At 61.3% G+C, this 41,340-nt stretch carries 30 protein-coding genes, 1 tRNA gene and 1 other RNA gene (1 of these 32 running past the window's edge); 5 read left to right on the forward strand and 27 right to left on the reverse strand.

The annotated features are described in order from the left end of the window. A protein-coding gene (gene rep, locus H7A77_RS13240) for a DNA helicase Rep (protein ID WP_033645047.1) crosses the window boundary here: on the reverse strand, positions 1–396 show its start. Its footprint begins 1,629 nt before the window's first position; only the first 396 of its 2,025 coding nucleotides appear in the window; it begins with the start codon at positions 394–396; its stop codon lies beyond the left edge, outside the window. Positions 397–505: 109 nt separating this feature from the next. Between rep and ppiC the strand changes: the two genes are divergently transcribed. Beyond that, positions 506–787 carry a peptidylprolyl isomerase PpiC gene (gene ppiC / locus H7A77_RS13245; protein WP_004934175.1) on the forward strand — a complete coding sequence of 94 codons (282 nt, stop codon included), beginning with the start codon at positions 506–508 and terminating at the stop codon, positions 785–787. A 25-nt stretch (positions 788–812) separates the two neighbouring features. Here the strand turns inward: ppiC and H7A77_RS13250 are convergent, their stop codons facing one another. From H7A77_RS13250 to bcsR, 9 genes are all read right to left on the reverse strand, one after another. Continuing rightward, positions 813–2,318, reverse strand: coding sequence for a pitrilysin family protein (locus H7A77_RS13250; RefSeq protein ID WP_072626497.1), 1,506 nt, complete (start codon positions 2,316–2,318; stop codon positions 813–815). A 260-nt stretch (positions 2,319–2,578) separates the two neighbouring features. Further along, positions 2,579–3,865, reverse strand: coding sequence for a dicarboxylate/amino acid:cation symporter (locus tag H7A77_RS13255; RefSeq protein ID WP_047025966.1), 1,287 nt, complete (start codon positions 3,863–3,865; stop codon positions 2,579–2,581). A gap of 273 nt (positions 3,866–4,138) precedes the next feature. Further along, the gene (hmsP, locus tag H7A77_RS13260) at positions 4,139–6,145 is read right to left on the reverse strand and encodes a biofilm formation regulator HmsP (protein WP_042783438.1); all 2,007 of its coding nucleotides are present in this window, start codon (positions 6,143–6,145) and stop codon (positions 4,139–4,141) included. 228 nt (positions 6,146–6,373) lie between these two features. Continuing rightward, positions 6,374–9,847, reverse strand: coding sequence for a cellulose synthase complex outer membrane protein BcsC (gene bcsC / locus H7A77_RS13265; protein ID WP_182074296.1), 3,474 nt, complete (start codon positions 9,845–9,847; stop codon positions 6,374–6,376). Continuing rightward, the gene (gene bcsZ / locus H7A77_RS13270) at positions 9,829–10,941 is read right to left on the reverse strand and encodes a cellulose synthase complex periplasmic endoglucanase BcsZ (protein WP_080273430.1); all 1,113 of its coding nucleotides are present in this window, start codon (positions 10,939–10,941) and stop codon (positions 9,829–9,831) included. Before bcsZ ends, bcsC begins: the two co-directional genes overlap by 19 nt. 5 nt (positions 10,942–10,946) lie before the next feature. Further along, positions 10,947–13,253 (reverse strand): cellulose biosynthesis cyclic di-GMP-binding regulatory protein BcsB, encoded by a 2,307-nt coding sequence (gene bcsB, locus H7A77_RS13275; protein ID WP_182074297.1) that lies wholly within the window; start codon positions 13,251–13,253, stop codon positions 10,947–10,949. 62 nt (positions 13,254–13,315) lie between these two features. Next, on the reverse strand, positions 13,316–15,919 hold the full coding sequence (gene bcsA, locus H7A77_RS13280; RefSeq protein ID WP_033645053.1) for a UDP-forming cellulose synthase catalytic subunit: 2,604 nt from the start codon (positions 15,917–15,919) through the stop codon (positions 13,316–13,318). Further along, positions 15,916–16,656, reverse strand: a complete 741-nt coding sequence (gene bcsQ / locus H7A77_RS13285; RefSeq protein WP_033645054.1) for a cellulose biosynthesis protein BcsQ — start codon at positions 16,654–16,656, stop codon at positions 15,916–15,918. Before bcsQ ends, bcsA begins: the two co-directional genes overlap by 4 nt. A gap of 3 nt (positions 16,657–16,659) precedes the next feature. Continuing rightward, positions 16,660–16,851 (reverse strand): cellulose biosynthesis protein BcsR, encoded by a 192-nt coding sequence (bcsR, locus tag H7A77_RS13290; RefSeq protein ID WP_033645055.1) that lies wholly within the window; start codon positions 16,849–16,851, stop codon positions 16,660–16,662. Positions 16,852–17,040: 189 nt separating this feature from the next. On the opposite strand from bcsR, the gene bcsE reads away from it, so the two are divergent. From bcsE to bcsG, 3 genes are read left to right on the forward strand one after another with little or no spacing between them, the layout of a single operon-like run. Continuing rightward, positions 17,041–18,609, forward strand: a complete 1,569-nt coding sequence (bcsE, locus tag H7A77_RS13295) for a cellulose biosynthesis protein BcsE (RefSeq protein ID WP_060660090.1) — start codon at positions 17,041–17,043, stop codon at positions 18,607–18,609. Beyond that, complete coding sequence (bcsF, locus tag H7A77_RS13300) at positions 18,596–18,802, forward strand: cellulose biosynthesis protein BcsF (protein WP_033645228.1); 207 nt, start codon at positions 18,596–18,598, stop codon at positions 18,800–18,802. The genes bcsE and bcsF overlap by 14 nt, the downstream gene beginning before the upstream one ends. Beyond that, positions 18,799–20,454: a cellulose biosynthesis protein BcsG gene (gene bcsG, locus H7A77_RS13305; RefSeq protein ID WP_033645057.1), complete on the forward strand. Its 1,656-nt coding sequence runs from the start codon at positions 18,799–18,801 to the stop codon at positions 20,452–20,454. The genes bcsF and bcsG overlap by 4 nt, the downstream gene beginning before the upstream one ends. A gap of 287 nt (positions 20,455–20,741) precedes the next feature. Here bcsG and dppF read toward each other — a convergent pair whose 3' ends face one another. The 14 genes from dppF to H7A77_RS13375 form a co-directional block, all read right to left on the reverse strand. After that, positions 20,742–21,731: a dipeptide ABC transporter ATP-binding subunit DppF gene (gene dppF, locus H7A77_RS13310; protein WP_015376237.1), complete on the reverse strand. Its 990-nt coding sequence runs from the start codon at positions 21,729–21,731 to the stop codon at positions 20,742–20,744. Beyond that, positions 21,728–22,708 (reverse strand): dipeptide ABC transporter ATP-binding protein, encoded by a 981-nt coding sequence (gene dppD / locus H7A77_RS13315; RefSeq protein WP_033645058.1) that lies wholly within the window; start codon positions 22,706–22,708, stop codon positions 21,728–21,730. Before dppD ends, dppF begins: the two co-directional genes overlap by 4 nt. Before the next feature lie 15 nt (positions 22,709–22,723). Continuing rightward, complete coding sequence (gene dppC, locus H7A77_RS13320) at positions 22,724–23,626, reverse strand: dipeptide ABC transporter permease DppC (RefSeq protein WP_182074298.1); 903 nt, start codon at positions 23,624–23,626, stop codon at positions 22,724–22,726. Between the two features lie 11 nt (positions 23,627–23,637). After that, positions 23,638–24,657, reverse strand: coding sequence for a dipeptide ABC transporter permease DppB (gene dppB / locus H7A77_RS13325; RefSeq protein ID WP_033645060.1), 1,020 nt, complete (start codon positions 24,655–24,657; stop codon positions 23,638–23,640). Between the two features lie 168 nt (positions 24,658–24,825). After that, a complete protein-coding gene (gene dppA / locus H7A77_RS13330) occupies positions 24,826–26,433 on the reverse strand; it encodes a dipeptide ABC transporter periplasmic-binding protein DppA (RefSeq protein WP_033652448.1) in 1,608 nt (535 codons plus the stop codon). A gap of 601 nt (positions 26,434–27,034) precedes the next feature. Then, a complete protein-coding gene (locus H7A77_RS13335; protein WP_033645062.1) occupies positions 27,035–28,726 on the reverse strand; it encodes a glycosyl hydrolase family 18 protein in 1,692 nt (563 codons plus the stop codon). Positions 28,727–29,152: 426 nt separating this feature from the next. Further along, positions 29,153–29,281, reverse strand: a non-coding RNA gene (locus H7A77_RS13340) — RtT sRNA. 37 nt (positions 29,282–29,318) lie between these two features. Then, positions 29,319–29,395: transfer RNA gene (locus H7A77_RS13345), tRNA-Pro, on the reverse strand. A 120-nt stretch (positions 29,396–29,515) separates the two neighbouring features. After that, on the reverse strand, positions 29,516–30,847 hold the full coding sequence (locus H7A77_RS13350; RefSeq protein WP_033645063.1) for an MFS transporter: 1,332 nt from the start codon (positions 30,845–30,847) through the stop codon (positions 29,516–29,518). 95 nt (positions 30,848–30,942) lie between these two features. Continuing rightward, positions 30,943–32,487: a signal transduction histidine-protein kinase/phosphatase UhpB gene (uhpB, locus tag H7A77_RS13355; RefSeq protein ID WP_033652277.1), complete on the reverse strand. Its 1,545-nt coding sequence runs from the start codon at positions 32,485–32,487 to the stop codon at positions 30,943–30,945. Further along, the gene (gene uhpA, locus H7A77_RS13360) at positions 32,484–33,074 is read right to left on the reverse strand and encodes a transcriptional regulator UhpA (RefSeq protein ID WP_033645065.1); all 591 of its coding nucleotides are present in this window, start codon (positions 33,072–33,074) and stop codon (positions 32,484–32,486) included. The genes uhpB and uhpA overlap by 4 nt, the downstream gene beginning before the upstream one ends. Before the next feature lie 119 nt (positions 33,075–33,193). Further along, positions 33,194–34,888 carry a kdo(2)-lipid A phosphoethanolamine 7''-transferase gene (eptB, locus tag H7A77_RS13365; protein WP_042783428.1) on the reverse strand — a complete coding sequence of 565 codons (1,695 nt, stop codon included), beginning with the start codon at positions 34,886–34,888 and terminating at the stop codon, positions 33,194–33,196. A gap of 226 nt (positions 34,889–35,114) precedes the next feature. Beyond that, positions 35,115–35,540 (reverse strand): organic hydroperoxide resistance protein, encoded by a 426-nt coding sequence (locus H7A77_RS13370; protein ID WP_004934114.1) that lies wholly within the window; start codon positions 35,538–35,540, stop codon positions 35,115–35,117. Between the two features lie 160 nt (positions 35,541–35,700). Next, positions 35,701–36,165, reverse strand: a complete 465-nt coding sequence (locus tag H7A77_RS13375) for a MarR family winged helix-turn-helix transcriptional regulator (RefSeq protein ID WP_033645067.1) — start codon at positions 36,163–36,165, stop codon at positions 35,701–35,703. Between the two features lie 97 nt (positions 36,166–36,262). On the opposite strand from H7A77_RS13375, the gene H7A77_RS13380 reads away from it, so the two are divergent. Then, complete coding sequence (locus H7A77_RS13380) at positions 36,263–36,862, forward strand: HD domain-containing protein (RefSeq protein WP_033652280.1); 600 nt, start codon at positions 36,263–36,265, stop codon at positions 36,860–36,862. Here H7A77_RS13380 and H7A77_RS13385 read toward each other — a convergent pair whose 3' ends face one another. The 3 genes from H7A77_RS13385 to H7A77_RS13395 form a co-directional block, all read right to left on the reverse strand. Further along, on the reverse strand, positions 36,863–38,233 hold the full coding sequence (locus tag H7A77_RS13385; protein ID WP_370528325.1) for a carbohydrate porin: 1,371 nt from the start codon (positions 38,231–38,233) through the stop codon (positions 36,863–36,865). A gap of 150 nt (positions 38,234–38,383) precedes the next feature. Then, positions 38,384–39,787 carry a glycoside hydrolase family 1 protein gene (locus H7A77_RS13390; protein WP_033645069.1) on the reverse strand — a complete coding sequence of 468 codons (1,404 nt, stop codon included), beginning with the start codon at positions 39,785–39,787 and terminating at the stop codon, positions 38,384–38,386. Positions 39,788–39,801: 14 nt separating this feature from the next. Beyond that, positions 39,802–41,340: glucose PTS transporter subunit IIA (locus H7A77_RS13395; protein ID WP_182074299.1), on the reverse strand; the 1,539-nt coding region annotated here is incomplete at its 5' end.

Genomic DNA, 41,340 nt, shown 5'->3' on the forward strand with positions numbered 1-41,340 from the left:
CACCAGCGTCTTATCGCTTTCCAGCCACTTTTCGGTCAGCTCTTTCAGCAATGCCAGCTGATCCTGATCGTCGAACAGCGAGAAGTTGGACTTCATGCCCAGCGCCACATATTCCCGCTTGATGATCTCCAGCCCCAGGGTGTGGAAGGTGGAAATCATCAGCCCGCGCGCCTCTTTGCGTCCCAGGGTTTGCGACACGCGCTCTTTCATCTCGCGCGCGGCTTTGTTGGTAAAAGTCACGGCGGCGATGTGCCGCGCCTGATAGCCGCAGTGGTGGATCAGGTGGGCTATCTTGTTGGTGATAACGCGCGTCTTGCCGGAACCGGCACCGGCCAACACCAGGCAGGGCCCGGTAACGAATTCGACGGCTTGTTGTTGGCTGGGGTTTAATCGCATGGCGCTGACTTGCTCGACTGTAAAACGTGGAAGGGAATTGTAGCAGAAAGCGCCGATGAGATTTAGCGGGTATAATCAGCGCAATTTTCGCATCGACAAAGGCAATACCATGGCAAAAACGGCGTGCGCCCTGCACATTCTGGTAGACAATGAAAAGCTGGCCAACGAGCTGCTGGCCAAGCTAAAGCGCGGCGTCAGCTTCGACACGCTGGCGCGCAAATACTCGAGCTGCCCGTCAAAACGCAACGGCGGCTCGCTGGGCGAATTCAACAAAGGCGCAATGGTGCCTGCGTTCGATAAAGCGGTGTTCAGCATCCCGCTGCTCAAACCTTACGGCCCGGTCAAAACCCAGTTCGGTTACCATATCATCAAGGTGCTGTACCGCAACTGAGGGGGCCTGAGCCCCCTGCCACGAATTACTGCGCGCCAGCGGCGTCCGTCGCCGGCGAAGCGACTGCGGTGTCCGCCGGTTTGGCTTCTTCCGTCACCACCGCCGGCGGCGGCATCATGATGCCGTTATAGGTATCCTGCAGCTGCTTCATGCTCATTTCCGGCTCGCCCTTCGGCTGCATCAGCACCAGCGTCGCGTCCTGAGACAACTGCAGCTTCAGCGCCTGATTCAGTGTCTCCAGCGTCAGGCTGGACAGGAACTCCTGGCGCAGCTTCTGGTACAGCTCCGGCGCGATATCCACCACCCCGCTCTGCTGCGACCGCAGACGCTGGCTCATCAGCACGTCGGTGTCGGTACGGGCGTAGGTCGCGAACAGCTTGCTCAGCTGATCGTTTTTCTGCGCCAGCAGCGCATCGAATTCCTCTTTCGACAGGCCGTTGTCACGCACGTTGGCCAGTTCGCGGGCAATGAAGCCCAGGCTGCCGTTCAGATTGTTGTTCGGCGTATCCAGGTGGATGGCGCACTGCCCGCGCTGGTACTGCACGCGGCAGTCAAAGCCCAAATGCAGGTTTTTCTGGTCGCTTTTTTCCAGCGTCTGCTGGAGGTGCCAGAACAACGCCTCGCGGGCGAGATCGCCACGCCAGTAGCGCAGCAGGCTTTGCGAATCGCGAATCGGATGCCACGGCGAATCCCACATGATCGACAGCGTATCCTGCTTCACCTGCTCGCTGATCAGGCTCACCGGCTGCTGCGGCAGCGGCGTCAGGGTCGGCATCGGAGCCGGAGTTTCACGTTTGCCCTGCAGCGGCGAGAAGGCCTTGTTGATCTGCTCGCCCAGGCTGCGGCTGTCAACCTTGCCGACCACGAACAGCGTCATGGCGTCCGGTGTGTACCACTGCTGATAGAATTTCTTCAACTGCTCAAGGTTGACCGGCCGTTTCGCCGGCTGCGCCGGATCGTGCGCCAGCAGCGTCGAGCCTTTCAGGCGGTAACGCCACCAGGCGTCTTTGGTATTGGGTGGGAAAGTGCCGACCGGATTGATGCTGGAATTCATCACCGCGTGCACCGTGTGCTCGTCGATCGCCAGTTTGCCGGTCGTGTCCGCCAGCCAGGCCAGCGCTTCTTTCAGCAGATCGGGCCGGTTGTTCGGCAAGCTGAGGTTATACATGGTGAAATCGTACGAGATGATAGCCGGCGGCAGCGGCCGCTCGTTATCTACGCTCTGCTGCCACAGCGCCCGCAGCTGCGGCGCCGTGAAGCTTTCGCTGCGCGTCAACGCCAGCCGCGGCAACAGGTGGGCAAAGCCGGTCTGCTGCGAAGACTCCACCAAAGAGCCGGTATTGACGATCAGCCGCAGTTCCACGCGGTCGCTCGGCCGCTGCGGCGTATCGAGAATCTGCCATGAAAACCCGTTGGCCAGCGCCCCCTGCTGCCAGGCAGGATCGGGTTGTAGTGCTTCAGCCTGCACGCTGCTACTGGCTGCCGCCAGTAGCAGCCCACCAACTATAAGATGAATTCTGGTGCCCTGCATGTGAACCCCTACTTAATGACTATCCAATTTCTTATGCAAATGCGTGTATTCCATTCAATGGAATCATAAAAATACGCCCTGAGTTTCACGGTGGGGCGGAAAGCAGAAAGTGTACCATCGTGTTAGACCGCGCGCCTTTGCGGATGTCACTCATTAGAGTGAAAAATAATAGATTGCGGGGTTTTTAATGCAAAAAATCGTTACGAGGCAGGGGAAGAAGCTCACCGGCCGCGGATGCGACCGGTGATTTACCGCCAAAATCAGGCGGAAGGCAGCGTTTTGTCCGCGCCGGCGTTTTTGTTGTTCAGGGTGTCTTTCAGCTGCTTCTCATCCAGCTGATTACACCATTTGGCCACGACCACGGTCGCCACGCCATTGCCCACCAGGTTGGTCAGCGCGCGGGCTTCCGACATAAAGCGGTCGATGCCGAGGATCAGCGCCAGGCCGGCCAGCGGCAGGTGGCCTACGGCGGAGATGGTGGCGGCCAACACGATAAAGCCGCTGCCGGTCACGCCCGCCGCCCCTTTGGAGGAGAGCAGCAACACCACCAGCAGGGTAATCTGATGCATGATATCCATGTGGGTGTTGGTCGCCTGCGCGATAAACACCGCGGCCATGGTCAGATAGATAGAGGTGCCGTCCAGGTTGAAGGAGTATCCGGTCGGGATCACCAGGCCCACCACCGATTTCTTGCAGCCCAACTTCTCCATTTTATCCAGCATGCGCGGCAGCGCGGATTCAGACGACGAGGTCCCCAGCACGATCAGCAGCTCTTCTTTGATGTAGTTGACAAATTTGAAGATGCTGAAGCCGTTGGCGCGGGCGATGCTGCCCAACACCACCACCACGAACAGAATGCAGGTGATATAGAAACACACGATCAGCTGGCCGAGTTGCACCAGCGTGCCGACGCCGTATTTACCGATGGTAAACGCCATGGCGCCGAAGGCCCCCAGCGGCGCCAGGCGCATGATCATGTTGATGATGCCGAAAATCACCCGCGAGAAGCTGTCGATCACGTTGTAGATCAGCTGCCCTTTGTCGCCCAGACGATGCAGGGCGAAGCCGAACAGCACCGCGAACAGCAGCACCTGAAGAATGTTGCCGCTGGCGAACGCGCCGATCACGCTGCCGGGGATGATGTCCAGCAGGAACGGAATGATGCCCTGCTGCTGCGCTTGCTCGGCGTAGATCGCCACCGCTTTGGCGTCCAGCGTACCGGGATCGACGTTCATGCCGGCGCCCGGTTGCACCAGGTTGACGATCACCAGGCCGATAATCAGCGCGAGGGTGCTGACGATTTCAAAATACAGCAGCGCGATGGCGCCGGTGCGCCCCACCGCCTTCATGCTTTCCATGCCGGCGATGCCGGTCACCACGGTGCAGAAAATCACCGGGGCGATAATCATCTTGATCAGTTTGACGAAGCCATCGCCCAAGGGTTTCATCTGGGCGCCGAGGTCAGGGTAGAAGTGGCCAAGCAGGATACCCAGCGTGATCGCCGTCAGCACCTGAAAATAGAGGCTCTTAAAAATTGTTGTTTTCATATGAACATCCTATGGGGGGAAGACACGCACCAGGCGGCAGTCTAAAAATCCAGCCTGTTCATTGCTTGCGCGGAAAATAACACCCACTTAACAACATGGAAATAATTTGTTGCACCCACCCCTCAGGGTTGATGTGAATTTAAGAGCTGAAACGCGTCAGTCCGGGTGCAAAGCTGAAAATTGCGTAAGCCTTTGTTTGCACTAACGCAAAAGAGGTATGAGGGGAATAGCGATTTTCGGACGGGGAAAAGTACCGGAAAGGTAACGCGGCGCTCACGGCGCCGCGCGGCAAAACTCGGTTTCGAACGCTTCACGCGGCAGCGGCCGAGCGAACAGGAACCCTTGCCCGCTGCGAATGCCGTGCTTCAGCAGCCAGTCGCGCTGCTCGGCGTTTTCCACGCCTTCGGCCATCACCGGCAACGCCAGCACTTCAGAGATTGAACTGACGATGCGCACCATCGCATCGTCGGCCGGCAGCCCCTGAATGAAACTGCGGTCGATTTTAATCAAATCGATCGGCAGGGATTTCAACCGGTTCAGGTACTCCAGGCTGGAGTAGCCCATGCCGAAGTCGTCCAGCGCGATCGACAGCCCCAGATCGTGCAGCTCGCGCAGCAGCGCCAGCGCGCGGTCGAGATCGTCGATGCGTACCGTCTCGGTGATCTCCAGCAGCAGCTTGCGCGGATCGATCCGATACTGCGCCAGCAGATTTTTCAGATGCGGAACAAACGCCTCGTCCTGCATCTGAATGCCGGAAACGTTGACCGCCAGCGGCAGCGCAATGCCGCGCTGCTGCCAGTCCGCCAGGATACGGCAGGACTCTTCCAGCACCCAGTTGCCGAGCGGCACAATCACGCCCAGCTCTTCCGCGAGCGGAATGACGTCGGCCGGCAGGGTATAGCTGCCGTCGTACTGCTGCCAACGCAGCAGCGCTTCGGCGCCGATCACCTCGTTGGACTGCATGTCGATCTGTGGCTGCAGGAACAGCGTGAAATGCCGCTGCTCAATGCCGTGCAGGATCTCGCTCTCCTGCGTCAATCGCTTCTGCGTGCGCTCCGTCAGGCTGGGTTCGAAGAACAGGATCTGATTTTTCCCTTCGCGATGCGCGGACATCATCGCCGAGGTGGCGCTGCGCAGCAGCTGTTCCGCACTCTCCCCCTGATTGAGGTAGTGGGCGATGCCGATGCTGGCGTTGGGCCGCAGCGCCAGGCCTTCCAGCGTCAACGGCGCGTTGATCTCCGCCATGATGCGCCGCGCCAGCTGCATGGCGTGGAACGGCCGCTCGATGCCCTTGGCCAGGATGGCGAATTCGGTATTGCTCAGCTGTGCCAGCACGCCGTTTTCGTCGATGCAGCCGCGCAGCTTCTTCGCCAGCGCCAACAGCAATGCCTCGCGCATCGCCGGGCTCATCACGCCCGACGCTTCATGCAGCGTCTCGATGCCGATCACCAGCAGGTTAAAACGCTCGGGGCGCAGGCTGGAGGCGATATGCTGTTCCAGCAACGCGTTCAGCAAGGCCGGGTTGGGCAGTTCAGTCACCGGGTGGCGGGTGCTCAGGCGGCTCATGTCGGCATGCGCCTTGGCCAGCGTCTGTTGATTGCGGTTGTAGTTGCGCACCAGCAGGCCGAGCTCGTCGTCCTGGTGCAGCGCCGGCAGCATCAACTGGTGATAAGGCGCTTCGTCCTGCGAGATGTTTTCCAGCTCTTTGGCCATCGCGCGCAGCGGATGCACCATCAGCCGGTTCATGCACCAGGTGATGGACACCGACAGGATCAGCGCCAGCAGCAGGTAGGTCGACAGCATGGTCGACAAAATGCTGAGGATAAACTGGTACATGCGGAACGAATCGGCCTGCAGCACCAGATAGGCCAGCGGCTGCTGGTTGGCCGGCACCCGTTCCAGCGAATAGAGCGGCACGGATATTTGGATAGGCAGCTCAAACAGCCGGGCGATCAGCGTCGGCACCGGCCGCTCCGGCGGGAAATTGGCGTGCAGCGCCTGAAACTCGTTCGGCAAGACGATATCCGCCCGGCTCAGAATGCCGACCGGCAACAGCGTATTCAGCACCTTTTTGGCTTCCGGCACGTCCATGCGCAGCACCGCTTCCGCCAGCGGCTGGCGTACGGAGTGAGCGATATTCTCCAGTTGCTGGGCGTAGTCATCCCTGCGCTGCTGCACAAAATGGAACAACTGAATCACGATAAAGATACAGATCGTGACCAGCGCCACGCCGGACACTGTCGCCATCTGCTTAATCGTTAACGAACGCCTGACCCGCAAACCTGCTCTCCGTAAAATCGGGCTGAAACAAAAAGGGGGCTGACTCTCACCCGCCCCCTCGAACCGGGCTGAGTATACTCGATCATCGGCTGTTTTTATCTGGCTATGCCGCAGGCATAACCAAGAAAATCGCGGGTTTCAGTCTTTTCCTAGAGCGAACAAACACGACCCGGACACAGGGTAACAAAACTCCCCGGTGTCCGACACTCCGAATCTCTCTCCTCCCGGTTACTTGAAGTCGGCATAAGGCGTCAGCGGCTGCGGCGGCAAATCGAGGTCCCCCTGCCAGCCGGCCAGGGAATAACGCAGATAAATCAACGCGTGGCTCGGCGTATAGTTCTTCGCCTGCTGAATATCGATGCCGGCGCCGAGCGTCCAGTGCGAACTGAGACGGCGTTCGACGATCGCCCGCAGGGTATAACCGACGCCGCTTGAGGCGCTGCCGTCCTCGACGGCGAACTTATCGGGCAGTGAATCCGGGATCAGGCCTTGCAGCGGATAACGGCGCTGGCTGTCGGTTTTCGAATGCGACAGCGAAACCGAACCGCCCAGCTCCCACGACCAGTTCTCGGTGCGCTGACGATAGTTGACCGGCAGCGACAGCGACAGATATTGCTGCGGGCTGTAATAGCCGCCCTGTCCCAGCGAATAGCCGCTCAAGTCTTTCTGGTAGTGCCACAGCATGGTATTGAGCCCAACGCTCAGGCGGCGATTGTCTTCGTTGATCACCTTGTAGTAATAGCCGGCCATCAACCGCTGCCGCTGGTTGTCCGCCACGTTCTTGCCGGTGATCTGGTGCGCGCTGAGATCGGCCCACACGCCGTTCGCCTCGCCGCGATCGTAGCTGGCGCTCAGGCTGACGCCGGTGGCGCGCACGCCGCCCCAGGTAGTGCCGGTATTCGGATCCTTGGCGCCGCCAAACGCCAGCAGCGAGCTGGAGATCGGCCGCCGCGAGGCCGCCAGCGTCCAGCCGATGTGGTTCCAGTCGCCGCTGTAGGCCAGGCCGCCGCTCCAGTCGACCACCTCGAAGCCCATCGGCGTCGTGCCGATATCGGCGGCCCAGCGATCGTTTTTCCAACCGGCCGCCACGCTGGTGCCGGTGGTTTTCTGGTGTTCATCGCCGCGGCACCCTTGCGTGTTGCAGGTGCCGAAGGTTTCGTAGTACTTGCCGCTGCCGTCGGTCGAGAAGCGGCCGGCATCCAGCTGCACGGTGTCGGTGCGCAAGAAGGCGCGCCCGTCATACAGCGGGATGTCCACCTGCAGCATGGTGTCGTGCGCGTTGAAGTCGGAAATGCCGCCGGTGCCGCTCGAGCGCCAGTAATCGTGATCGAGCGTGACGTTCACGTCCTGCTGCCGATACAAATCAGCGGCATCGGAGCGGATGCCGCGTTTCAGCCAGTCGTCGCCCGGATTATTGCGCGTCAAATAGGTGTAGCGGTCATTGTCCTGCGGCAGCGTCGGCGTGATGCCGCCGGCCACCATCGCCTGGCGGTAATCCTGCTGCGCCCGCTCCGGCTGTTGCTGAGCCCGCTCCAGGCGGGCGGCGTCGCGGTAGATCAGCGCTTTGGTCTGCCCGACGGGTTCTGAAGCCGCCGCCGTTTTCAGCCGGCCGAAGAGCGCCTCGGCCTGCTGCGCATCGCCGACCGCGCCCCAGGCATTGGCGACCCGCCGTTGGCTGTTGAGCGAAGCGTCTTGCGGCTGCGGTTCGGTTTTCAGCCGCTGGCGCGCCGCGTCCAGATCCCCCTGCGCCACATAGGCTTCGATCTCGCCCAGTTGCGCATCCGGATTGTTCGGTTCACGGCGTTTCACCCGCTGATAGTCGTCCAGCGCCGCCGCATACTCCCCGCGCGCCAGCGCCCAGTCGGCGAGCAGCAAATCGATGCGCGTGTCCGCCGGCTGCCGGCGCAGATAGGCTTCCGCCGCCGGTTCGTCACCGGCCGCCCGCAGCCCTTCGGCATGTGCGATCGTCGCCTGCATTTTCAGCCGCTGCGCCAGTTCGCGCATATTGTCGTTCCACTGCGCCGCCGGCAGCGTATTGAGCTGCGCCAGCGCCTGCCTGTCGCGATCGCTGCCGGAAAGATAGAGCGCATAGGCGTAGGTCAGCTGCGGATTGGCGTGCTGGCGCTGCGCCAGCTGCCGGAATAAGGCGTCCGCCTGTTGCGGCTGCCCGGCCTGACGCAGCGCCTGGGCATAGCGATAGGTCAGCCAGACATCGTCGGGCGCCATCGGCTGGGCGCGCCGATAGATTTCCGCCGCCTGCTGCCACTGTTGCTGCTGCGCCAGCGTCTCCGCCTGCTGTTTCAGCCTGTCGAGCCGCAGCCCATCGAGAGTGCTGCGCAGCTTGGCCTGCTGGCTGCGCGGCAGGCCGTCAAGGTAGGCCAGCGCTTTTTCCGGCGACTGGCGCTGATAGATATTCACCAGGCCGCGCAGCGCGCTGCCGTTGCCGGGATCGCGCCGCAGCGCCTGCTGATAAAACCCTTCCGCCGCGGCGTCATCCTTGCTCGCCACCGCCACATCGCCCAGGCCGAGAAACGCGTCGCCGTTGCTGTCGTCGAGCTGGCGCGCCTGCTGATATTTCTGCCGTGCCAGCGCGAGATTGCCGGCCTTGAGCGCTTTGTCGCCCTCGTCGATCGCCAGCCAGTAGCTGGTGCTTTTGATCAGGCTCTGCCATTTGCCGCTGCCGTAGCCATTCTTGTCGGCCGCCAGCGCCTGGCGAAAGAGCTTCAGCGCCTGCGGGCGGTCACCGGCGCGTGAATAGGCCTGGCCGAGCGCGCCCAGTACCTCGGCGTCGTTCGGCGTCGCCGCCAACGCCTTTTGCAACTCAGGAATGGCCGCCCGGCTGCCGCCTTTATCCACCTGCGCCAGGCCGCGCACCCGCGCCTGATAAGCCGGATCGGCCAACAGTTTCTGCTGTCTGGCCAGCTCTTCACGGGCGCTGGTCGCCTGATCGCCGGTGTCGAACACGCCGAGGAAACGGTTGAGCGCCGCTACGCTCTGCGCGCTGACCGGCATCGCTTTGACCTTGTCCAGCCACAGATCGGCGGCATCGCCGCGCCCGGCCGGATCGGCGGCGATCTTCTGCAGCAGTTCATAGGCCTGCGCGTCCTGATTCTGGCTGAACAGCATGCGCGCCAGCGACATGCGCAGCGCCGCGTTGCCGGAATATTGCTGATCCAGCGCCTGCAGCTGCTTTAACGCCTTCGCCTCCTGTCCCGGCAAGCGCGCCACCAACCGCCAGTATTCCACCGCCAGATCGAGCGTCGGCGGCTCGCCGTGGAACAACGCATCGTACTGCGCCTTGGCCTCCGGCAACCGGCCGGCGGTCGCCATCAGGCGCGCCTGCTGCAGCTTTTGCCGGGTTTCCGGCTGGGTCAGCAGCATGTTCATTTGCGCCTGGCGATAAGCGCTGGACTGCGGCGCGAGCGTTTTCAGCTTGTCCAACTGCTGCTGCGCCAGCGCCATGTTGCCCTGCCGCAGCGCCAAACGCATGCGCGCGGCGATCACGTCCGGGTTGTTCGGATCCATCAGTTCGAGCCGGTACAGCGATTGGCGCACCAGATCGTCCTTGTTGCCGGCCTCGCCAATGCGCACCTGCTCCAGCAGCCACTGCTCCGGCGCCACGGCCTCCGCAGCGCGCGCCTGCGGCAGCATCGCCAGACTCAGCGGAATCAAATTCAGCCAGTTTATTTTGAAGTTGTGCATTGGCCGTCCCACGAGGGTTGCAATTCACCCTGACGATTAAAGCGATAACGTTGTTGATCCCACCCCTGGCCGAACAGCGTCAGCGAGGCGCTGAAATAGGCGTCGTCACCCGGCGGGTGTTCGCCGATCCGTTGCCGCTGGGCCGCCAGCGCGTCGGCCTGCGCCGCCAACATCGGCAACATCGCGGCGGAAAAGCCGACCGGGCCGTCGCCGGTGGTTTTGCCGCTGGCGGTATCGGTTTTCTCCGGCGGCACGCCCTGGCTGGCGGTGAGCTGCGCCATCGGCTGGAAGCGTTTGAGCAGCGCCGCCTTGTGTTCATCGTCGTCCGCCAGCATGCCGGCCCACAGATAGACCCGAATGGCGTCGTAGCTGCCGACGTTCGGCTTGACGGTGTCCGGCTGCCAGCCGGCGCCGACCCGCCATACCACCCAGTCCGGCGAGAAGCCGTGCGGCGCGGTCTCCAACCACAGCCGCTGATTGATCTCGCGCATCGCGCGCCACGGGCCGTTCAGCGCCGCAAAACGCGTCAACAGCTGCGGCGGCAGGTAGCTGGGGTTCAGCCGCCAGCGATCTTCCGCCACGAACCCGACTTTGCCCGGCAGCAGCATCAGCCCCAGGCCGGGGATGTCGGCCACTTCCTCGCGGCCGATGCGCTGCAACAGCAGCGTCCCCAGGGTTTGATAACGCCGGCTTTTCCACAGGCGGCCGGCTTCGAGCAGGTTATAAGCGATCCACAGATCGGCGTCCGACGCCGAGTTGGCGTCCAGCACCTTCCACTGCTTGTCGTCGCCCTCGCCCCACAGCCAGGCGGGTAAACGGGCGCTGAGATCGCCCGCCGCCAGGTTGTTCTCCGTCCAGGTCAACAGCTGGTCGAAGGTCGGCCGGTCATTGGCCACCAGGGCGAAGAACAGGCCGTAACTCTGCCCCTCCGACGTGGTGATTTTGTTCGGGCTGCTCGGATCGATCACCCGCCCCTGCGGGCTGATGTAGAACTGCTTGTACTGTTGCCAGCCCGGCCATTCGCAGGCCGCCGCCGCGCTGAAAGCGCACAGCAGCAGCATGCCGAGCGACAGGCGTTGCAGCATCGCGTTCACCGCCGTCAATCCCGATCTTCAGGCGCCAGACGCCGCCGGCTGAAGGCCTTCAGGCCGCGCCACAGCATCAACCCCAGGATCACCACCAGCACCACCGCGAGCACCGCCAGCAGGACCGGATGCGTGGAGAGGGCATACCAAAGCCGCTCCCACCAAGGCAGGTGACCGACATAGTAAACATCGCCGACGCGCAGGCTGTTGACCCCCGATTCGCGGATCACCGCCACCGAGCCGAACACCGCGGCGCGCTTGCCGCTGTCCAGCAGGGCATTGTTCAGCAGCTCATAGCCGCGCGGGCTGTCCGCCAACAGCGCCACGATGCTGCGCTGGTCGTTGAACGGCGACTGCACGCCAATGATCGCCGACATCGCCCCCTCGGAACTGACGGTGGTCTTGCTGTCCGGCTTGGCGTCCTCCGCCAGCACTTCCGAGCTGGGCAGCGGCGGTTGGCGCGTCGGCTGTTTCACCCAGCTTTGGGTCGCGTCCACCAGCAGGCTGATTTTCTTGTCGTCGCGCAGCGCCTGCGGAATGGTGCCGACCATCAGGATATCGTCGTCACGATCCTTGGCCTGCGACCAGTCGTCGCTCAGCGTGAAGGCCAGCGCCGGGTAGCCGGTTTGCGCGCCGATCACGCCGAGCGCGTTCAGCAGCGCACTGACCTGTGCCGGCTGCGGTTTCTGGTTCACCAACACCAGCGTTTGTGAAAGATCCGCCAGGCGGCTGAACGGGAAGCCGGCGTTGGCGAAGGCGCGCAGGTCCGGCATCGCCATAAAGTGGCGGTAGCCGGAGAAATCGATGGTAGACGCGCCGTCGATCACCGCGTGGTTTTGCGTGAAGGAGTAGGTTTCGCAGCGCCCTTCCGCGCCGCTGGCCAGCAGCGTGGTGTAGTCAAAGTCAAAGCGCAGCTGGTTGGTGGCACCCAGCCGCAGCGCCGGGATACTGACGTTCTTGTCGGAATCGAGCAGCCCCTGCGTCAACGGCAGGCGCAGCAGCTGCGCCCCCTGCTCGTGTTCCGGCACCAGCGAGTAAGCCTGCACGAACTGGTTGTTCAGGCTGACGCTCAGCCGCGAACCGTCCTGAATGCGCGGCGCGGTATAACGGTATTTCAGGTGCATGTCGATGCCGGTGCTGCGGATCAGGAACAGATCCGGCGGCAGGTTCATGGTCAATGAAATCGGGCCGGGCTCGATGCCGCTGGTTTGCAGCTGTTCGGCGTATTGCTGCAGTTCGGCGAAGGTCATCGGCCGATCGGTGCGCACCCAGTTCGGCGCGTCGTAAGGCTGGCGCGGCGCCAGCTGTTCCACCTTGTCCACCGTCACGTTCTGGCCGCGGAACAGAATGTCGCCCTGCGCGATGCCCTTCACCGCGGTGATCAAATCGTTGTCGTCACGCCCCTGAATCAGCAGCAGTTTGACGTAGGGATTGTCGGGGTGGCTGATCATCTCCACCGTCGGGCCGTTGACCGCCGGGTAATCGCGCAGGAAATCCGGGCGCTGCTTATTGGTGGCGAACACCACCGCGTGCTGCGTCGGCAGCGCGTTATACAGCGTCGGGAAGGATTGCCCGCGCCACTGCGCCTTGCTGCCGAACCAGGAAGCCAGAATGCCCGCCGCGCGCTGCTGGGCCAGATCCGGCTGGCCGGCGAACACCATCGGCAGCGTCAGCGGCCGATTGTCGCGGCTGTCGAAGAACGGCTCAGGGAAGTGCGACAGCTCGTTTTTCACCGGCAGCGTCTGGAAGCGCAGCTTCAGCGCGCTCGATTTGCTGACGTCGAGCCACAGCGAAGTGCTGGCCGGGTTTTCGCAGATGTTCTGATAATGGCCGACGAACACCAGCCGGACGCGGTTAAAATCGGTAATATAGCGCGGATCGATCGCCATCTGGATGCGATTGGGCTTGCCCAACTGCTCCTTGGCGATCGTGGTCACGCCCATCAGCTCGTCGTTCAGGTAGACCTTGACGTGCGACTCGACCGGGATCAACGCCGGCGACGGCGTAAATTCCAGGTCGAGCATCGCCTGCGAGACCACCTCATCGCTGCGCACGCCGAATTCGATCTGCCCGTCCGGCCGGGTGCCGCGCAGAACAAAGCTGCCCGGCGGCGGCGCTATCTGCGCAAACGGCAGCGACACGTCGCGCACCGGCGCATTCGGATCCTGCGGCGCGGCGGCCGGCGGTGGCGCGGTCGCCGTATCGGCCGCCGCGGCGATCGGCGGCTGGGCCGCCACGGTCGGCGCGGTGGCGGTTTCGGCCTGCGACAGGGTGCTGATGCCTAAGGCCAGAGCAGTTAACCAGGTTATTTTTCTCGTCATCGTATCATCATCAATGTTGGAGCCTGTTCACCGGGCGAGTGAGCGGGCGGTTGAACTCGCAGCTAACCCACGGTTTCTTGTTGACCCAAGGTCGGATCCCTGCCGACGCCGCGCGGAATAAACGACACTACCCAGGCGGTCAGCGACGTGACCCCGACCAGCAGACCGCGTACCAGCGGCGGCGCGTAGTCCGCCATGCGCACATAGCCGCGGAAGCCCAGCGCCAGCACGTCGCGCAGGCTTTCGATCGGCCGGTCTTCAGGGAACCCGTCCTGCCACAGCGCCCAGGTATCGGCGCGGGCGAAGGTGCACTGAATAAAATCGATGTGTTCGCGGGTGGAAAGACTGACCAGACGCACCCCCACCTTGTTGCCGAAGGCGCGCGTCACCACGCAGGGGAAGCTGTACTCCTGCTGGCCGCGTTTGAGCAGCAGCGAGGCCTTGTCGCCTTCTTTCAACGTGTCCGCCACCCGCATCTCGATGCCCACGCCGCCATCGGAGTAATCGCGCAGCGTGCAGGGGTAGAGATGGCCGTCGGCACGCGCGATCGCCGCCGGCATGGCGATCTCCACGCGGTGCGCCTGACGCACCTGTTTGGCTTCCACCGCCACCGCCACCGCGCCGCCGAGAATGGTCATGTTGTACAGCACCCACACCAGGCTGATGATCACCGTCATCACCTCGTCCGTCGGGCCATAGGCCAGACGCCAGGCGCCGAACGCCAGCCCGGCGAGGTTAAGAACCACCAGGAACATGTAAGGCCGGGTGATCACCCAGTCGACGTGCTCCTCCTCCACCAGCCCGCCCTTGGCGGTCACGTTGAATTTGCCCTTGTGCGGATTGAACAGCGCCACCGTCGTCGGCCGCGCGATATACCAGGCCAACACCGTTTCATAGATTTCGCTCCAGAACGAATGGCGGTATTTCCCCTGGATGCGCGAGTTGGTCAGGCTGGCGTGGATCATGTGCGGCAGCACGTAAAGCGCGATCGCCAGCGCCGGCGCAAAGATGATGTAGGCATGCAACAGCAAAAACGCCAGCGGCGCGGTGAGGAAGATCAGCCGCGGGATGCCCGACAGGAAGTGCAGCATGGCGTTGGCGTAGCACAGGCGCTGCGCCAGTTTCAGCCCCTTGCCCAGCAACGGGTTGTCGAGCCGGAAGATCTGCACCATGCCGCGCGCCCAGCGAATGCGCTGGCCGATGTGCGCCGACAGGCTTTCGGTCGCCAGCCCGGCGGCCTGCGGAATGCGGATATAGGCCGAGGTATGCCCGCGCCGGTGCAAACGCAGCGAGGTATGGGCGTCTTCGGTGACGGTTTCCACCGCGATGCCGCCGATTTCGTCCAGCGCGCTGCGGCGCAGGATGGCGCAAGAGCCACAGAAGAAGGTGGCGTCCCACATGTCGTTGCCGTCCTGCACCAGCCCGTAGAACAAAGTGCCCTCGTTGGGCGTCTGACGGAAGCGGCCAAGGTTGCGCTCGAAGGGATCCGGCGAGAAGAAGTGGTGCGGGGTCTGCAGCATCGCCAGCTTTTTGTCTTTGAAGAACCACCCCATGGTCAGCTGCAGGAAGGAGCGCGTCGGGACATGGTCGCAGTCGAAAATCGCCACGAACTCGCCGGTGGCCTGCTTCAGCGCGTTGTTGATGTTGCCGGCCTTGGCGTGTTCGTGAGTCGGCCTGGCGATGTACTTCACTCCCACCTCGGCGGCGAACGCCCGGAACTCGGGGCGATTGCCGTCATCAAGGATATAGATGTTCACTTTCTCTTTCGGCCAGTCGATGCCCAGCGCCGCATAGATGGTGGGCTTCACCACCCCGAGGTCTTCGTTGTAGGTCGGCACCATCAGATCGATGGTCGGCCAGGTGGCGCTGTCTTCGGGCAACGGCACCGGCTGGCGGTTAAGCGGCCAGATAGTCTGGAAATAGCCCAGCACCAACACCACCCAGGCGTAAGTTTCCGCCACCAGCAACAGCAGGCCGCATACCAGGCTGAGCGGATCGTCCCAGTTCAGCGTGGCGGTATAGCGCCACCACAGGTAACGGCAGGAGACGGTCAACGACAGCACGATCAGCATCAACGCAGGCAAGCGCCCCGGCACCCGGCGCACCACCATCGCGATCCCCCACAGCAGCAGAACGAACACGAACTGCGCCGACAGATCGAACGGTTGCGAGATGCACAGCATGGCGAGGATCGCCGCCAGCACGCCGACCAGAATGAACAGCGCGCGCCGCAATCCGCGGTTCATGCGGCCGAGTCGCTCTACCGAGCGCTGTTCCACGCCGGCGTTTTTCAGCCGCTGCGGCAAGCCCTGCAGCCAGTCGGCATAGCGCTGCTGCAGCCGCCGCCAACCGGCGAAATAATCGCGCTGCACCGGCGCGCGGCCGCTGCGGAACAGCAGCAGCCACGCCCCCTGCAGCAAATAGCGCAGCGCATCCGCCGGGCGGGGGCGTTCGGCGGACAGATGCGGGAACCAGTAAGCGCGGCCGGCGCGCACGCGCCGCCAGGCCGGTGACTCCAAACGCAGCAGCATCCACCCCAGCGCCACCAACAGCGTAGTGAAAAAGGCGGTCAGCGCCGACGCCCCGCTGCGGCGATAGGCGCGGTAACGCGCCTGCACCGCCTGGCGCACCGGCGGCACCAGCAGCAGGCTCAGCACCCGACTCATGGCGCAATGCCCCGTTTGAGGTTGATCAGGCACCAGTTGGCCAGCGTCAGCACTTCATCCGCCGCCAGGCTCTCGGGGCGGTACTCGCCCAGCGGCTGTTTGGCCGCCAGCGCTTCCGCCAGCGCTTCATCGCGGTGGATAACCACCGGCAACAGGCCGCTCAGCGTTTGCAGCCACAGCTGATGCAAATCCTGCTGCAGCCGGCTGGCCGAAGAGTAATGGTTAATCAGGAAATGACTTGCGTGCGGCAGCGCCTGCTGATGGAGCCGCACCTGGCAGTTGGCGTCGGGGTTCAACAGCACGAACACGCTGTCGGCCAGTTGCAATGCCTGCTGCGCCAAAACGCCATCCCCGACCGGGACGTCCAGCAGGATCCAGCGCTGCGGATCGCCGGCCATCAGCTGACGCAAATTATCGCGCCAGCGATCGGGATGCGCCTGACACCGATGTTGCACTTCCAGCCGTTCCGCCGCATTCAGGCGGCCAAACGGTAAAAAGTCGAGGTTTTCGCAATAACGCAGCGCGCCTTCCCGCCAACCGCCGCCGTCCTGTTCCGCGCGTGCCCAGCCGCGCGCCAGTTCGAACGGCGTGTTGAAATGCAGGCGCAGCAGATTGTCCGGCGTAAAGTCTATCGCCAGCACCGACTCGCCAAGCTGGCGCAACGCCCAGGCGAGCGCCGCCGTGACTGACGTCGTCCCCATTCCACCCCGCAACCCTTGCAGCGCGATCGCCGGCATAGATCAGTGGCTCCCCGCGTTTTGCGCCAATTCGGCCAGCAGCGGCCAGCGCGTCATCATTTGCGTTAACCGCTCCTGCCGCGAAATATCGACATAGCTTAATTTTGGTAATGAAAAAGCCTGGCTGAGCGCCTGCAGGTCATCCTGGCTCTCCTCCGGCGCCGCTGCACGAAAATGGCTGGGTGCGTTATTCATTCTTCCGCCTTGGCGAAAATAGGCTATGTTAATTAACTATAGCAACGATACAAAAAGAGACAGGCAATAAGATGATTCTCAACAAATATTATTGAAGAGCATCGGAGATTTGTTATTGCCAGCGTAAAAATGGCTATCTTTAAATATAAACGCCTTTAGTCGGCTTTCAACGAAAGTAGAACACATCCTATGGCGCACTCTTTTTCTCTAGGCATTCGGCAGATTTGGGAAGAGCTGTCGGTGATGCAGGCCCCCGGGCTTTATTGGATCAATATCGACAGGCAAAGCGACGCCGCGCTGTTGTGTCGCCAGGCCATCGCCGCCCAGCCGGCCACCCGCAAGCTCGCCCTGATCTGCAGCGGAGACAAACCCGATCGCCTGCTGGCCGAGCTGGCTGCGCCCGCTTTGCAGAAGCTGCCGCTGTATCAACTACCGGAGAAAAAAGCCGCGCTGGCGCAGTTGAGCGACGATCTGATGCGCGCCCTGCGGCCGCAAAATCGCTTACTTATCCTGCTGGCCCACGCCAGCCTGTGGCAAACCTTCACCACCGAAGAACTGCGCGAATGGACGCGCACCCTCGCCGCCTGGCTGCGGCGGCAGGGGTGTACGCTATTGATCCTCAGCCACGGCGGCGGCATCAATAAGCTCAAAGGGCAGCTCAGCACACAGCACCGCATCCTGAACGGCCTGTCCAGCCTGCAATGGCAGCAGGACAGCGCGCAATACCTGGTGAACTGGTGGAGCACCGAAAACGGCATCAACGCCAATCAGCTGCTGACGCTGTATGCGGCGGAAGGCGGTTGGCAGGGCGAGGAGGAAAATAGCCAACCCTCCCCCACCGCCTTGCGCAGCGACGAAGGCCAGTATCTGGCCGAGCGCAGCATCCTGGAAGGCGCACCGCCGCTGTCCGCCAACTGGCAGCTGTTGGAGAGCAACGACGAACTGGCGCAGCACGGCATGCTGAGACTCTCGGCGACGTTGATTTTCGCGTTGTATCAAAGCGACCAAATCGATCATCTGGCGCACCAAATCCACACCCTGCGCCGCAGCCGCGGCAACGGCCTGAAAATCGCGGTGCGCGAGATGAGCGCCAGCCTGCGCTACAGCGACGAACGGCTGCTGCTGGCCTGCGGCGCCAACCTGATCGTGCCGCACGTCGCGCCGCTGTCGCGTTTTCTGACCATGCTTGAAGGCATCCAGGGGCAGCGCTTCTCACGTCACGTGCCCGCCGACATCGATGCGCTGCTGGCCGGGCTGCGTCCGCTGCAGCTGAAAGGCTACATGCGGCCGGAACCGTTTAGCCAGGCGGTGCTTTCGCTGATGGCCAACACCTTGCTGCCCGAGGACGGCAAAGGCGTGATGGTGGCGTTGCGCCCGGCCACCGGCCTGCGCGCCGAACAGGCGATGACCCTGTGCCACCTGCGGCGTTTCGGCGACGTGATGACCGTGGTGCAGGGGCGCCTGGTGCTGTTCCTCTCCACCTGCCGCATCAACGATCTGAACACCGCGCTGAAGTTCATCTTCCGCCTGCCGGTGGATGAAGCCTTCAGCAACCGGGTGGTGTGGCACCAGGATGTCGATATCATTTCGGAAATCAAACGCATGGCTCAGGGGCGCTGGCAGCTTACCGCCACCGGCGCCGCGGGCGTCGCGCCGCCGCCCCCCGTGGTGACGGCCGCAGAGCCCGCAGAACGCCGCCAGCCGATCGCTTTCACGCTGCCGCTTGGCCCGCAGGAGGAAAAGCATGCTGAACCTTAACGACATCCTGCAACTGATCTTGCTGTGCGCGCTGGTCTTCATTCCGCTGGGCTACGCCTTTCACCGGCGTTTTCCGCATTTGCGTCAATACTGGCAAAACCTGTTGTTATCGCCGCGCTATTTGAAATCCGCCGGTTTATGGGTGCGCACAGGCTCATCCTCCCAGATTAAACGTCATAAGAAGCAGCCATGAATCCAAACTCAAATACGCAATCCGATAACGCTCTGTGGCGCTACTGGCGCGGGCTGGGTGGCTGGAACCTCTACTTTCTGGCGAAATTCGCCCTGCTGTGGTTCGGCTACCTGAATTTCCACGCGCTACCGAACCTGGTGTTCATGGCCTATCTGCTGATGCCGATCCCCTCGCCGCGGCTGCACCGCTGGCGCCATTACCTCGCCATCCCGATCGGCATCGCGTTGTTCTACCACGATACCTGGCTGCCGGGCATCAACAGCATTCTCAGCCAGGGCTCTCAGCTGGCCGGCTTCAGCGCCCAGTACCTGCTGGAGCTGGTCAGCCGCTTTATCAACTGGCAGATGGTCGGCGCCGCCTTCGTGTTGCTTATCGCCTACCTGTTCGTCGCCCAGTGGGTGCGCGTTACGGTGTTCACCGTGGCCGCGCTGGTGTGGCTCAATATCGTCAACATCGCCGGGCCGGCGGTCTCACTGCTGCCCGCCAGTTCCACGGCTGCCGCCGGCGGCGCCGGCACGCCGGCCACGGCCGCGCCGACGGCAGGAGATAATGCGCCGGCAGACAGCCTGCCGCCGACCAGCGCCAACCTGACGGCCTATCTGAACCAGTTCTACGAGCGGGAAAAAGGCCGCGCCACCGCGTTCCCGGCCACTTTGCCCGCCGACGCCCAACCGTTCGATCTGTTGGTGATCAACATCTGCTCGCTGGCCTGGGCCGATATGGAGGCGGTCAACCTGCAGAATCATCCGCTGTGGTCGAAGATGGATATCATGTTCGACAGCTTCAACTCGGCCACCGCCTACAGCGGCCCGGCGGCCATACGGTTGCTGCGCGCCAGCTGCGGCCAGCTTTCGCATCACGATCTGTACCAGCCGGTGAACCAGCAGTGTTACCTGTTCGACAACCTGGCGAAGCTCGGCTTCAAGGAACAGCTGATGCTCGATCACTCCGGGGTGTTCGGCAACTTCCTGAAAGAGCTGCGTGAACAGGGGGATATGCAGGCGCCGCTGATGTCGCAGGCCGGCGTCGGCAACGAACTGACGTCGTTCGACGGCGAGCCGATTTATAACGATCTGGAATTGCTGACCCGCTGGCTGGATCAGCAGCAAAAAGCCGGAGACGCCCGCACCGCCACCTTCTTCAACGTCATTCCGCTGCACGACGGCAACCGCTTCGTCGGCTCTAACAAGAGCGCCGACTATCAGCCGCGCGCGCAGAAGCTGTTCGATCAGCTGAACACCTTCCTCGATCAGCTGGAAAAATCCGGCCGCAAAGTGGTGGTGGTGATCGTGCCGGAGCACGGCGCGGCGTTGGTGGGTGACAAGATGCAAATGTCCGGCCTGCGCGATATCCCCAGCCCGAACATCACCCATACGCCGGTCGGTATCAAACTGATCGGCATGAAGGCGCCGCATCAGGGCAGCCCGCTGCAGATCAAAACGCCGAGCAGCTATCTGGCGCTGTCGGAGCTGGTATCACGTCTGGTGGACGGCAAAGTCTTCAGCGAGTCCAGCGTCGACTGGCAGGCGCTGACGCAAGGGCTGCCGCAGACGCCGGTCATCTCCGAAAACGACAACGCCATCGTGATGCAATATCAGGGGAAACCTTACATTCGCCTGAACGGCGGCGATTGGGTGCCTTATCCGCAATAAGCGCGGCCTTATCGACCCAAAGCACGCCGACGGCGTGCTTTTTTTATTGAGCAAGTCCGACAAAAGGCGAAGTTAAACATCTGGCAAAAATATTATTACTCACCACCCGTTAAATTTTTTATTCGCTTATTAATTCATTGCGAAAATTCCTATAAAAATAAGCATTCGTCAGATTTTCGTTAAGCATTCAATAATGCCCTGAAAAGCGATTCGATTAACTGATTGATTAAATAATAAAAAACGCCGGCGTTAAGCCGGCGTGGGTTTATGCGGTGAAATCCGACGCTTTACGCCCCCGGATGTTCGTCCTGATCGACCGCAAAACAGGCCACCATCTGCTCACCGTACTGCTTCAGCTGCGGCTGCAGCTGTACGCAGGTGCCGAAGGCGCGGCGGCAGCGGGCATTGAATGCGCAGCCCGGCGGCGGGTTCATCGGGCTGGGCAGTTCGCCGGTCAGCTTGATGCGCTCGCGGCGCATATCCGGGTTCAACCGCGGCGTCGCCGAGAGCAGCGCCTGGGTGTACGGATGGCGCGGGTTGTTGAAGATCGCCTCTTTGCTGCCCTTTTCCACGCAGCGGCCCAGGTACATCACCATCACTTCATCGGCGATGTGTTCCACCACCGACAGATCGTGCGAGATGAACACGTAGGACAGCCCCAGCTCCTGCTGTAGATCCATCATCAGGTTCAGCACCTGCGCGCGCACCGACACGTCCAACGCCGACACCGGCTCATCGGCGATCACCACGTCCGGATTCAACATCAGCCCGCGGGCGATGGCGATACGCTGACGCTGGCCGCCGGAGAACATGTGCGGATAGCGATCGTAATGCTCGGTCTTTAGGCCGACCTTCGCCATCATCTCCAGCGCTTTTTCCCGCCGTTCGGCGGCGCTGAGCGAGGTGTTGATCAACAGCGGCTCCTCGAGGATCTGCCCGACCTTCTTGCGCGGGTTGAGCGATCCGTAAGGATTCTGGAACACGATTTGGATCTTCTGGCGCCGCAATTTCTCGGCGGAAACGTCCGGCTTCAGCAGATCCTGTCCCTGGTAGTACAGCTCGCCGCCGGTCGGTACTTCGATCATCGTCAGCAGGCGGCCGAGCGTGGATTTGCCGCAGCCCGACTCACCGACCACCGCCAGCGTTTTACCGCGCTCCAGAGTGAACGACACGCCGTCCAGCGCCTTGACCAGCCGCTCCGGCGCGAACAGGCCCTTTTTCACCGGGTAATGCTTTTTCAGGTCGATCGCCTGCAGTAAAGGTTGATTCTGGCTCATACGGTCGGCCTCCCCGCATCATCCAGCGGTGTGTGACATTTAACCTGACGGCCGGGAATGCTGCGCAGTTCCGGCTCCTCGTTACGGCAGCGCTCGTTGGCGTACGGACAACGCGGATTGAGCAGGCAGCCGGTCGGGCGATCGTATTTGCCCGGCACCACGCCCGGCAGCGAAGCCAGCCGCGCCTTGTCGGCGGCGAACTCCGGCAGCGCGCGCAGCAGCGCCTGGGTGTACGGGTGGCGCGGCGCGCGGAAAATCTCCGCCGCTTTGCCGGATTCCACCACCTGGCCGGCGTACATCACGATGATGTGATGTGCCGCTTCCGCCACCAGCGCCAAATCGTGGGTGATCAGCAACAGCGCCATGTTCTCGCGCTGCTGCAGATCCAGCAGCAGTTCGATGATCTGCGCCTGGATGGTCACGTCGAGCGCGGTCGTCGGCTCATCGGCGATCAGCAGCTTCGGCCGACAGGCGATAGCCATGGCGATCATCACGCGCTGACTCATGCCGCCGGAAAGCTGATGCGGGTACACGTCCAGCCGCGAGGCCGGATCGGGAATCCCCACCTGCGTCAGCAGGTCGATAGCGCGCTGGCGGCGGGTGCGGCGGTTGCCGCCCTGATGCACCTTCAGCGCCTCCATAATCTGATAACCGACGGTGTAGCACGGGTTCAGGCTGGTCATCGGATCCTGGAAGATCATCGCCACTTCGGAGCCCACCAGCTGGCGGCGCTCTTTTTCGGAGATCTTGCGCAAGTCCTGGCCGTTGAACTCCAGCTTGTCGGCCATCACTTTGCCGGGAAAATCGATCAGGCCCATGATCGCCAGCGAACTGACGGATTTGCCGGAGCCGGATTCACCGACGATGCCGACCACCTGACCTTGATCCACGCTGTAACTGATGCGGTCTACCGCGCGGAACGGGGTGCCTTCGTCACCGAAGTGCACCGAAAGCTTGTCTACATTCAATAACGCCATCTCTCTCGTCCTCTGTTACTGCTTGAGTTTGGGGTCGAGAGCGTCACGCAAACCGTCCCCCATCAGGTTGAATGCCAGCACCGTCAGCAGGATCGCCAGGCCGGGGAAGGTCACTACCCACCAGGCGCTTTGCGCGAACTGCAACACGTCGGAGAGCATGGTGCCCCACTCCGGCGTCGGCGGTTGCGCGCCCATGCCCAGAAAGCCGAGAGCGGCCATGTCGAGAATGGCGTTCGAGAAACCGAGAGAAGCCTGAACGATCAAGGGCGCCAGGCAGTTAGGCAGAATATTGACGAACATCTGACGCAGCGCGCCGGCGCCCGCCACCCGCGAAGCGGTGACGTAATCGCGGTTCACCTCCGCCAGCACCGCCGCGCGCGTCAGACGCACATAGTGCGGCAAGGCGACGAAGGTGAGCGCCAGCGAGGCGTTGACGATCGACGGTCCGAATACCGCCACCAGCACCAGCGCCAGCAGCAGGCTCGGCAGGGCCAGCATGATGTCGACGACGCGCATGATCACCGCGTCCACCGCGCCGCCGAAGTAGCCGGCCAGCAGGCCGAACACCACGCCCATGACCAGCGACAGCACCACCACCAGACAACCGACCAGCAGCGACAGGCGCGCGCCGTACATCAGGCGCGACAGCACATCGCGGCCCACGTCGTCGGTGCCCAGGATGTATTGCCAACTGCCGCCCTCCTGCCACACCGGCGGCTTGAGCAGCGCGTCGCGGAACTGGTCCGCCGGCGCATGCGGCGCCAGCACCCCGGCGCCGAGCGCGATCACCAGCATCCAAACGATATACACCAGGCCGACCACGGCCCCTTTATTGCGCTTGAAATAGTGCCAGAACTCCTGAAACGGGGTCATCGGCTTCGGCGCACCTTTAACTGCAGACTCAGTGATTTGAGACATGAGAGCGCCCCTTATTTCTTGTGGCGAATACGCGGGTTGACCACGCCGTAGAGCACGTCTACCAGCAGGTTAACCAGAATGATCATACAGGCGACCAGCAACACCCCGCCCTGCACTACCGGGTAATCACGGCGCTGCAGCGCGTCGATCAGCCAGCGGCCCAGACCCGGCCAGGAGAAGATGGTTTCGGTCAGAATGGCGCCGGCCAGCATGGTGCCGACCTGCAGCCCGATCACCGTCACCACCGGCAGCAGCGCGTTGCGCAGCGCGTGAACGACGATCACCCGCATGCGGCTCACGCCCTTGGCGCGCGCGGTGCGGATATAGTCTTCGCCCAACACCTCCAGCATCGAGGAGCGGGTCATGCGCACGATCACCGCCAGCGGGATGGTGCCCAGCACGATGGCCGGCAGGATCATGTGCATCACCGCATCGATAAAGTCGCCCGGTTCGCCCCAGATCAGGGTGTCTATCAGCATGAAGCCGGTCAGCGGGTGGCTGTCGTCAAGGAATACCGTGTCGCTGATGCGCCCCGACACCGGCGTCAGGTTAAGCTGCACCGACACCAGCATGATCAGCATCATGCCCCACCAGAAAATCGGCATCGAATAGCCGGTCAGCGAGATGCCCACCGCGGTATGGTCGAAGACCGAGCCGCGTTTGACCGCCGCCAGCACCCCGACCGGGATGCCCACCAGCACCGCGAAGATCATCGCGCACAGGCCTAGCTCCAGCGTGGCCTGAAAACGCGGAACGAACTCGCTCCAGACGGAGATGCGGCTTTTGAGTGAGGTGCCCAGATCGCCGTGCAGCACGTTGGACACGTAGGAGAAATATTGTTGATAGAGCGGCTTGTCCAGCCCCATTTCCGCCATCAGCTGCGCGTGGCGCTCGGCGGAGATACCGCGTTCCCCGGCCATGATGGTCACCGGGTCGCCGGGGATCATATGGACGAATGCAAAAGTCAGCAATGTAATGCCGATAAACGTTGGGATAACTAACCCCAAACGTCGGAGTATGAACTGCAACATATCCCGAACTCTCTGTATCAATGCCCGGCAGCTCATCGTCCGCCAGGCTTATTAACGCTCACATGCCTTTGAACGATCCAACGGCCATACGCCGGAGACTGGTCAGCAGAGGCGCAAACCTGTTGCGCCCCTGCAAGTCCATTCGTGCATCTCCGGTTTAGGTCGGAATCAGTCTACAGAGACATTCTCGAAGTGATGCTTGCCGAGCGGATCCACGACGTAGCCCTTCACTTCCTTACGCACAGGCTCATACACGGTGGAGTGCGCGACGATCAGCGCCGGAGCCTGATCGTGCATCACCACCTGCGCCTGCTTGTACAGTTCGATGCGTTTGTCGTGGTTGGACTCGGCGCGCGCCGGTTGAATCAGATCTTCAAACGGCTTGTAGCACCAGCGGGAGTAGTTGGAGCCGTCTTTCGCCGCCGCGCAGCTGAACAGCGTGGCGAAGAAGTTGTCCGGATCCCCGTTGTCGCCGGTCCAGCCCATCATCACCGTCTGGTGCTCGCCCGCTTTGGCGCGCTTGAGGTATTCACCCCACTCATAGGTCACGATTTTGGCTTTCACGCCGATCTTGGCCCAGTCGGCCTGGATCATTTCCGCCATGCGGCGCGCGTTCGGGTTGTAAGGACGCTGTACCGGCATCGCCCACAGGTCGATGCTGAAACCATCGGCCATGCCCGCTTCTTTCAGCAGTTCTTTCGCCTTGGCCGGATCGTAAGCGTAATCCTGCACCGCGTCGTTATAGCCCCACATGGTCGGCGGGATCAGGTTCTTGGCCGCCTGGCCCGCGCCCTGATAAACCGCGTCGATGATCGCCTGCTTGTTGACCGCCATGGTCAACGCCTGACGCACCTTCACGTTATCCAGCGGTTTTTTCTCGGTGTTGAACGACAGGTAACCCACGTTCAGCCCCGGCTGCTCCATCAGGTTGATGGATTTGTCCTGCTTCATGCGGGCGATATCGGCCGGGTTCGGGAACGGCATCACCTGGCATTCGTTTTTCTGCAGCTTGGCGTAACGCACGGAAGCGTCAGGCGTGATGGAGAACACCAGACGATCGATCTTCGGCTTGGTGCCCCAGAAACCGTCGAACGCCTTGTACAGGATTTTGGAGTCTTTCTGGTATTGCAGCAGCTGGAACGGACCGGTGCCGATCGGGTTCAGGTCGACTTTTTCCGGCGTACCGGCTTTCATCATGACGTCAGCGTATTCGGCGGACAGGATGGACGCGAAGTCCATGCCCAGGTCAGCCAGGAACGGCGCCTCCGGGCGGTTCAGCACGAAACGCACGGTGTTGTCGTCTACTTTTTCGATCTTGGCGATCAGCTTCGGCATGTCCATGCCTTCAAAGTATTCGTAACTGCCGCCGGACACTTTGTGGTAGGCGTTATTGGCATCCAACTGGCGTTCGAAGGAGAACACCACGTCGTCGGCGTTGAAGTCGCGCGTCGGTTTGAAATCTTTGCTGCTCTGCCACTTCACGCCTTTGCGCAGGTGGAAGGTATAGGTTTTGCCGTCTTCGCTGACGTCCCACTTCTCAGCCAGGCCCGGCTGCAGTTCGGTGGTGCCGACTTTGAATTCGACCAGGCGGTTGTAGATCGGTACCGAACTGGCGTCGTAGGTGGTGCCGGAGGTGAACAGCTGCGGGTTGAACCCTTCCGGGGAACCTTCAGAACAGTAAACCAACGTCTTGGCCTGTACGCTGGCCGCCACGGTCAGCGCGATCAGCCCAATGCCGAATTTCAGAATCCCCGATTTACCCAAGGAACGTGTCATCGTTAGTGCTCCATTGTGTGATGTGATGTGTGTAATTGCCGCCAGACCTGTATTTTTTATTGCGTGGCCTGTGCGGTCAGCGCCCGAAGGCAGAAGGCGTACGATGAGAGGATGCCGGATGGAACGCATCGCGACGGGGACGTCTGAGCGCGTGGAATTCACTCAAACAACTCTCGCTCTTACCCCTGAGGCTATCAAGTTGCCAACTGTTTGGGGTGTCGTCAATATAACCAGTGGGGATTTACGCAGACTGTGAGAAACAGCAAACAAACATAAAAAAAACCTTTTGTTAACAGTTCCAGCATGAAAATTTATGCTAAGCGGTCATTTTTAGCGCATTGGTCTGACCCTGATAAATTTACTGGTTTTAAACTCCGCTAAAAAACCCCAAAACTTTGTTGCTGAACGATGAATATCTGAACGGTTATTTTTGTGATCGCCGTTAAAGACAGAAGGAAATGCTGAAGGATTACCCAAAAGGGTGAGTCCGATGAGCGCATTTTTCGCCGGGCAGGCCCACAATCTGTGCGGCGTAAAAAAACTTTCGGCGGTGAAAAAGCCGGGGGCGAAAGGATATCCCCCGGCAACGCACTGCAACCGATTATTGAACGCCGGCGCTGTTGCCCAGGCTGGCGTTCATGCTGTTGAGAATATCGCCGTTGTCCGCGTCGATCTCCCAGGAGAACAGGCCGCCCAGCTGCTTATCCAACACGTACTTGCCTTTGGCCTGCACCGAGCGGGCATCGTCAAAGGTGATCAGATCGCCGGTGGAAGGTTTGAACACGTAAGGCGCTTCCGCCGTGGCGTCGTAGGTGTACTGCCACTCACCGCTCATGAACTGGCTGGCGATCTGGCGGTAGTCCACGATGCCGTTCTCCCAGGTGCCTTTGACCGGCCCGGTGGCGGTGCCGGTGAACGGAATGTTGTTCTGGTAGCCGTTCACCCCGGTCCAACCGCGGCCATACATGGCGGTGCCGACGACGATCTTGCCCGGCTTGACGCCCTGCGCCAGCAGCGCATTCACGCCGTTCACCGTGGTGTAGGCGGTGTCCGGTTTCCAGGCCGGCGCATTCAGCGCGGTCTGATGCCCCAGGTTTTTCAGATCGAAGGCGCCGTAGAAGTCGTAGCTCATCAGGAAGATGTGATCCATCGAGTTCTGCGCGACGTTGTATGCCACCTTGTCGATCTTGTCCTTGCCGGCGCTGATGGCGGAGGTCAGCTCATACTTGCGGCCGGTTTCCGCCGACAGCTGATCCAGCATCGCCCGCAGTTCTTTCATCAGCAGCACATAAGTTTCCCCGTCCTGAGGGCTGCCCAGATTCGGGTTGGCGCCTTTGCCGCCCGGGAATTCCCAGTCGATATCCACGCCGTCGAAGAACTTCCAGGTCTGCAGGAACTCTTTCACCGAGCCGACGAAGCGATCGCGCTTCACCTTGTCGCCCATGAAGAAGAACGGGTCGGACAGCGTCCAGCCGCCGATCGACGGCAGGATTTTCAGATCGGGACGCGCCTGCTTCAGCGCCATCAGCTGGCCAAAGTTGCCCTTGTAGGGGTCATCCCAGGCGGTGACGCCCTTCTGCGCTTTTTGCAGCGCGGCGAACGGATCGTGGATGGAGACTTTGAAATCCTCGCGGCCCTGGCAGGAGCGCTGCAGCGCCTGGAAGCTGCCTTCGATCTCTTTCAGGCTGTCGTTGATGCCGTTGCCGCCGCAGATCGGGATAAAGCCGTACAGCAGGTGAGTCAGGTTCTGCGCCGGGATCTTGTCGACGGTGAAATTGCGCCCGTAAACGCCCCACTCGACGAAATAAGAACCGACCACTTTGCCGGAGTTCTGTTTATACGGTTTATTTTTTTCCAGCAGCGGCTCTTTCAACGGCGCCAAATGGCTGCCGTCGGTGTCGGCCACCACAATTTCAGTGGCGTCGCTGGCGGTGCAGCCGTCGGCATTGCACAATGCCACCTGCATTTGATAACGGCCGCCTTTATTGACTTTAAAATTCGCCGTACCGGAAGAACCGGTTGAAGGGCCGCTCCACGCCTCTTTGCCATTTAATAAAATCTTGGCCGTCGTGCCCGCATCGCCATTCCATAAATTCCAGGAGACGGAAACATCGGCGGCATTTTTTACCTTCACCAAATTATTATAAGCGGTGGCCGCCTGGTCAACTTCAACGATGGCGAACTTGGTGTTGCCCCAGGCGATGGTCGGCTTGCCCGGCGCGGCGGCCTGCGCCGCGGAACACAGCGTGCTGCCGATCAAGAGCGCCAACAGCGGTTTATTAAATTTGCGCATAACTGATTCCTTTATTCCGAGAGGATAAACATAAAAGAGTTAATCGTCGCTACGCATTGCCGAAGCGAAAAAATTCCGCAATAATCCACGAAGATTAAAGTCAACAAATAAAAACAGCGTTTTTCCACGTAACGGAAAAAATCATTCCCGCCGCGTACATTCAGACTATAAATAAAAAAGGCGTGAAAACAAGAGCGCAATCAACTGGGTTTTATTCAGCAAGCGTGAATTTATTTAAATATGAGAAAAAGAACCTAACTGGAATAAGGAGTTTGAATTAATTAAGCGTAAAGGATAAATATATTTCACGAGGCCGGCGGATTGACACGTGCCATAAAGCGAAGCCGGTCGTATCGCAGGAGGTGCTCATCCTCATAAACTGCAGGCGAAAAAAAACCTGCTTTAAAAAGCAGGTTTTTCGAATGGTGGTCGGCGAGAGAGGATTACGCGCATCGTTGATGCGCGCCCTGCGGGCCGTTGCTAAAGCAACGTTGTCTCGCTTCGCGAGGCTCGAACCTCCTGCGGAGGTACTCATCCTCATAAACCGCAGACGAAAAAAAACCTGCTTTAAAAAAGCAGGTTTTTCGAATGGTGGTCGGCGAGAGAGGATTCGAACCTCCGACCCACTGGTCCCAAACCAGTTGCGCTACCAAGCTGCGCTACTCGCCGATGCGGGGCGCATCTTACTGCTGGCGGTTATAGGCGTCAATCACTTTTTTTCCCCTGCATTTCAAGTGGTGATAAAAGCGCCATAATGCGCTGCGCCGGGGGTTGCGCAGCGCATTTTACTCAGGCTTTGGCGGTTTTCAGCACCGGCGTCTGCGCACGCAGGAACGGCAGCAGGAACAGCGCCGACAGGCAGGCGGCGATGGAAATCACCACAAAGAAACCGTTCCAGTGCCAGATTTCCATCACCCGCGCGATCGGGTAGCCGGACAGCGCCGCGCCCAGGTAGGCGAACAGGCCGACGAAACCGGTCGCCGCGCCCGCCGCATCTTTATGCGAGCACTCCGCCGCCGCCATGCCGATCAGCATCTGCGGGCCGAAGATGAAGAAGCCGATGGCGAAGAAGCAGCAGGCCTGCAGCAGGTAGGTGACGCCCGGCATCAGCCACAGCGCCGCCACCGACAGGAAGATGCCGATGGCGAAGATCAGGTTCATCGGGCCGCGGTTGCCGCGGAACAGCTTGTCGGAACCCCAACCGGCCACCAGCGAACCGATAAAGCCGCCCACTTCAAACAGCGAAATGGCCGAGTTGGCGGTCATCAGCGAATAGCCCTTTTCCTGCGTCAGGTAGAGGTTGCCCCAGTCGTTGATCGCGGTGCGCACGATGTACACCAGCACGTAAGAGACCGCCAGCAGCCAGATGTACTTGTTGGTCAGCACGTAGCGCTTGATGATCTCGCGGTTGCTCAGCCCCTGGCCTTCCGATTCCTGCACCAGCTCCATGGCGTCGTTGCGCCATTTGCCGACGCTCGGCAGCCCCAGGGTGGAGGGCTTGTCGCGCAGGCGCCAGCACATCAGCAGGCCGAGCACCACGCCGATGATGCCGGGAATGATCATGCCGTAACGCCAGCTGAAGTGCAGCGAGATAAAGCCCACCAGCAGCGGGATCAGCGCGCCGCCGACGTTGTGCGAAGTGTTCCAAATCGCCCACCAGCTGCCGCGCTCGGAGCGCGAATACCAGCTGGTGAGGATTTTGGAGCACGGCGGCCAGCCCCAACCCTGGAAGAAGGCATTGAGGATCCACAGCGTGCCGAGCATCAGCAACGACGAACTGAGGCCGAAGAAGATATTCAGCACCCCGGTCATGATCAGGCCCAGCCCCATAAAGTAACGCGGGTTGGAGCGATCGCTGATCATGCCGGAAATGAATTTCGAGCAGCCGTAGGTGATGTAGAACAGCGTGCCGAGGATGCCGACGTCGGACATCGTCAGGCCCAGATCGCTCAGCATCGCCGGCATGATGAAGTTGAAGCTTTTGCGCGTGAAGTAAAACGCGGCGTAGCCGATGTACATTGTGCACATCAGCTGGATGCGCCAGTATTTGTAGCTGGCGTCGATCTGCCGTTGATCGGTGACCTGCGGCGCATCCGGGCGGCTTTTAAGGAAAGACCACATGTGGAACCTCAGAGAATTGAATAAAGTGCCGCTATGATGCTCCCCGCGCGCGCGGGAGGCTTACGCCGGATTCCCGACTCGGTTAGGAGTTTTTCCTAGTTTTGCGCTTGCGCCGGTGAAACTGTGGGCAAGATCACACTCAAACAGGCGCCCCGCTCAGAGGTGAGCCGCAGGCTGCCGCCGAGAGCGCTGATGCGCTCCTGCATGCCACGCAGGCCGTACCCCGGCTGATGGTGGTCCGCATCGAAGCCCACGCCGTTATCGCGGATGGTCAAGGCAATCTGCGGCGCGGCGCCTTTGCGCGGCTGCAGACGCGCGTCCAATTCCAGGCGGCTGGCGCCGGCGTGGCGGCACACATTGGTCACCCCTTCCTGACACACCCGGTACAGCGTGATTTTCAGCGTTTCATCCAGCAGTTCGTCCGGCACCTGCCACTGCATGCTGCTCACCAGCGAGGCGTCCTGCGGCAGCGACTCCCGCAGCATCGCCGCCACCGCCGCCGACAGCGGCAGGTTGTTCAGCGCCGCCGGCCACAGCTGGGTCAGCACATCGTGCACCCCATCGTAGACCCGCAGCGCTAACGCATCGATGGTGTCGGCGCAGCCGATCACCGCCGGCTCCGGCGCCAGGCGTTTAACGATGCTGGCCTGTGTGCGGATCACGGTGATGGTCTGCCCCACTTCATCGTGCAGCTCGCGCGCCACCTCGCGCCGGGTTTGTTCCTCCGCCGTCACCAGCGCCCGGGCCAGCTGCCGGTTCTCCGCCAGCCGCAGCCGCAGCTGCTGATTCAGTTCGCGCTGGCGCTGAATACCGGCGCCCAGCAGCAGCCCGGTCAGGCTTTGGGCCAGCAGTGACAACAGCAAGTCGCGGTGCGACTCGGGCTGCGGCGGCTCGTTGACCATCAACGCCACGCCGTTGAGCAGCGTCGCCAACAGCGCGCCCTGCCAGCCATAGCGGTAAGACATGAACACGATCGGGATCGCCAGGCAGAAAGGCGCAAAGCGGCGCAGCTCGGCGGCGTTAACCTGCTGCTGCAGCCAGATGCTGAATGCAAACAACAGCAGATAACTGGCCAGGTGGCCCAGGCGCAGCTCCACCGGCTTGTGGATCAGCCCCGGCTCCAGCGGCACCCAGATTTGGCGCGCCAGATAGTGCCACAACAGCAGGCAAGTCGGCGCGATGGTGAAACCGCCGGTCAGGCCGAGCAGCAGCGCGCGGGCGCCTTCGCCGCTCACCAGCTGCCACACAAGCGCCTGCAGCAAAGCGGCGGCGGCCACCACCGCGCCCTGCAACAGCGGCCAGCGCCATTCGCTGTCGCTCTGCTGATGGCGCAACAGCCACGGCGAGGCCAGCAGGCTGAGCAGCACCGTCAGCACCAGCACCGCCACCGACGCCCACAGCGCCGGGCCGTAGCCGTACTGGTCCGCCAGCAGCGCCATCAGCAGCAGGTCGGCCAGCAGGATCCCCGGCCAGAAACGGTACGGGCTCTGCAGCAAAATGCCCATGCGCAGGCCGAACGGGAACAGCAACAGCGCCTGCCAGGGCGGGTCGATCAGCGCGGTGCCAATGCCCCACAGGCAAAATGCGCTGGCGGCATAAATGAAGAACAGCGCCAGCTGGGTGATCAGACGCTGCGTCACAGGTTCAGCATCCGTCTGGCCAGCTCGACGTTATTGGTGATGCCCAGCTTGGCGAACAGGTTGGCGCGATGCACATGCACCGTCTTTGGCGACAGCCCCAGCGCGGCGGCGATCTCGCGCACCTCCTGGCCCTGCGCCAGCAATAGCGCGATCTCGCGCTCGCGGCGGGTCAACGGATCCACCTTCACCCGCGCCAGCTGCTGGGCGATTTCCGGCATCAGATAGACGCCGCCGCCGGCGACGGTGCGCACGGCGGTGATCAGATCTTCCGGCTTGCAGCGCTTGGAGAGAAAGCCGCTGGCGCCGCGTTCCAGCGCCATTTCCACCAGCGCCGGATTATCGTGCATCGACAGCATCACCACGCGGATGCCGGAGGGAATGTCCGCCAGCAGATCCAACCCGCTGCCGTCGGGCATCGAAATGTCGCAAATGCAGATTTCCGCCTCCAGCCCCGGCAGGCCGGCGCGCGCCTGCGCCGCGCTGCTGAACTCGCCCACCACCTGAATATCGGCCTCCAGCGACAGCAGCTGCACAAAGCCCGAACGCACAATGTCATGATCGTCGATAAACGCCACGCGCAGGGTCATGGAAATCTCCGGTTAGAAGGGGAAGTGCGCAAGTATACCGTATGCACACACCGGAATAATTGATGAAGAGAATGTATTGGCGGAAATTACCGGGTGCGCAAGGCACCCGGCGGGAGGGATTACAGGCTGGCAGGCGCCGTTTTATTCTGCGGGAGATGGCACCAGTTGTTTTTATCCACGATGCCGCCGTTCGGCGAGGTGTAACCGAGGCAACCGAGGATAGTGTCAAACAGCTCGACGTGGCGATGCGTTCTGCCGATGCGTTGCTGCGCCTGCAGTTGCTCAAAGGCGCTGAGGTGCTGCGGGTTCTCGAGGAACTTGTCCGACGCCCACACCATCATCGGCACGCGGAATTGTTCCGGCGGCGCCATTTCGCGCGGCGTGCCGTGCAGGTGCGTATTCTCGCCGATCGACTCGCCGTGATCGGCGGCATAGAACACGATGGCCTTCTTGTCCCGCACCTGGTCGATCACATTACTGATAAAGCTGTCGGTATACAGCACCGTATTGTCGAAGGCGTTGATCAGCTGCGCCTTGGTGCAGGAGTCATCCACCCCCATGCACTCCGGCTGATAGCGCGCATAGCTGCGCGGATAACGCTGCGAGTACAGGTAGTGCGAGCCTTTGGTATGCAGGATCACCAGGTGTTTGCCCTTCGGATAACGCGCCAGCGACTCCTTCATTTCGTCCACCAGCAGCATATCGTCGACCGCCTTGCCGTCGTTGCGCTTCTCGGACGCGATCATCTCGCGGAACGAATAGTTGTTCACCTCGGTGTTGTTGTAGAACCACACCTCACTCTGCATGGCGAACAGCTCGGAAGAGAAGCCCAGTTCCTTCATCACCGCGAACACGTTTTGCTCTTTCAGCGTGCGCTGCGGGTTGTCCTCGGTGCCGCCTTCGCGCACGAACATGCAGCGCAGCGACAGCTTGGTGGCGGTGTCGCACGACTCGCCGCGGAACGCCACCAGATTCTTCTCTTTCGACAGGCGCGGCGTAGTATCGCGCTCGTAGCCCAGCATGCCCATGTGATCCCAGCGCGTGGTCTCGCCGATGATGAACACCACGTAGGTATCGTCGATGTCCGCCGGCGGCACATAGGTAAAGTGTTTGCCCGGATCGAACAGCGTGCTCTGATCCTGACTTTCGTCATAGCGGGTATAGGCGAACAGCCCCAGCGCCGACAGCCAGTTAGACGGCAGGTACGAGTGCGCCACCACGCCGCCGTAGCTCGGCAGATCGACGTTGGAAAGCTTCTCCTGCACGCTTTGCTCGTCGTCCAGCATGCGCAGCGGCAGCCAGACCAACGCCACCACCGCCAACAACACCAGCAGCGGTTTGATGCGGTGACCGGGGGTTTTCAGCTGTTCGATCAGGGTGAAGCGCAGGCTGTTTTTCCAGATCAGCAGCAGCGGCAAGGCGCTGAGCGCCACCATCCACAGCACGAAATGCAGGCCGACCACCTCTTTCGACAGATCGATATCGGTGGTCATCACCGACACCACGATGCCGTAGCCGATCACCACGTTGAAAAACGTCATGTAGTAGCTGGCGGCAACCGAAATCAGCACCAGCAGCGAGGCGACGATGCGATAAAACAGCCGGCCGCCGAGCGACACCAGCCGCATGATGAAGAACGTGAACAGGACGATAGCGATGACTTCCGTCACCGCCGAAATAAGCTTAATTCCCTGAATGCCGTGCGCCAGCGAATCAAAACGGCGATAAAAAACGGACAGGTTTAGAAAGATGCCGATATAGATCGCTAACAATAACGATAAATTCTGCTGTGATAGCGATTTAACTTTGTTCATGTAACGCGGTGGCTCCGGGGACGGTGTAGCGGTTCTGACTCAGTCAGACACTGATTGCGGCTTCTGGTTCAGCCAACCGGCAATAAGCGTTATTTTGCGAGTAATAATCAAGAGAATTCTCACAAAACGGGCAAAATTTACCGCTTTTTTGAGCACTTTTCAGACGGGATATCAAAGAAAATGGAGGGATAAACCCTCCATTTTTTCCATGGTGTCGGCAAAAAACTTACTTAACGTTCAGCGTAACGTCGATATTGCCGCGGGTGGCGTTGGAATACGGGCACACCACGTGCGCCTTTTTCACCAGATCTTCCGCCACGCTGCGCTCGATGCCCGGCAGCGAAATATCCAGCTGCACTTCGATGCCGAAGCCGTTCGGGATTTCACCGATGCCGACGGTGCCGTCGATCTTCGCTTCGGCCGGGATTTTGACCTTTTCTTTCGCCGCGACAAACTTCAACGCGCCGAGGAAACAGGCCGAGTAACCGGCGGCGAACAGCTGCTCGGGGTTGGTGACTTCGCCGCCGGCGCCGCCCATCTCTTTCGGTACGCCCAGTTTCACGTCCAACACGCCGTCGGAGGAGGTCGCACGGCCGTCGCGGCCGCCGGTTGCGGTGGCGTGAGCGCGGTAAACCACTTTCTCAATAGACATCGTTCATTCCTTCTTGCTGGTTGGCGAGATGACAACGGCCCCCGCGAGGGGTAGCCGGTCACATATATATCTTTTACGATTAAATCGTGCACTACTTATTTTTGACGCTTATTAACCAGTGTAGACCACCCCTGTCGTTCTTGCGTCCGGCGTCGGTGGGTCAAATCTGATCGATCAGGCTGCCGCGCAGCTTTTCCAGCTGCTGTTTGAGCGAGACGATCTCGTCCAGGCTGCAGTCGGTGGCGCACATCACCGCCTCGGGCACCGACTGCGCCCGTTCACGCAGCGCGCGGCCGGCTTCGGTGAGCGCGATGATCACCTGGCGCTCGTCGGTAGTGGCGCGATAGCGCACCAGCAAACCGGCGGTTTCCAGCCGTTTCAGCAGCGGCGTCAGCGTGGCGGAATCGAGGAACAGCCGCTCGCCGATATCCGATACCGTCACCCGATCGCGTTCCCACAGCACCATCATCACCAGATACTGCGGGTAGGTGAGCTCGAGCTGATTCAACAGCTTGCGGTAGACTTTGTGCAGCGCCAGGTTGGCGGAGTACAGCGCGAAACAGAGCTGCTGATCGAGCAGCAGCAGGTTCTTCGCGTTGGGTTGTTCGGTATCGGTGCTTTTCATGTGAGTGAATATAGATAGCGCACGATGTAATCGCAAGCTATTTCTTGTGAGGTATGCTACATTTTTTTCATGCAGAGGATGCCGGGAGGGAAAGGAAATGACGAATACGCTTGCAGAACGCGCGCGCCGCTACGCCACCAAGGCGCATGCGGCCATCGATCAGCGCCGCAAATACACCAACGATCCGTACATCGTCCACCCGCAGGCGGTCATGGAGCTGGTGCGCAGCGTGCCGCACACCGAAGAGATGCTGGCGGCCGCCTGGCTGCATGACACGGTGGAAGACACGCCCACCACCCTCGGCGATATCGAAAGCCACTTTGGGCCGCAGGTAGCGGAGCTGGTGCGGATGTTAACCAACGTCAGCCACGCCGAGGACGGCAATCGCTTCGAGCGTAAAAACCGCGATCGGCGCCACAGCGCCGGCGCATCGCCGCAGGCCAAAACCATCAAACTGGCGGATCTGATCGACAACACCCGCTCGCTGCTGGACTACGACAGCCACTTCGCCCAAACCTATCTGATCGAGAAACAGCGCCTGCTGGAAGTGCTGACCGAAGGCGACCCGACGCTGTGGCGCCAGGCCAGCCATATCGTCGAACAGGGGCTGCTCAGATTACAGCAGCCGCCGCACAACGTGCCGGCCAGCTGGTTTGAGCACGCCCGCCGGCGCTACCGCGAGAACGACGCGGCCTGATCAGAAGGTCACCACCGTTTTCAACGCCGTCACCCAGGCGTCCTGCGTCTCGCTGACGCCCGCCGGATGATGCCAGTATTGCAGGCCCGGCTGCAGCTGCAGCCACGGCGTGACGTTAACGCGGTAGTACAGCTCCGCCGTCACCGAGTGGCCCGGCACCGGCCGGTAGTTCGGATCGTGATAATCGCTGATGCCGCTCATCTCGTTGAGGTAACGCTGATTGTCTTTATAGCGGTCGCTCAGTTTCACCACCGAAACGCCCAGCCCCAGCCAGTCGTCCGGCCGCGCATCGAACAGCCCGCGATAGCGGATGCCGGTCGAAGTGGACCAGTGCAGGTAGTTGCTGCGCTGATCCCCCAGCCCCAGGCTGTAGAACACGCTCAGGCCACGGTTGACGTCATCCGCATGGCGCGTCATCTGCTGGTTGAAACCGGTATACAGGAACCAGGTGCGATCGTGGCTGCGATAGCCCTGCGGATCGCTGGCGCCCGGCCCGCCGGACACCCCTTCATAAAGATCGCGCTGGCGCGCGTTGGTGAACAGCACGCCCAGGTTATACACCCCCGGCAGCTGGTTGACGGCGTGGGTTTTCAGCTCCAGCTCCATCGGCAACAGGAAGCCTTTGCTGCCTTTGGTGGACCAACTCCAGGCGTGGCTGCGGCTGGGGGCGCTCGGGTTCTGCTCCATCACGCCGCCCTTGAGCGTCAGGCCGTCGGTCAGCTTGTATTGCAGCGTGGTGCCCCAGTAATGCACGTTCCAGTTGTACCAGGTCAACGAGTTGGCGGACTTGCCGCCGCACAGCGTCAGCGTCTGAAAATCGCAGGGGATGATCTGATCGAAATCCTGCACCTTGTTCATCATGCCGATACGCCATTGCAGCCGGCTGTCGAGGAAAGAACGGCTGAAGGTCAACCAGCCCAGCCGGGTGATCGACTGCCCGCCAAAGCTCTCCTGCGACAGATCGGTCAGGCCGACGCGCGGATCCTGCAGCCGATCGCGGGTCAGGTTGTTGTCATGGTTGCGGTTGACGATATTGCCTTCGATCGCCGCATCCGGAATGCCGGTCAGCGCCTGCAGATCCTGGCTGAAGGTCAGCGAAAATTGGTCGATGTACGACGCCTGTTTATCGTGGTTGTAACCGCCGCCGGCGTTATACGACAGCTGGCTGAGGTAGCCGAGATTATAGTGGAAACCGTGATCCTCCAGGATCGGCCTGATCCCCAGCATATCCCCCAACAGCCCAGGCTGCGGCGGTTCAAAGCCGAGCGCCACCCCTTCCCATTTGGCGGTGGGAGCTTCAACGTCCTTGCCGATTTGCAGCGTTTCCGCCTGCGCCTGGCTACAGAGCAGCGCCAGCGCCGCCAGGGTCATGGAACGAGGTAATAAGCTTTTCATCATTATTATATTTCTCCGCATAACGGCTGACTGCGGGCAACAGCATTCCCTGGGAGAGAATTTCCCATCATGAACAGCAGCGAATAACGTTAGTTAACGCCCGGCGCTTGCCGCCGGGCTGAAGGGTTAGCGTCGGTCTTTCAGGCTGGCGCCGTTGCTGTGGATCACATCGCGATACCAGTAGAAACTCTTCTTGCGGCGGCGCTCGAGGCTACCGTTGCCGGCATCGTCTCTGTCGACGTGAATGAAGCCGTAGCGCTTCGACATTTCGGCCTTCGAGGCGCTGACCAGATCGATCGGCCCCCAGCTGGTGTAGCCCATCACCTCGACGCCGTCGTCGATCGCCTCGGCCACCTGTACCAGATGGTCATTGAGGTAGTTGATGCGGTAGTCGTCGTTGATGCTGCCGTCGGCCTCGACGCGGTCTTTGGCGCCCAGCCCGTTCTCGACGATGAACAACGGCTTCTGATAGCGGTCGTACAGCACGTTGAGCAGGTAGCGCAGCCCGATCGGGTCGATTTGCCACCCCCACTCCGAACTGGCCAGGTGCGGGTTTGGTACCATATCGAGAATGTTGCCGCGCGCCGTTTCATACTGCTCCGGGTCGGCGGTAACGCAGCCGCTCATGTAGTAGCTGAACGAGATGAAGTCGATGGTTTCGCGCAGCGTTTGCCGATCTTCCTCGGTGATCGCCACCTGAATGCCGTTTTCACGGAAGAAGCGCTGCATGTAGGCCGGGTAATAGCCGCGCGCCTGCACGTCGCCGAAGAACAGCCAGTCGCGGTTTTGCCGCTGGGTTTCCAGCAGATCTTCCGGCTTGCAGCTCAGCGGATACAGAATGCCGCCCAGCAGCATGTTGCCGATTTGCCCCTCCGGCACGATCTCGTGACAGGCCTTCACCGCTCTGGCACTGGCCACCAGCTGATGGTGGATCGCCTGATAGACGGCGCTCTTGTCGCTCTCTTGCGGCAGGCCAACCCCGGTGAAGGGCGCGTGCAGCGACATGTTGATCTCGTTGAAGGTCAGCCAGTGTTTAACCTTGTGCTTATAGCGTTCGAACACGGTGCGCGCATAGCGCTCGAAGAAATCGATGGTGCGGCGATCGCCCCAGCCGCCGTAGCGCTTCACCAGACCGTAAGGCATCTCATAGTGCGACAGCGTGATCAGCGGCTGAATGCCGTATTTCGCCATCTCATCGAACAGCCGATCGTAAAACGCCAGCCCGGCTTCGTTCGGGGTCTCTTCATCGCCCTGCGGGAAAATGCGCGTCCAGGCGATCGAGGTGCGCAGGCACTTGAAACCCATCTCGGCGAACAGCGCGATATCCTCCGGGTAACGATGATAGAAATCGATCGCCACGTCCTTGATGCCGCTGTCGCCCGCCGTGCGCGGCGTGATGGCGCCGAAGATGCCCTGCGGCTGCAGATCGGAGGTCGACAGCCCCTTGCCGTCGGCCTGATACGCGCCTTCTACCTGGTTCGCCGCTACCGCGCCGCCCCACAGAAAATGTTGCGGAAACTTGCCGTTCATCGCTTGCTCCTCAATTAACGTAATAAAGTCAGCAGCGGCGCCTGTTCCTGCACCGGAGACAGGCCGCTGGTCAACACGTCCACGTAGTCATCGCTGTTGCTGATGATGATCGGCGTGGTGGTGTCATAGCCGGCGGCATGGATCGCCGCCTGGTCGAACTCGATCAGCAGATCGCCCGGCGCGATCCGCTCGCCTTCCCGCACGTGGGCGGTGAAATGCGCCCCGTCGAGCTTCACGGTATCGATGCCGACGTGGATGAGAATCTCCGCGCCGTCGTCCGATTCGATGCCGATGGCGTGTTTGGTTTTGAACAGCGACGCCACGCTGCCGCTCACCGGCGCCACCACCCGCCCCTGCTGCGGCGCGATCGCCACCCCTTTCCCCAGCAGGCCGCTGGCGAAGGTCGCGTCGTTCACCTGTTCCAGCGGCACGATGTCGCCGGCGATCGGGCTGAGAATGGCCTGCTTGCGGTTAAGCGGCGCGGCGGCTTCAGGCGGCGCCGTCTCTTCCGCCGGCGCGACGCCGAACAGGTAGCTGGCCAGCGCGGCGAACACAAACGACAGCAGGGTGCCGCCGATCGCGCCCCACACCGTGGCGTCGATGCCGCCGTTGGGAATGATTTGCGCGAAGGTGAACACGTTCACCAGGCCGAACGAGTAGACCGAGGTATGGAAGTAACCGATCACCGCCCCGCCCAACGCGCCGCCGATGCAGCCGAAGATGAACGGACGCTTGTTCGGCAGGGTGACGCCGTACACCGCCGGTTCGGTGATGCCGAAAATCCCGGCGCCGATGGCCGAACCGGACAGCGCCCGCAGCTTGGCGTCGCGGGTGCGCAGCATCACGCCCAGCGTGGCACCGACCTGCCCCATCACCGCCGGCAGCAGCAGCGGCACCATGGTGTCGCGCCCCAGCACGCTCAGGTTGTTGATCATCAACGGCACCAGCCCCCAATGCAGGCCGAAGATCACGCACACCTGCCACATCGCCCCCATGAAAGCGCCGGCGATGATCGGGTTGAAGGCGTAAATGGCCTGATAGCCGTTGGCCAGCAGATGGCTGAGCCAGGTCGCCGCCGGGCCGATCAGCAGGAAGGTCAGGGGCACGGTGATCGCCAGACACAGCAGCGGCGTGATGAAATTGCGCAGCGCGCTGTGGATCACCCGGTTAAACAACGGCTCCAGACGGCAGGACACCCAGGCCGCAAAGATGATGGGGATCACCGACGAGCTGTAGTTGATAAAAGTCAGCGGAATGCCGAAGAAATATTCGCGCACCGCGCCCGGCTGTTGCGCCGCCTCGAACGCCGCCATCATCAGCGGATGCGTCAACGCGCCACCGATCGCCATGGTGACGAACGGGTTGCCGCCGAATTTTTTCCCGGCGGTGTAGCCGAGCATGATCGGGAAGAAATAGAACAATGCGTCGCTGGCGGCGAACAACATTTTAAAGGCGCCGCTGCTTTCCAGCAGCCAGCCGCAGGCCAGGCTCAGCGCCAGCAACCCCTTCAATACTCCCGAGGCAGCCATCACCCCGAGCAATGGGGTGAAGAT

It is taken from the genome of Serratia sp. ME47 (assembly GCF_903970925.1).
GTDB classification, from domain to species: domain Bacteria; phylum Pseudomonadota; class Gammaproteobacteria; order Enterobacterales; family Enterobacteriaceae; genus Serratia; species Serratia ureilytica.

What these genes read in the sequence shown, in the direction of transcription:
- ppiC (WP_004934175.1), top strand. Translation starts at nt 506, where the DNA reads ATGGCAAAAACGGCGTGCGCCCTGCACATTCTGGTAGACAATGAAAAG.
- H7A77_RS13250 (WP_072626497.1), bottom strand. Translation starts at nt 2,318, where the DNA reads ATGCAGGGCACCAGAATTCATCTTATAGTTGGTGGGCTGCTACTGGCG.
- H7A77_RS13255 (WP_047025966.1), bottom strand. Translation starts at nt 3,865, where the DNA reads ATGAAAACAACAATTTTTAAGAGCCTCTATTTTCAGGTGCTGACGGCG.
- bcsC (WP_182074296.1), bottom strand. Translation starts at nt 9,847, where the DNA reads ATGCACAACTTCAAAATAAACTGGCTGAATTTGATTCCGCTGAGTCTG.
- bcsB (WP_182074297.1), bottom strand. Translation starts at nt 13,253, where the DNA reads ATGACGAGAAAAATAACCTGGTTAACTGCTCTGGCCTTAGGCATCAGC.
- bcsA (WP_033645053.1), bottom strand. Translation starts at nt 15,919, where the DNA reads ATGAGTCGGGTGCTGAGCCTGCTGCTGGTGCCGCCGGTGCGCCAGGCG.
- bcsQ (WP_033645054.1), bottom strand. Translation starts at nt 16,656, where the DNA reads ATGCCGGCGATCGCGCTGCAAGGGTTGCGGGGTGGAATGGGGACGACG.
- bcsR (WP_033645055.1), bottom strand. Translation starts at nt 16,851, where the DNA reads ATGAATAACGCACCCAGCCATTTTCGTGCAGCGGCGCCGGAGGAGAGC.
- bcsE (WP_060660090.1), top strand. Translation starts at nt 17,041, where the DNA reads ATGGCGCACTCTTTTTCTCTAGGCATTCGGCAGATTTGGGAAGAGCTG.
- bcsF (WP_033645228.1), top strand. Translation starts at nt 18,596, where the DNA reads ATGCTGAACCTTAACGACATCCTGCAACTGATCTTGCTGTGCGCGCTG.
- bcsG (WP_033645057.1), top strand. Translation starts at nt 18,799, where the DNA reads ATGAATCCAAACTCAAATACGCAATCCGATAACGCTCTGTGGCGCTAC.
- dppF (WP_015376237.1), bottom strand. Translation starts at nt 21,731, where the DNA reads ATGAGCCAGAATCAACCTTTACTGCAGGCGATCGACCTGAAAAAGCAT.
- dppD (WP_033645058.1), bottom strand. Translation starts at nt 22,708, where the DNA reads ATGGCGTTATTGAATGTAGACAAGCTTTCGGTGCACTTCGGTGACGAA.
- dppC (WP_182074298.1), bottom strand. Translation starts at nt 23,626, where the DNA reads ATGTCTCAAATCACTGAGTCTGCAGTTAAAGGTGCGCCGAAGCCGATG.
- dppB (WP_033645060.1), bottom strand. Translation starts at nt 24,657, where the DNA reads ATGTTGCAGTTCATACTCCGACGTTTGGGGTTAGTTATCCCAACGTTT.
- dppA (WP_033652448.1), bottom strand. Translation starts at nt 26,433, where the DNA reads ATGACACGTTCCTTGGGTAAATCGGGGATTCTGAAATTCGGCATTGGG.
- H7A77_RS13335 (WP_033645062.1), bottom strand. Translation starts at nt 28,726, where the DNA reads ATGCGCAAATTTAATAAACCGCTGTTGGCGCTCTTGATCGGCAGCACG.
- H7A77_RS13350 (WP_033645063.1), bottom strand. Translation starts at nt 30,847, where the DNA reads ATGTGGTCTTTCCTTAAAAGCCGCCCGGATGCGCCGCAGGTCACCGAT.
- uhpA (WP_033645065.1), bottom strand. Translation starts at nt 33,074, where the DNA reads ATGACCCTGCGCGTGGCGTTTATCGACGATCATGACATTGTGCGTTCG.
- eptB (WP_042783428.1), bottom strand. Translation starts at nt 34,888, where the DNA reads ATGAACAAAGTTAAATCGCTATCACAGCAGAATTTATCGTTATTGTTA.
- H7A77_RS13370 (WP_004934114.1), bottom strand. Translation starts at nt 35,540, where the DNA reads ATGTCTATTGAGAAAGTGGTTTACCGCGCTCACGCCACCGCAACCGGC.
- H7A77_RS13375 (WP_033645067.1), bottom strand. Translation starts at nt 36,165, where the DNA reads ATGAAAAGCACCGATACCGAACAACCCAACGCGAAGAACCTGCTGCTG.
- H7A77_RS13380 (WP_033652280.1), top strand. Translation starts at nt 36,263, where the DNA reads ATGACGAATACGCTTGCAGAACGCGCGCGCCGCTACGCCACCAAGGCG.
- H7A77_RS13385 (WP_370528325.1), bottom strand. Translation starts at nt 38,233, where the DNA reads ATGACCCTGGCGGCGCTGGCGCTGCTCTGTAGCCAGGCGCAGGCGGAA.
- H7A77_RS13390 (WP_033645069.1), bottom strand. Translation starts at nt 39,787, where the DNA reads ATGAACGGCAAGTTTCCGCAACATTTTCTGTGGGGCGGCGCGGTAGCG.